Source organism: Priestia sp. YIM B13490, assembly GCF_042787735.1.
In the GTDB taxonomy this organism is placed as follows: domain Bacteria; phylum Bacillota; class Bacilli; order Bacillales; family Bacillaceae_H; genus Priestia; species Priestia megaterium.
In genome coordinates this window covers 56,426-113,808 of record NZ_JBHZOT010000008.1, presented here as the reverse complement: position 1 = coordinate 113,808, position 57,383 = coordinate 56,426, and the positions used below count along the sequence as shown (strand labels likewise).

63 protein-coding genes (2 of these 63 running past the window's edge) are annotated in these 57,383 nt (G+C 37.6%); 48 read left to right on the top strand and 15 right to left on the bottom strand.

Features of this window, described 5'->3' with window-relative positions; genetic code table 11:
• Together ACFX4R_RS21860 and ACFX4R_RS21855 are read left to right on the top strand one after the other, a co-directional pair.
• Positions 1–606: the 3' portion of a M15 family metallopeptidase gene (locus ACFX4R_RS21860; protein WP_377570364.1), read on the top strand. 156 nt of this gene lie to the left of the window's left edge; only the last 606 of its 762 coding nucleotides appear in the window; the start codon falls outside the window, past its left edge; it ends in the stop codon at positions 604–606.
• 115 nt (positions 607–721) lie between these two features.
• Positions 722–1,393, top strand: coding sequence for a DUF421 domain-containing protein (locus tag ACFX4R_RS21855; protein WP_013057585.1), 672 nt, complete (start codon positions 722–724; stop codon positions 1,391–1,393).
• Positions 1,394–1,421: 28 nt separating this feature from the next.
• On the opposite strand, the gene ACFX4R_RS21850 is transcribed toward ACFX4R_RS21855, so the two are convergent.
• Both ACFX4R_RS21850 and ACFX4R_RS21845 read right to left on the bottom strand, forming a co-directional pair.
• Positions 1,422–2,156, bottom strand: coding sequence for a polysaccharide deacetylase family protein (locus ACFX4R_RS21850; protein ID WP_377570362.1), 735 nt, complete (start codon positions 2,154–2,156; stop codon positions 1,422–1,424).
• 84 nt (positions 2,157–2,240) lie between these two features.
• On the bottom strand, positions 2,241–3,518 hold the full coding sequence (locus tag ACFX4R_RS21845) for a polyamine aminopropyltransferase (protein ID WP_121945406.1): 1,278 nt from the start codon (positions 3,516–3,518) through the stop codon (positions 2,241–2,243).
• Between the two features lie 147 nt (positions 3,519–3,665).
• Between ACFX4R_RS21845 and ACFX4R_RS21840 the strand changes: the two genes are divergently transcribed.
• Positions 3,666–3,875, top strand: a complete 210-nt coding sequence (locus ACFX4R_RS21840) for a hypothetical protein (protein WP_116513970.1) — start codon at positions 3,666–3,668, stop codon at positions 3,873–3,875.
• Positions 3,876–3,943: 68 nt separating this feature from the next.
• On the opposite strand, the gene corA is transcribed toward ACFX4R_RS21840, so the two are convergent.
• Positions 3,944–4,906: a magnesium/cobalt transporter CorA gene (gene corA / locus ACFX4R_RS21835; protein ID WP_377570359.1), complete on the bottom strand. Its 963-nt coding sequence runs from the start codon at positions 4,904–4,906 to the stop codon at positions 3,944–3,946.
• Positions 4,907–5,054: 148 nt separating this feature from the next.
• Between corA and ACFX4R_RS21830 the strand changes: the two genes are divergently transcribed.
• From ACFX4R_RS21830 to ACFX4R_RS21765, 14 genes are all read left to right on the top strand, one after another.
• A complete protein-coding gene (locus tag ACFX4R_RS21830) occupies positions 5,055–5,912 on the top strand; it encodes an STAS domain-containing protein (RefSeq protein ID WP_377570356.1) in 858 nt (285 codons plus the stop codon).
• 220 nt (positions 5,913–6,132) lie between these two features.
• Positions 6,133–7,203, top strand: coding sequence for an FMNH2-dependent alkanesulfonate monooxygenase (ssuD, locus tag ACFX4R_RS21825; protein ID WP_377570354.1), 1,071 nt, complete (start codon positions 6,133–6,135; stop codon positions 7,201–7,203).
• A gap of 121 nt (positions 7,204–7,324) precedes the next feature.
• On the top strand, positions 7,325–8,098 hold the full coding sequence (locus ACFX4R_RS21820) for an alpha/beta hydrolase (RefSeq protein WP_377570351.1): 774 nt from the start codon (positions 7,325–7,327) through the stop codon (positions 8,096–8,098).
• 79 nt (positions 8,099–8,177) lie between these two features.
• Positions 8,178–8,378, top strand: coding sequence for a DUF6501 family protein (locus tag ACFX4R_RS21815; RefSeq protein WP_013057578.1), 201 nt, complete (start codon positions 8,178–8,180; stop codon positions 8,376–8,378).
• 278 nt (positions 8,379–8,656) lie between these two features.
• The gene (locus ACFX4R_RS21810; RefSeq protein WP_377570348.1) at positions 8,657–8,896 is read left to right on the top strand and encodes a YiaA/YiaB family inner membrane protein; all 240 of its coding nucleotides are present in this window, start codon (positions 8,657–8,659) and stop codon (positions 8,894–8,896) included.
• A 126-nt stretch (positions 8,897–9,022) separates the two neighbouring features.
• On the top strand, positions 9,023–9,544 hold the full coding sequence (locus ACFX4R_RS21805) for a hypothetical protein (protein WP_043981569.1): 522 nt from the start codon (positions 9,023–9,025) through the stop codon (positions 9,542–9,544).
• 109 nt (positions 9,545–9,653) lie between these two features.
• Entirely contained in the window at positions 9,654–9,872 is a 219-nt protein-coding gene (locus ACFX4R_RS21800) for a spore germination protein (protein ID WP_013083687.1), read from the top strand.
• A 402-nt stretch (positions 9,873–10,274) separates the two neighbouring features.
• Positions 10,275–10,616 (top strand): DUF1033 family protein, encoded by a 342-nt coding sequence (locus ACFX4R_RS21795; RefSeq protein WP_013083686.1) that lies wholly within the window; start codon positions 10,275–10,277, stop codon positions 10,614–10,616.
• 97 nt (positions 10,617–10,713) lie between these two features.
• Complete coding sequence (gene sigY / locus ACFX4R_RS21790) at positions 10,714–11,244, top strand: RNA polymerase sigma factor SigY (RefSeq protein ID WP_043981570.1); 531 nt, start codon at positions 10,714–10,716, stop codon at positions 11,242–11,244.
• Positions 11,241–11,561: a YxlC family protein gene (locus ACFX4R_RS21785; RefSeq protein ID WP_016764613.1), complete on the top strand. Its 321-nt coding sequence runs from the start codon at positions 11,241–11,243 to the stop codon at positions 11,559–11,561. Before sigY ends, ACFX4R_RS21785 begins: the two co-directional genes overlap by 4 nt.
• On the top strand, positions 11,561–11,761 hold the full coding sequence (locus ACFX4R_RS21780; protein ID WP_013057570.1) for a hypothetical protein: 201 nt from the start codon (positions 11,561–11,563) through the stop codon (positions 11,759–11,761). Before ACFX4R_RS21785 ends, ACFX4R_RS21780 begins: the two co-directional genes overlap by 1 nt.
• A complete protein-coding gene (locus tag ACFX4R_RS21775; protein ID WP_013057569.1) occupies positions 11,762–11,953 on the top strand; it encodes a PLD nuclease N-terminal domain-containing protein in 192 nt (63 codons plus the stop codon).
• 12 nt (positions 11,954–11,965) lie between these two features.
• Complete coding sequence (locus ACFX4R_RS21770; RefSeq protein WP_377570344.1) at positions 11,966–12,856, top strand: ABC transporter ATP-binding protein; 891 nt, start codon at positions 11,966–11,968, stop codon at positions 12,854–12,856.
• Positions 12,853–13,629 carry an ABC transporter permease gene (locus ACFX4R_RS21765; RefSeq protein WP_016764610.1) on the top strand — a complete coding sequence of 259 codons (777 nt, stop codon included), beginning with the start codon at positions 12,853–12,855 and terminating at the stop codon, positions 13,627–13,629. Before ACFX4R_RS21770 ends, ACFX4R_RS21765 begins: the two co-directional genes overlap by 4 nt.
• Positions 13,630–13,656: 27 nt before the next feature.
• Here the strand turns inward: ACFX4R_RS21765 and ACFX4R_RS21760 are convergent, their stop codons facing one another.
• Together ACFX4R_RS21760 and ACFX4R_RS21755 are read right to left on the bottom strand one after the other, a co-directional pair.
• Positions 13,657–14,460, bottom strand: a complete 804-nt coding sequence (locus ACFX4R_RS21760; RefSeq protein WP_052500339.1) for a lipid II flippase Amj family protein — start codon at positions 14,458–14,460, stop codon at positions 13,657–13,659.
• A gap of 108 nt (positions 14,461–14,568) precedes the next feature.
• Positions 14,569–14,715: a YuzK family famiily protein gene (locus ACFX4R_RS21755; RefSeq protein ID WP_014459567.1), complete on the bottom strand. Its 147-nt coding sequence runs from the start codon at positions 14,713–14,715 to the stop codon at positions 14,569–14,571.
• Between the two features lie 252 nt (positions 14,716–14,967).
• Here ACFX4R_RS21755 and ACFX4R_RS21750 point away from each other — a divergent pair, with 252 nt between their 5' ends.
• From ACFX4R_RS21750 to ACFX4R_RS21725, 6 genes are all read left to right on the top strand, one after another.
• A complete protein-coding gene (locus tag ACFX4R_RS21750; protein ID WP_043981572.1) occupies positions 14,968–15,615 on the top strand; it encodes a VC0807 family protein in 648 nt (215 codons plus the stop codon).
• A 161-nt stretch (positions 15,616–15,776) separates the two neighbouring features.
• Positions 15,777–16,451, top strand: coding sequence for a GntR family transcriptional regulator (locus ACFX4R_RS21745; RefSeq protein WP_230183519.1), 675 nt, complete (start codon positions 15,777–15,779; stop codon positions 16,449–16,451).
• Positions 16,448–17,140 carry a DUF2848 family protein gene (locus ACFX4R_RS21740; protein WP_377570341.1) on the top strand — a complete coding sequence of 231 codons (693 nt, stop codon included), beginning with the start codon at positions 16,448–16,450 and terminating at the stop codon, positions 17,138–17,140. Before ACFX4R_RS21745 ends, ACFX4R_RS21740 begins: the two co-directional genes overlap by 4 nt.
• On the top strand, positions 17,137–17,919 hold the full coding sequence (locus ACFX4R_RS21735) for a carbon-nitrogen family hydrolase (RefSeq protein WP_165574990.1): 783 nt from the start codon (positions 17,137–17,139) through the stop codon (positions 17,917–17,919). The genes ACFX4R_RS21740 and ACFX4R_RS21735 overlap by 4 nt, the downstream gene beginning before the upstream one ends.
• 39 nt (positions 17,920–17,958) lie before the next feature.
• Positions 17,959–19,254 (top strand): MFS transporter, encoded by a 1,296-nt coding sequence (locus ACFX4R_RS21730; protein ID WP_034268940.1) that lies wholly within the window; start codon positions 17,959–17,961, stop codon positions 19,252–19,254.
• Positions 19,255–19,445: 191 nt separating this feature from the next.
• Positions 19,446–19,718, top strand: a complete 273-nt coding sequence (locus ACFX4R_RS21725; protein ID WP_237074457.1) for a hypothetical protein — start codon at positions 19,446–19,448, stop codon at positions 19,716–19,718.
• Positions 19,719–19,777: 59 nt separating this feature from the next.
• Here the strand turns inward: ACFX4R_RS21725 and ACFX4R_RS21720 are convergent, their stop codons facing one another.
• On the bottom strand, positions 19,778–21,478 hold the full coding sequence (locus tag ACFX4R_RS21720; protein ID WP_377570339.1) for an L-lactate permease: 1,701 nt from the start codon (positions 21,476–21,478) through the stop codon (positions 19,778–19,780).
• Positions 21,479–21,860: 382 nt separating this feature from the next.
• Here ACFX4R_RS21720 and ACFX4R_RS21715 point away from each other — a divergent pair, with 382 nt between their 5' ends.
• From ACFX4R_RS21715 to ACFX4R_RS21685, 7 genes are all read left to right on the top strand, one after another.
• A complete protein-coding gene (locus ACFX4R_RS21715) occupies positions 21,861–23,186 on the top strand; it encodes an FAD-binding oxidoreductase (protein WP_377570337.1) in 1,326 nt (441 codons plus the stop codon).
• A complete protein-coding gene (locus ACFX4R_RS21710; protein ID WP_377570335.1) occupies positions 23,187–24,548 on the top strand; it encodes a (Fe-S)-binding protein in 1,362 nt (453 codons plus the stop codon). It begins immediately after the preceding gene.
• Positions 24,532–25,983 carry an FAD-linked oxidase C-terminal domain-containing protein gene (locus ACFX4R_RS21705; protein WP_377570333.1) on the top strand — a complete coding sequence of 484 codons (1,452 nt, stop codon included), beginning with the start codon at positions 24,532–24,534 and terminating at the stop codon, positions 25,981–25,983. Before ACFX4R_RS21710 ends, ACFX4R_RS21705 begins: the two co-directional genes overlap by 17 nt.
• 171 nt (positions 25,984–26,154) lie before the next feature.
• The gene (locus ACFX4R_RS21700) at positions 26,155–28,332 is read left to right on the top strand and encodes a malate synthase G (RefSeq protein WP_377570331.1); all 2,178 of its coding nucleotides are present in this window, start codon (positions 26,155–26,157) and stop codon (positions 28,330–28,332) included.
• 107 nt (positions 28,333–28,439) lie between these two features.
• Entirely contained in the window at positions 28,440–29,216 is a 777-nt protein-coding gene (locus tag ACFX4R_RS21695) for a fumarylacetoacetate hydrolase family protein (RefSeq protein WP_043981577.1), read from the top strand.
• A 51-nt stretch (positions 29,217–29,267) separates the two neighbouring features.
• Positions 29,268–30,062, top strand: coding sequence for an IclR family transcriptional regulator (locus ACFX4R_RS21690; protein ID WP_377570329.1), 795 nt, complete (start codon positions 29,268–29,270; stop codon positions 30,060–30,062).
• A 143-nt stretch (positions 30,063–30,205) separates the two neighbouring features.
• Complete coding sequence (locus ACFX4R_RS21685; protein WP_025751295.1) at positions 30,206–31,438, top strand: aminopeptidase; 1,233 nt, start codon at positions 30,206–30,208, stop codon at positions 31,436–31,438.
• A 140-nt stretch (positions 31,439–31,578) separates the two neighbouring features.
• On the opposite strand, the gene ACFX4R_RS21680 is transcribed toward ACFX4R_RS21685, so the two are convergent.
• Positions 31,579–31,959 (bottom strand): DUF4183 domain-containing protein, encoded by a 381-nt coding sequence (locus tag ACFX4R_RS21680; protein ID WP_162215268.1) that lies wholly within the window; start codon positions 31,957–31,959, stop codon positions 31,579–31,581.
• Between the two features lie 134 nt (positions 31,960–32,093).
• Here ACFX4R_RS21680 and ACFX4R_RS21675 point away from each other — a divergent pair, with 134 nt between their 5' ends.
• Positions 32,094–32,456: a DUF4183 domain-containing protein gene (locus ACFX4R_RS21675; RefSeq protein WP_377570327.1), complete on the top strand. Its 363-nt coding sequence runs from the start codon at positions 32,094–32,096 to the stop codon at positions 32,454–32,456.
• A 57-nt stretch (positions 32,457–32,513) separates the two neighbouring features.
• Here the strand turns inward: ACFX4R_RS21675 and ACFX4R_RS21670 are convergent, their stop codons facing one another.
• A complete protein-coding gene (locus ACFX4R_RS21670; protein ID WP_013083673.1) occupies positions 32,514–32,648 on the bottom strand; it encodes a hypothetical protein in 135 nt (44 codons plus the stop codon).
• An 80-nt stretch (positions 32,649–32,728) separates the two neighbouring features.
• Positions 32,729–33,220 (bottom strand): hypothetical protein, encoded by a 492-nt coding sequence (locus tag ACFX4R_RS21665; protein ID WP_377570324.1) that lies wholly within the window; start codon positions 33,218–33,220, stop codon positions 32,729–32,731.
• A gap of 407 nt (positions 33,221–33,627) precedes the next feature.
• On the opposite strand from ACFX4R_RS21665, the gene ACFX4R_RS21660 reads away from it, so the two are divergent.
• From ACFX4R_RS21660 to ACFX4R_RS21650, 3 genes are all read left to right on the top strand, one after another.
• Positions 33,628–34,047 (top strand): hypothetical protein, encoded by a 420-nt coding sequence (locus ACFX4R_RS21660; protein WP_013057548.1) that lies wholly within the window; start codon positions 33,628–33,630, stop codon positions 34,045–34,047.
• Between the two features lie 72 nt (positions 34,048–34,119).
• On the top strand, positions 34,120–35,136 hold the full coding sequence (locus ACFX4R_RS21655) for a glycine-rich domain-containing protein (protein WP_377570322.1): 1,017 nt from the start codon (positions 34,120–34,122) through the stop codon (positions 35,134–35,136).
• A gap of 129 nt (positions 35,137–35,265) precedes the next feature.
• Positions 35,266–35,844, top strand: coding sequence for an HAD-IA family hydrolase (locus ACFX4R_RS21650; protein ID WP_028409020.1), 579 nt, complete (start codon positions 35,266–35,268; stop codon positions 35,842–35,844).
• 2 nt (positions 35,845–35,846) lie between these two features.
• Here ACFX4R_RS21650 and ACFX4R_RS21645 read toward each other — a convergent pair whose 3' ends face one another.
• The 3 genes from ACFX4R_RS21645 to ACFX4R_RS21635 all read right to left on the bottom strand — a co-directional run bounded on the left by ACFX4R_RS21645 (position 35,847) and on the right by ACFX4R_RS21635 (position 40,742).
• Positions 35,847–36,443 (bottom strand): mechanosensitive ion channel family protein, encoded by a 597-nt coding sequence (locus ACFX4R_RS21645; protein ID WP_025751311.1) that lies wholly within the window; start codon positions 36,441–36,443, stop codon positions 35,847–35,849.
• Positions 36,444–37,286: 843 nt separating this feature from the next.
• Positions 37,287–38,309, bottom strand: coding sequence for a hypothetical protein (locus ACFX4R_RS21640; RefSeq protein WP_043981581.1), 1,023 nt, complete (start codon positions 38,307–38,309; stop codon positions 37,287–37,289).
• Positions 38,310–39,278: 969 nt separating this feature from the next.
• The gene (locus tag ACFX4R_RS21635; RefSeq protein WP_013083667.1) at positions 39,279–40,742 is read right to left on the bottom strand and encodes a hypothetical protein; all 1,464 of its coding nucleotides are present in this window, start codon (positions 40,740–40,742) and stop codon (positions 39,279–39,281) included.
• A 311-nt stretch (positions 40,743–41,053) separates the two neighbouring features.
• Between ACFX4R_RS21635 and ACFX4R_RS21630 the strand changes: the two genes are divergently transcribed.
• The 5 genes from ACFX4R_RS21630 (at position 41,054) to ACFX4R_RS21610 (ending at position 47,111) form a co-directional block, all read left to right on the top strand.
• Complete coding sequence (locus tag ACFX4R_RS21630) at positions 41,054–41,935, top strand: HAD family hydrolase (RefSeq protein WP_237074464.1); 882 nt, start codon at positions 41,054–41,056, stop codon at positions 41,933–41,935.
• A 577-nt stretch (positions 41,936–42,512) separates the two neighbouring features.
• Positions 42,513–43,337 (top strand): pyruvate, water dikinase regulatory protein, encoded by an 825-nt coding sequence (locus ACFX4R_RS21625; protein ID WP_162214470.1) that lies wholly within the window; start codon positions 42,513–42,515, stop codon positions 43,335–43,337.
• A gap of 120 nt (positions 43,338–43,457) precedes the next feature.
• Complete coding sequence (locus ACFX4R_RS21620) at positions 43,458–44,960, top strand: malate:quinone oxidoreductase (protein ID WP_162214469.1); 1,503 nt, start codon at positions 43,458–43,460, stop codon at positions 44,958–44,960.
• Between the two features lie 246 nt (positions 44,961–45,206).
• Positions 45,207–45,866, top strand: a complete 660-nt coding sequence (locus ACFX4R_RS21615; protein WP_013057538.1) for a 2OG-Fe(II) oxygenase — start codon at positions 45,207–45,209, stop codon at positions 45,864–45,866.
• 420 nt (positions 45,867–46,286) lie between these two features.
• A complete protein-coding gene (locus ACFX4R_RS21610) occupies positions 46,287–47,111 on the top strand; it encodes a thermonuclease family protein (RefSeq protein ID WP_377570318.1) in 825 nt (274 codons plus the stop codon).
• Between the two features lie 66 nt (positions 47,112–47,177).
• Here ACFX4R_RS21610 and ACFX4R_RS21605 read toward each other — a convergent pair whose 3' ends face one another.
• Positions 47,178–47,321 carry a hypothetical protein gene (locus ACFX4R_RS21605; protein WP_153254062.1) on the bottom strand — a complete coding sequence of 48 codons (144 nt, stop codon included), beginning with the start codon at positions 47,319–47,321 and terminating at the stop codon, positions 47,178–47,180.
• Between the two features lie 159 nt (positions 47,322–47,480).
• Here ACFX4R_RS21605 and ACFX4R_RS21600 point away from each other — a divergent pair, with 159 nt between their 5' ends.
• From ACFX4R_RS21600 to ACFX4R_RS21560, 9 genes are all read left to right on the top strand, one after another.
• The gene (locus ACFX4R_RS21600) at positions 47,481–48,035 is read left to right on the top strand and encodes a GNAT family N-acetyltransferase (RefSeq protein WP_043981586.1); all 555 of its coding nucleotides are present in this window, start codon (positions 47,481–47,483) and stop codon (positions 48,033–48,035) included.
• Between the two features lie 197 nt (positions 48,036–48,232).
• A complete protein-coding gene (locus ACFX4R_RS21595; protein ID WP_025751320.1) occupies positions 48,233–48,793 on the top strand; it encodes a hypothetical protein in 561 nt (186 codons plus the stop codon).
• A 199-nt stretch (positions 48,794–48,992) separates the two neighbouring features.
• Positions 48,993–49,823, top strand: coding sequence for a YitT family protein (locus ACFX4R_RS21590; protein ID WP_043981587.1), 831 nt, complete (start codon positions 48,993–48,995; stop codon positions 49,821–49,823).
• A gap of 312 nt (positions 49,824–50,135) precedes the next feature.
• Positions 50,136–50,549: a DUF4395 domain-containing protein gene (locus ACFX4R_RS21585; RefSeq protein WP_043981588.1), complete on the top strand. Its 414-nt coding sequence runs from the start codon at positions 50,136–50,138 to the stop codon at positions 50,547–50,549.
• A 244-nt stretch (positions 50,550–50,793) separates the two neighbouring features.
• Complete coding sequence (gene nikA, locus ACFX4R_RS21580; RefSeq protein ID WP_377570315.1) at positions 50,794–52,317, top strand: nickel ABC transporter substrate-binding protein; 1,524 nt, start codon at positions 50,794–50,796, stop codon at positions 52,315–52,317.
• A gap of 2 nt (positions 52,318–52,319) precedes the next feature.
• The gene (nikB, locus tag ACFX4R_RS21575; protein ID WP_340447868.1) at positions 52,320–53,261 is read left to right on the top strand and encodes a nickel ABC transporter permease; all 942 of its coding nucleotides are present in this window, start codon (positions 52,320–52,322) and stop codon (positions 53,259–53,261) included.
• Entirely contained in the window at positions 53,258–54,064 is an 807-nt protein-coding gene (gene nikC / locus ACFX4R_RS21570) for a nickel transporter permease (protein ID WP_034651053.1), read from the top strand. The genes nikB and nikC overlap by 4 nt, the downstream gene beginning before the upstream one ends.
• Positions 54,065–54,069: 5 nt before the next feature.
• Positions 54,070–54,867, top strand: coding sequence for an ABC transporter ATP-binding protein (locus ACFX4R_RS21565; protein ID WP_043981591.1), 798 nt, complete (start codon positions 54,070–54,072; stop codon positions 54,865–54,867).
• A 9-nt stretch (positions 54,868–54,876) separates the two neighbouring features.
• Entirely contained in the window at positions 54,877–55,647 is a 771-nt protein-coding gene (locus tag ACFX4R_RS21560; RefSeq protein WP_323618303.1) for an ABC transporter ATP-binding protein, read from the top strand.
• A 65-nt stretch (positions 55,648–55,712) separates the two neighbouring features.
• Here the strand turns inward: ACFX4R_RS21560 and ACFX4R_RS21555 are convergent, their stop codons facing one another.
• Positions 55,713–56,009: a hypothetical protein gene (locus ACFX4R_RS21555; protein ID WP_165574998.1), complete on the bottom strand. Its 297-nt coding sequence runs from the start codon at positions 56,007–56,009 to the stop codon at positions 55,713–55,715.
• A gap of 571 nt (positions 56,010–56,580) precedes the next feature.
• On the bottom strand, positions 56,581–57,383 hold the 3' portion of the coding sequence (locus tag ACFX4R_RS21550) for a DUF2254 domain-containing protein (protein ID WP_377570311.1). It continues 586 nt past the right edge of the window; the window shows 803 of its 1,389 coding nt (coding positions 587–1,389); the start codon falls outside the window, past its right edge; it ends in the stop codon at positions 56,581–56,583.

The window sequence follows — 57,383 nt, the reverse complement described above, 5'->3', positions numbered from 1 at the left end:
CCTAATGTAGAAGAAACAGTGGTCATAGCCAATCCAGAATCGGTTACGGCTTTAGTTAATAAAAAGCATCAGCTTCCTGAATCCTATCAGCCTTCCGATTTAGTCTATGCCGACGTTCCGTTTATCTTCAACGAAAAGATAGAAAAACGAATGCTTAGAAAGCCTGCGGCACAAGCACTTGAAGAACTTTTCCGAGATGCTGAAAAAGAGGGAATCAGCTTACTTGGTGTATCTGGTTATCGATCTCACGAGCGTCAAAAAGAGCTTTTTGCATTTTATGCAAAGCGAGACGGTGAAGAACAAGCACGCACATATAGCGCCTACCCTGGAACAAGTGAACACGAAACGGGACTAGCAATCGATGTCACGGGAGGAAGTGGAATGTGTGCTGCCGCAGACTGCTTCGCTGCTACATCAGAGGCTCATTGGCTTTCAAAAAATGCGTATCAATACGGATTCATTATTCGATACCCTGAAGGTGAAGAACAGGTTACCGGCTATAAATACGAACCATGGCACCTTAGGTATGTAGGGAAAAAAGCAGCCGCATCCATTTTTAATCAATATGCAACGTTAGAAACCTATGCAAGTAAGAAAAAAGCTTAAGAAAAAGTTCTATAACTGGAGAATGAAGGAAAGAAAAATGAAAAGTCAGGTTTATCACTCTCACATATGATACAAACTGATACTATAACATGCTTGTTATAGAGGAAGTGTATCAATGTATAAAGATATTGCAATTGAACTGATATGTGGATTTTTAGCGCTATTTATTATGCTGAAGCTTTTAGGTAAGACGCAGTTTGCTCAAATCACTCCGTTTGACTTTATTACAACGCTTGTCCTGGGAAATATTGTGGGGGATGCAGCTCTTGAAAAAGGAGTAGAGTTAACTGAAATTCTTTATAGCGTTTTGATTTGGGGGCTTCTGATCTACGCAGTGACAAAGCTATCTCAAACCTTTACAGGGTTTAGAGGAATTCTTGAAGGAAAGCCTTCAATGATTATTTATAAAGGGAAAATCCTTTATAAAGAGCTTAAGAAAAACAACTTGGACTTGAATCAGCTTCAGCATCTAATGAGACAGCAAGGGTATTTTTCACTGTATGAAGCAGAATACGTCATTTTAGAAACAAATGGAGAGGTGAGCGTCGCTCCTAAACACGAATTCGGCCCTCCGACGAAAAATGATTTAAACATCCCTTATTCTCAAACCAATTTACCTATTGCTTTAATCATGGATGGAAAAGTAGTGCCTGGTAATTTGAAAGAAGCAAACGTAGATGAAAAATGGTTAAAAAAACAGCTTGCAATCAAGAAAATTAAAAAATACAGCGAAGTTTTTTATGCTGAATGGCAGCAAGAGCGGGGACTAGAAATAACAAAATTCTAAAAACCCTTTCCTTAAAAGGAAAGGGTTTTTAGCTTTCTTTTAATAGCTTAGCAAAATCTTCAATCGTTGTAGAATACGTAACGTACAGACGCGGAATAAGATAGTTTTTATTCTTTTGTCCGCTTTCAGTAAAAAATGCTGGAATCGTTGAAAGACCAAATGTATAATTCTTTTTTGTTTCTTCCACTACGCGGCTATTGAACTTTCCATAAGGGTAAGCAAGAGCAATAACGGGCTGGCTCGTGATGGCTTCAATTTTTCGTTTTGAATCAGCTAGCTCATAGGATAAATTTTTCGTCTTAGTTAAATCCGGATGAGTAGCAGTATGAGACTGAATAGAAAAAAATCCTGAATCAACAAATTTTTTCAAATCCGCTGGCGACAAACGGTTGGGACGGCCGATAAAATCTGAAATCACAAAAATTGTAGCCGCTGGATGAAATTGAGGGCTGGCTGCTCTTTGAAAAATAGGCAAGATAGTAAGATTATTTTTATATCCATCGTCAAATGTAATAAATATAGGTTTTTTTACACGCTTTAGTTCCTCCCATTTTTCAAATGTTAGCGGCGTATATCCTTGCTTTTGAAGATAAAGAAGTTGTTTCTCGAAATTTTCAGGCGTCACATACAGTTCTTTTTCCCCGTGGCCTGTGTAGGTATCAATAGAATGGTAAATCAAGACAGGAACTTTCACTTGGCTAAAAACGGTGGAAGGGAAAATAACAGTTAGCACTAAGATAACAAAAACCGAAATTTTTCTCATAACAATCCTTTCTGTTGCACAGTGGTGACGAGACTGTTTTAGTATGTCAAAAGAAAAGGAATGTATAAGCCAAGCTTTCTTTTTTTACAAATATAAGCCTTCTTTTTTAAATATTTTATGCAGAACCAAGTGCTCAGCAGAGTTCACAACTGCAAACTGTTTCTTAGAAAGAGAATGGGGAGAAAAACGCATTAGCTTAGTAAAGTCTGACGGCAGCGTAGTAGATGAAAAATCAGTAGAGAGTATAGGGGCAGACAAAGGTGTTTTCGAGCCGATGTGAAACCCCCAATCTCCAAAAGAAGGAATAATGGTGTGGTAGCTCAACGTATAAAACTGAGAAGCTTTCATCGTCTTATTAATGCTCCAAAAAACGATAGGTGTGTCTCTAGGAGAATTTGACTGACATACGACCAAGCCGCTGCGCGATAGTGAACGGTGGAGAAGTGCGTAAAATTCTTTTGTATAAAGAGCACTTATTTTTTTGTTAGTGGGATCAGGAAAGTCAATAATGATGATGTCATAACACGCTGAATTCAAAGAGAGGTAGTCAACAGCATCTTGAATATGAACGGTGACACGAAAATCTTCAAATGAGCGTTGATTTAACTTCTTTAATTCTTCTACATTCATCGCAGCATTTACAACGTCAGCATCTATTTCCACAAGGTCTATTTCTTTAACTTCTTTATATTTAAGGACTTCTCGTAAAGCTAAACCATCTCCACCGCCTAGAATAAGAATGCGGTGAGGACTTACGGAAGCTGCAAAGATAGGGTGTACAAGAGCTTCATGGTACGCATGTTCATCCAATGAACTAAATTGCAGCTGTTCATCCAAATACATTCGAATATCAGATGCTTTAATCAGCTGAATATCTTGAATACGGTTTTTTTGATGAAACAAAATGTCGTGCTGGCCTGATAAGAGTTGCTTTAAGCTAACGTGATCTGAGTCATCTCCACGATTGGGAAGACGAGTGCTTTCAGCATGCTGACGGTTTTTTGTTGGAGTTTCGGCGTGTTGAATTCCGCGAGAAATCGAATACACAACAGCTTTTTTCGAAGCTAATTGCTTCAGCAACGCATAACCAATTTCAATTATTTCTTTGTCTCCGCACGTATAAAAATCTAATGAAGCGTAGTTTTCCTCCGGCCACGTATGAATAGACAAGTGAGAGGTAGCTAATACGAGAATGCCTGTAATGCCTTGGGGCGTAAACTGGTGAAAATAACAGTGCAAAACTTCCATCTCTGCATCTAGTGCAGCTTCAACAAGAATTCTCCTTAAAAGTGAGGGGTCGTTTAATATCACTTCATCGCATTCGAACGCATCCATTAGCAAGTGTTTGCCTTTAATATCCACTACTTCAGCCTCCTTTTTGAGCATTATTTTCACTATCTTATGAAACTTTTTCAAAAAAGGAAACGTAAGCACGTTATTTTATAGATATTTTCGGGAAATAACTAGTTATCTTCCCAGAGAAAAGAAGCTGGGGAAAACGTATTTTCGTTGAAGGAAGATCCGAACAATCAATCGAAATTCTTAACGGAGAATTCAACTCGTTCGGATTTTTTCATTGTGATGGTGAACGTAGATTTACCGTATGTAATAGCTGTTAATTGGAGGGCAAGAGCGGAACAGGTGAGACCCCGCAGGAGCGTAAGCGACGAGGAGTCTCATCGACCGCCCGCGGAAAGCGAAGTCTTGCGCGGAAATTGACAGCACTAGCTCACTTATCCAATTTGTTCGTCTTTACATTTGATTGATTTCGTTATGTTTCAATCTTTCTACTCTTTATCAGTATTAAACCAGCCTTTTCGCTTGAACCATAGAATTAACCCCAGCGTTATCAGTCCCATGAAGCCAAGCACAAAGAAATAGCCATAGTGCCACTTTAGCTCAGGCATATTTTCAAAATTCATTCCGTATACGCCAACGATAAAGGTAAGGGGAATAAAGATAGATGAAATAACAGTCAGTGTCATCATGATTGAATTCATCCGGTTTGAATTAAGAGAAAGATAATTATCGCGCATATCAGACGTCATTTCCCGATTTGATTCAATCATATCGGCTAATTTTAATAAGTGGTCATAGACATCTTTAAAATACCTTTTTTGTTCAGGATGAACATCTAGGCGTTCAGAATTTATAACACGGTACAATAAATCGCGCATAGGCAAAATGGTTCTTCTGATTTTTAGCAAATCACTTCGAAGTTTGAATACATCTTCCATTAAAACAGAGATGGATTTTTTTGCATCTATGTTTTCTATATCATTCAGCTCATCTTCAATCTGATATACAGTGGGGAAATATTCATCTACCACTTTATCCATCACAGAATACGAAAAATAGCTTATCCCTTTTTCTTGAATGGAAGGTGTATGAAGCAGCTTTTCCCATACTTTATCAATTGCAGCTGACGGGTGAAAATGAAAAGTAACCATATAATTTTCGCCGATAAAAAGGTCAACTTCTTCAGCTTCTAACGTTTGACGATTTAACGAATGAAGGACAAAAAAACTGTATCCTTCATAATAATCGAGTTTTGGGCGCTGCAGAAAATGAAAGCAATCTTCAATCGCTAACGGATGAAAGTGAAAGGATGATTGAAGCAGCAGCGCTTCTTCTTCAGAAGGGCAGTTAAAGTCAATCCAATAGTACTGAATAGAGGGATCGTGAATCTGATCTAATTGTATATGCTTCACAAGTTTGTCATCGTTCGTAAGAGCTAACGTTCGTATCATTTGAAAACTCCTTTGTGTTTTTATAGCTATTTTCAATGTAGCATAAAATCATAAACTACACGTATTTAAAAGAAAAATTTTCTTTCTTCTCTTTTTATAAAACTAGTAAGGGTGAAAAAGTTGAATTATAATAATAGTAGTAGCTGGTATGGAAAGGGGAATCGTTTTGAATAAAAATGAAGCACTTCGAATGTTTTTTTTAAAACATGCAGATCAACTGACGGAAGAATGGTATGAAAGCATTGAAGACAATGACCCAGAATCGGTTTATGCATCTACTCATCCGGAAGTCATTTCAGTACTAAAAGATCAAAATAATGAATTTCATTTATACATAGCCGATGTATTTATAAAAAGTGAAAAAGAATTTTTTGATTCATTTGAAACGTGGATTTTAAAGATTGCGGAAGACGGAGAGCATGTAAGAACGCCTATTCATTATATTATTCGCGAATTTTTCCGAGTTAGAAAACAGTATTTAACGTATTTAAATCAATTTGTAGAAGAGTACGAGCAAGATATTACGCAAGAAAAACTAGACGAATGGAACGAATTAATTGTACGCGTGTTTGATATCACCGTTTATAAATTTGTAGAAGAGCACCATCAGCATTCAAAGCGGTTGCTTGAAGCACACAAAGAGCTGATCAATGAGCTGAGCTCGCCAGTTATTCCATTAAGCGATCATATTGCGATTCTTCCGCTTGTTGGGGATATCGACACAGCAAGAGCGCGCCGAATTTTAGAAAATACGTTAACTCGCTGCGCTGAACAGCAAGTGAATCACCTTTATATTGATATTTCAGGAGTAGTTATTGTTGATACGATGGTTGCTCATCAGATTTTCCAGCTGATTGATGCATTAAAATTAATAGGGGTAGAATCAACCATCTCTGGGGTACGCCCTGAAATCGCGATTACCGCTTCTCATTTAGGTTTATCGTTTGAAAATATATCAACAAAATCAACCCTTGCTAACGCGATGGCTTCACGTATGAGGAAATAAAGCAAACAAGAATTACTTTTAATTCTTGTTTTTTTTATTTCAATTCATACTTGACATATAGGTTAAAGAGGTATTATGATTTTACTAATTTAATAAATAAAAAGAGTCGTATTACATACGCTAATATAAAAATGCATCTCTGTAATTAGCGGACAAGAATTGAACAAACAATATGAAAACGCTTTATATAGAATACGAGGATATTTAGGAGGAAATAGAAATGAACATCTTATGGTTTTTCCCTACAGCAGGCGACGGACATTATCTAGGCACAACCGAAGGAAGCAGAACAAGCGACATTCACTACTTAAAGCAAATCGCACATGGACTGGATTATCTAGGATATGACGGTGCTTTGTTGCCTACTGGTTCAAATTGTGAAGATTCATGGGTGATTGCATCGGCACTTGCTTCCGTTACGAATCGACTGAAGTTTTTAATTGCACTTCGCCCAGGTGTAATGTCTCCAACAATTTCAGCACGGATGGCTTCGACATTCGATCAAATGTCAAACGGCCGACTTATGTTAAATATTGTGACGGGAGGAGATCCCGTGGAGCAAGCGACGTACGGTAACTATTTAAGCCACGATAAACGCTATGAGTTAACAGATGAATTTTTAACGATTTGGCGAGATGTAATGGAAGGAAAAAAAGTCGACTATAAAGGAGAACATGTTGATGTAACAGGCGCGTACATTCCATCGCCTCCTGTCCAAAAACCGTATCCTCCGCTGTACTTTGGTGGATCTTCTCCAGCAGGAAAAGAAGTAGGAGCAAAGCATGCAGATGTATATTTGTTATGGGGAGAGCCGCCTGCGGTGATTAAAACAAAAATTGATGAGATGAAAGAAAAAGCTGCAAACGAAGGCAGGGATATTCGCTTTGGTATTCGCCTGCACGTTATTGTAAGAGAATCGGAAGGCGAAGCGTGGGAATCTGCAGATAAATTAATTAAACATGTTAATGATGATACGATCAAAGCGTTTCAAGATAAGTTTGCGTCATTTGACTCTACTGCCCAAAAAACACAGTCAAGTTTGCACAGCGGCACAAAAGATCGAGGGGCACTGGAGATTGCTCCGAATCTATGGGCGGGAATTGGCTTAGCACGAGAAGGAGCTGGAACTGCTCTTGTTGGAAGTCCTGAAATTGTAGCGGATCGGTTAAAAGAGTACAAAGAGCTAGGAATTGATACGTTTATTTTATCAGGCTACCCGCATCTAGAAGAAGCATATACGTTTGCTGAGCTAGTATTTCCACATATTCAAAAAGAACGAAGCAAGAGATAATTCTTGCTTCGTTCTTTTTGAATCGTAAAAAAATAAATAACCCAGTTGACTTATAGGAATTATAGGTGTATTATAAAGATAGTTCATTTAGTCAGAAAATTTGTGGTAAAGGGTGAAGAAAATGGAACGTTATGACGTAATTCAAGGCGCAGAATCTTTTTATTATAAAGGCAACGACATTGGTATACTTGTTTCTCATGGATTTATGGGGACTCCTCAAAGTATGGAATATATCGGAAAAGAATTAGCTGAAAAAGGTTTTACTGTGTACGGTTTGCGACTAACGGGACATGGTACTCACTACTATGATATTGAACAAACAACGTATGAGGAATGGAAGCAGGACTTTTTAACTGGGTATCAGCGTTTGAAGCAAGAATGCCGTCATGTATTTATCTTGGGTCAGTCCATGGGAGGCACTCTTACCTTTCATACAGCAAGCCAAGGATTAGACCTTGACGGAGTTATTGCAATCAATCCGGCTATGACGTCAATTCCTTCAATGGAGCCTTATCGCTCTCGTCATACGCCTCGTTATTTAAAAGAGGAGCATCCTGATATTAAAGATCCAAACGTACATGAAATTACGTACGATAAAGTACCCGTGCGCTCTATGCGTGAGCTGCTTTCTTTAATGGACGAAACAAAAGAACGCTTATCTTATGTAACGTGCCCGGCTTTAGTCCTAACATCAACAGTTGATAACGTAGTACCGCCTGAGAATTCAGCTTATATCTTAAACCATATTCAATCAGCAGAAAAAAGACAGCACATGCTTCGAAACTCTTACCATGTTGCGTCGATGGATTTTGATAAAGACACAATTGTTGCACAAACGGCACAGTTTGTACAAGCAACAGTTGCCAAAAAAAAAGTGCATGAGCGAATTTTTTAATTTTTAAATTCGCTCCGTTTCTTTTTTACTTCAAGTAAGATAAAATGAATCTTGAATGAAAACAAAGGAGTGTACATACATGATTCATTTAGAATGGAACGATCGTCCAACCATTAAACAAGTAAAATGCATACATACAGATGCAAAAAAATTCGTGGTTGAAAATGTCTTAACAGCAGGAAAAACATATGATGTGAAAAATGAAACAGAAGAGTTTTATTTTGTTGTTGATAACACTGGCCAAGTCGGCGGCTTTTATAAAGAATACTTTGAAGGCTAAACAAAAAATCATCGTCTCGGCGATGATTTTTTTATTGCAATAATTACTTGGGGCTTTTCTTAATGAAAACGAATGAACATACTTTTAAAGAGAAATTCCATATATCTAATCATTTCGAAAAAAAGCTTTATGATAAAAATAGGATGTAAGACCTAAAATCTTCCGTTTCTTGTTCTGATTAAAAGGGTAACTGACTATAAATACCCATGACAACAATTATTTTACAATGTAAAATGAAAGCGACGCTTAGCAGAAAAAGGAAAAGAGGAGGTCATACGATGAAAAAGCGTAATACAGCAGCTTTTACATTTTTAGCATGGACAGCTTTTATTACAGCACTATTAGCTATGGTTATAGGAATTTATACCTTAGATGCATCATTACCGGTAAAAGGTTATTATGCCGTTGGAACTTTATACTTAACAATGTCTGCTTTTGTGCTCCAAAAAACCATTCGTGATAACGAAGAAGATACGGCACACGAACGCAAATATGACAAAGCAGAAGAAGAATTGTAGAGCTAAAAAAAGAGCATTTTTCTAGCTCCTTGAAAAACATCCCCATTTTTAGGAGATGTTTTTTTATATAAAAAAACAGGGAACTTGTCACTCCGTGTCGTATTAATAAAGAAGGAGGCGATTGAATTGACACAACTAATGATTAATAACGTAAATTTTCACGTTGATATGTTTGAAGAAAAAATGATTACTGATGCGAATACAGGTGAAGAGTTGAAAAGGCTAAACTTTTCTTTTTCGGTTGTAGGCAAAGCAGCTTATGATAAATATGATGCATTTTTTGAGGATCCGTATTTTGAAGTAACAAATATGGAGACAAAAGAAACGCTAACACTAAAAAACATTTCGCATAGCACATTTTATCAGTCACCTGAAATTACAGATCATACGAATATTGTTTTCAGGGTGAAGCTGCAGCAAGAACCTGTTAAAGCAAAAGAACAAGTAAAAAATGAACAGCCAACAGAGAGCACGGTAAACGAAATGCTTTTATCTAGAATAAAGTTTAAGGCTCTTGTCGAAATACTTGAAGAAAAAGGACTTCTAACGGAGAATGAATTGTATACTAAAATTGAAGAAGTAGCAGAACGAGATTTTGATATTCTGCGAGATGAATTAAGTCATTCTAAAAAAGAGGTAAAAGCGTAAAAATACCCCACTCTGCAGGGGGATTTTTTATTTATATCCATTAATGTATAACCCTTTTGATAAATCGTTCATATATTACATCACGATGAAAATAAAAAGGGTGAGGATAATGCCGATTGTTATTAATCATGTAGTGATTCCAAACGTTACAGGAGGAGTCGTTACGTTTGGCGATACGTACTATGTTTCTCCAAAAAGTAACAGTAAAACTGCACAAGGTTCAGGGTCTTCAAATACAGGAATTTGTGTAAATACAAATTCAGGACTTTCTAATACAAATACGCTCGATCCCGATGGTTCTGATCAAAACGGCTTCGGAAACGGATAAGGAAAGAGATGTTTTACTCTTCTTTCTATACGCCTTTTCAGTATTCGTTCTATCCGTATTTTATGCCTTCGTTTGCACGTCCAATTGGATTTGTCGTTTCACCTGACCTGATGGAGCGATGGACAACTGGTGAGGCAAAAAAACATCTTGGTGGGGGGGAATCACGCCTTCAGCAGGCGTTTTTCCTCCCATTACCCAGTATTATACGGGCAGTTTAGTTCCTTATAGTTTAAGGAGCTATTATTAATATAAAAAAGAAGTTCAGATTAAGCCACATTGTTAGCGTCTATTTCCTGAAAATAGGCGTTTTTTTCCGTTTTACTTGATTCAAAGTTATTTTTGCTGAATAATAAGGAAAAGAGAAATTTTAGAAGTAAGCTGTAAGTAAGGAGATGTTCTATCATGACAGATAAATGGAGAGTTCATAAAATAAAAAGTGATTGTGAACCTTGGCTATTTTTAGAAGGCTGGGAAAAGGATATTATTGAAACTATTGAATTTGAAAAAAAAGAAGAAGCGCTTCGCTACTATGCGATGATGATTTATGAATTTCATCAAAAATATGCAAGCGTGCGTAGCGATGAACTAGCGCTTTTTAGCTTTTGGAACGAAGGTGAAAAGGAATTTTGTGAAGCCTGTGATGATGACCTTCAAATCTTCCACGGTGTTTTATTCGCTAAAAACGACGAAGTCTATCCCTTAGAAGAAGATGAAGAAGGATTAAAAATACTTCGTACTAAATAAAAACGTCCTGCGGGGCGTTTTTTTTATATAAAAAATGAACGATTTCAATCGCTAAAGCGTCATATAGGTGATGAAACAAAAAGGAGGGGTGACCGCTTTGGAACAAGATGATTTCATCCTTGTCCAAAAAGCATTACAAGGTGATGATGATGCCTTTTCATTATTATTTCAGCGCTATCATTCATTTTTATATAAATACCTTTTAAAGCTGACATTAGATGAGGACTTATGCAGTGAATTGTGTCAGGAAGCAATGATGAAGTGTTACATGAATCTTTCTTCATACAAAAATGAAGCAAAGTTTTCGACTTGGATGATATCCATTGCTTCAAGACTGTACATGGATTATTTGCGTAAGCAAAAACGGGAAAAAAGCAGTCTCCAGCGAATAAAGCAGTCTTTATCGCACCAGCTTCAGTGGAAAGCTAAATACAAAGGAGTGGAATGGAGTGAGATGTTTTCCGATTTTAATGAACTCGATTCGCGCTTTCGAATTCCTGTCTTGCTTCGACATTATTACGGATATACATACGATGAGATTGCCCATATGCTGAATATGCGAGCAGGAACGGTCAAATCAAGAGTAAATAAAGGAGTAAACATACTGAGAAAGGAGTGGAAAGAATGAGAGAAGAAAATAACAATCAGTCCTTACATTCTTTAAAAAAAGATTGGGAGCAGCTAGAGAGTTTAGCAAGTCATGAACGTATTTCTCTTCATGCAATTCAAGAACAGCTTCTCATTCAAAAACAAAAGCAGAAAAAAGCTTTCCGGAAAGAGTTATGTTTATTTACATTAACAGCACTTGTTATTTTAACGGTAATGGCAACTGCTATTTTACAAATACCCGCCTTATTTATCGCTATTGAAGTAATTGGGATCATTGTTGCTCCTATTTCTTTTATCGTTTTTCACTATAAACGAAAAAAGGAGATGTTTTTATAATGAATGAAAAATGGATTCTTGTGCTGTTTATTTCACCATTTCTCCTTCTTCAAAGCTTTCTACTTTTTATCAATGCAAAAAAACGCGGCGCTCATCCATGGTTTTGGGGAATATGGGGACTGATTCAAATTCCAATGCCAACGCTGTTTTATTGGTTTTTTATTATTTGGCTTCCAGCACGAAGAAAAAGGGGGATGTAAATGAAGGACATTAACTGGTTGTTAATTGCTCCAATTCTATTCTTACAATTGCTTTTAATGATTCCAGCGTTAATAAGCTGCATAAAGCAAGAAGAGACAAACGGACCAAAATGGCTATGGGGACTCATTATTTTATGTGTAAGTACAGTTGGCCCCGTTTTATATTTTGTTTTAGGACGTAAAAAACAGTGAGGTGGAGCGAAGATGTTTATGCAAGTAGAAAGACTGACAAAAGCGTATCGTAATATAACCGTTGTGAATAACCTTACATTTAATCTCGACAAAGGAAAATGTGCAGCGTTGTTAGGCCCTAACGGTGCAGGTAAAACGACTACCTTGCATATGATTGCAGGTCTTACTGCACCTAATAAAGGGAAAATTTCTTTTGAAGATAAACAACACCAAGACGTACGATCATTTATTGGCTTTCTGCCACAGCATCCTACGTTTTTTAATTGGATGACACCTCAGCAGTATTTAACTTTTTTAGGTCTTTTATCTAACATTTCAAAAAATGTGCTTTCCCACCGAATAGATGAAGTACTTGAAACTGTAGGTTTAAAAGGAAAGGAAAAGCAGAAAATTGCTGGCTTTTCTGGAGGAATGAAACAACGTTTGGGCTTGGCGCAAGCCTTGTTACATAAACCTGAACTGCTAATTCTAGATGAACCGGTTTCGGCTTTGGATCCTGAAGGCAGAAAAGATGTCCTACTGATTATCGAAACATTAAAAAAAGATACGACCATCCTTTTTTCAACTCACATTTTGCATGATGCAGAACAAATATGCGATAACATTATTATGATTAAAAACGGACGTATGAAATGGAATGGAACAAAGAGTTCGCTGCGCCAAGAGTTTACGGCTCCTGCTTTTACGATTGAAACAGAAGAAAGGCTCCCTGGATCACTTAGCAGTCTGCCAAGTGAACAGGTGCTGTTTCATTCTCCTTATAAAGCCACTGTAAGTGTAAAAGATACATCTCAGCAGCAGCAACTGCTTCAACTGCTTGTTGATCAACAAGCAAACCTTGTTTTATTTGAACGAAAACAGCATTCTCTCGAAGATGTGTATCTAGAGGTGATGAACAAATGAACACATTTGGAGTCTTATTTAAAAAGGAACTGCATGAATTATTTGCGAACGGCAAAGGAATTTGGCTGCCAATCTCTCTAATTTTACTAGGCATCACACAGCCTTTAACGAATTATTATATGCCACAAATCATTAACATGGCAGGGAATTTACCAAAAGGAGCAATTATTCAACTTCCTACGCCCACCGGTCAAGAAGTAATGCAAGGTGTCCTTTCGCAATATAGCACAATAGGAACTTTACTGATTGTACTAGCAAGCATGAATATAATTTCAAATGAACGACAAAATCATGCTGCTGTACTTGTTATGATGAGACCGGTGAGCGTCATTCAATACATTATGAGTAAATGGGCTGCACAAATCGTACTGGTCATTGGCTCAACGTTTATAAGCTATATAGCAGCATGGTATTATACAAATCTTTTATTTTCATATGTGGATTGGACTCATATGCTAGTTAGCTTTCTTTTATACAGCCTGTGGCTAATTTTTATCTTGTCCGTTTTAGTGGCAGCTGGAACATTCCTTTTACAAAGCGGAGGAATTGCTGGAGTAAGCATTTTGATCATTGCGTTACTTTCATTTTTGAGTACTTTGTTTACGAATCAATTAAAGTGGAGTCCTGCAGCGCTGTCACAATACGCCGCTCGCCTGCTTGAACAATTGCACTGGTCACAAAGTGTCACCTATACCGTAGTTGTTACGTTAATGAGCAGTTTTTTTCTTTTAATCGCTGCTGTTCATAGATACAAAAAAGTGGAATACGTATAAAAAGACTTCTTTAACGAAGTCTTTTTTCTAAGGGATTAATTTGCAAATCCATGCAATATAAAGAGCAGCAGGTACTAAGAGAATTTGGGCACATACTGTCCCGCACAAACGAGAGATGACGAGTGTACCAACCATTTTATTCATAGATTGCTTAGTGGATTCACCTTTCATTACCTTTTCAGTTAAAATGGCTACTTGCGGATCTACAAATACAGCAAGGGTAATCATCGCTAGTCCGTTAATAAGACCAGAAGACATCAGAATTGATTTAGAAAGAGTAGGCTCCAGCGTAGAAGCATAAAGAGTGGAAAGAACACCTACTGTATAAATGGTCGTGGCCATTAAATTCAAAAGAAGCAATCGCTTGGGCACTCCGCCTATTCGCAGCTGAGACAGCATAATCCACCTAGGACGCTTCACGTGTTTTTTTGCTTTTTCCAGCGTATGTATGGAAGTAATGTTTTTCATCATTTTGGGTACAGAACCCGCTACTTCTAAATGTAAAATCATTCGGGAGAAAATTGATACAAAGCTAGGAATTAAAAGAGCACCTACGATTGTACCAATAGAAGCGGCGAGCAAGATAGTTTGAAGCTGATGAAGCAGAACGGGCAAATCTTCTTTAGACTGGACCGCATCTCCTAATTTGCCGGTCAGCGGAGCTTGCACCATATTAGCTGTTCTTGACACAATGACAATAATATTAAAAAGAGATAAAGCCACGACTAGTTTTCCAGTTTTTAAGCCCGCAAGTCTCACAGAGTAGGCTAGTGTTTCAATCATATGGATAATGCCTACAAACACACAAATAATCAGTAATTTTTCCATCATAATAAGCAAGTTCCTTTCTTTGGCACACGCACTTCCTTATTATGTATAATTTTGGTTCATTTGTAAATAAAAAGCCGCTTGCTACCAAAAGTAGCGAGCGGCTTTTTATTATCGATGCTGGTTAATATCACGCAGTATATCTTTGCTAGCCTGATAATCTTTTTCTCGTTCTTTTTCCACCTGTAGACGTTTGTCTAGTTTACGGCTATATTCAGCATACCCCACGCCGTGAGAAAGCTGCATGGCCTTTTCCATTTCTGACGTGTACGTTAGGTGAAGTGCGATAATGAATCAATCCTTTCAGCATTTTTCACTTGTGGCACATGTATTGCTGCTCAAGTGTTTGGATGTTTATGATTCTTGAAGTCTTTCTAGAAATCGTTTTCCCTGTCGCTCTGGATCTAAACATCAAATAATTAAAATTTCATAACATTCCAGGTAAAAGCCTTTTTTTCTTGCGTAGTATCCCATATAATAGCAGGAACAACGTTTTTAAAGGAGTTATATATGAACAATACAAAACGAGTATGGTTTGATTTACTTTTTTATATCGCTATTCCTTACCTAATATGGAACCAAGGAAAAGACATTATTGGTGATTACTATGCCATTTTGCTTTCAACAGCACCAGCGTTTGTGTATACCATTTATACATTTATTAAAGATCGCCAGTTTAACGTAACAGGATTGTTTATTGTCATTACGCTGCTGGCACGTACCATTATTGATTTAATTTCAGGGAACGCAGCAACGATGTTAAACAATCAAGTATACTTTATGATTGGACTGGCTGTAGTTGTCCTTTTTACCATTGTGATAAAAAAGCCAATTGGTTTGTACTTTTTCGTAGATACGGCTTACTTAATGGGCTATAAGCGAGAAGACTCTCTAAAACTCTTCCACCAGCCTGATTTATTCAAAATGATGAACTGGCTTACAGTACTATTCGCAGGTCGCTATGTATTTTTAGCAATTGTAAAATACGTATTGATTCAAAAGTACGGAGTAGAAGGGTACGGGAACATGATTGTATTCCGTCAGGCCGTTACGTGGGCATTCTCCATTTTAATTGCTATCTACACATATTTTATCTATAAAAAAATTCAAGATAAAACAGGGATGGATAATCCAATGAATCCAAATGTAAATGAATAAAAAAGAAGCGTGCGTTTAACTAACGTACGCTTCTTTTGTGGCAGGAATAAGTTTGTTAAATTTTCTGACAAAAATGTTGTAAAGAGATTCTCTCATGTATATACTAGAAATAAGAAGTAACTGGCATGCCACATGCCAAAAGAATCAAAGGAGATAAAATTATGAGTTTATCAAAATTAACACAGCCGTTATCACTAAAGCAGCAAGCGTATGAAGGAATTAAAAACGCTATTATCGATCATACCATTTCTCCTGGAGAAGTCTTGTATGAAAGAAAATTAAGTGAAGAATTAGGAATCAGCCGCACACCGATTCGTGAAGCTATTCCACTTTTAGAATTAGAAGGGTGGGTTACATCAATTCCGAGAAAAGGAACGTTAGTGAGCAGTATTACCGTAAAAGATGTAGAAGAAGTCATTCAAATTAGACGCGGTTTAGAGGTGTTGGTAGTAGAGCTACTTATTCCGATAATCTCAGAGGAACAAATTTCAATGATTGAACAGCTTTATCAGCAGCAGGTAAAACTGCAAAAAGAAAATAAACTATTTATTTCTACAGATAAAGACTTTCATATCTTTTTAGCAGAATTAAGTGGAAATAGAAGATTAGTTAATCTAGTGCAAACTGTCAGTGATCAAATGCGATGGTTTGGAATTAGCGCTTCTTACTTACCTAATCGAATAGAAGAGACGTTAAAAGAACATTCAGCTATTATTGATTGTTTAAAAGAAAAAGACGTCGACAAAGCAAAGAAAGCTGTACTTAATCATATTGATCTTACTCGAGAAGCTGTACTCGCCAGCCTGAAAAATAAAGAAGGAGATGTCAGTAAATGAAAAAAGTAGCCATTTATGTGGAAAGTGTAGAAAAGGGAATAAAAGAGGAAGACATTCATATAAAAGATGTTCTTGTTGTTGGCTATGGTGGTAGAGATCTAAAAAAAGTCCAGGAGCACATTGACGAGTTGGCGGAAATTGGTGTCGCGCCGCCGTCAACTATACCAGCTGTTTATCCAATGCAAGTATCTAATCTGTCTTTTGAACAAGCAATTAACGTTGCAAGAAAAGAAACGTCGGGGGAAGCAGAATATGTTTTATTTCATACCGGAACAGAATGGCTAATTACCCTTGGAAGTGACCATACGGACCGTTTTCTCGAAATTGAAGATATTCAACTTTCAAAAGAAGCTTGTCCTAAGCCTCTTGCGACTAAGTTTTGGCGTTTAGAAGACGTTCAAAATCATTGGGATCAGCTATATTTACGCTCTTGGATTACAGATGAACAGGGGCGACGAAAATATCAAGACCATGACTTGACTTCTCTGCTAAGCGTTAATGATCTTCTCAATAAATTAGAGGAATTTGGTTATAAAGATATTGCAAATACAGTCATTTTTTCAGGAACAGTTCCAACGTTAGAAGGATTTATATATGGTAGTAAATTTGAATATGAACTTGGTGATCCGGTATTAAACCGAAAGATTGAGAGTTGTTATTCGATTGTTATACAAGAGGTGAGAGTATGAAGCTTGCGCTGATTCAATTAGATGTTAAAATTGGTGAACCAGATTGGAACTATCAGCATGCTAAAACGCTTATGTCCAAGGCAATGAAAGAAAAGCCAGATATAATTGTGCTGCCTGAAATGTGGAATACAGGCTATGCTTTAGAACGTGCACAGGAGTTAGGAGATAGAAACGGTGTACTCACAAAAGAACTGTTATCCTCATTTGCTAAAGAGCATAATGTAACGGTTGTTGGTGGAAGCATTTTAAATTGTCGATCCCACAGACAGGAAGTAACCAATACTATGCTAGTTTACAATGGACAAGGAGAACAAGTATTGGAGTACGATAAAATTCACTTATTTCGTTTGATGGATGAAGAAAAATTTTTAAAAGCAGGAAATCAGTTTGGGTTGTTTTCTTATCAAGATATAAAAATAGGCACTATGATATGTTACGACTTGCGCTTTCCGCAGCTATCTCGAAAGTTAGTAAATAATGGCGCCCAAATGTTAATTAATGTTGCACAATGGCCAACAGCACGAGTAGATCATTGGAGAAGCTTATTAATTGCAAGAGCAATTGAAAATCAATGTTTTGTTATAGCTGTGAATCGCTGCGGGGAAAGTGAAGGAACTCATTTTCCAGGAAATTCAATGGTGATAGATCCATTAGGTGAAATTCTGTTGGAGGGGTCTCAAGAAGAAGATATATATATTATTGAAGTTGACTTAGAGAAGGTGAAAAATGTTCGAGAGCATATTCCAGTTATCACTGATCAACGGTTAGATCTGTATTGAAAATACGGAATTTTTAAAAAATATCGAGGAGGAAAGTAAATGGGGCAACCAGTTTATGAAGCAAAGTCATCTGACAAAACGCAGTCAAGAAAGGTCGTAGGGCTACGTTGGTGGTTAGCGCTTTTATTCTTTTTAATTGGTTTAATTGCTTACATGGATCGCTCTAACATCGCTATTATTGCTAAGCCAATGATGGAAGATTTAAATATGAATAAAGTTCAATTTGGCATGCTAGCCTCTTTGTTTTCACTAGGGTACGCTTTGTCTCAAATACCAGCAGGTTTGCTGGCCGAGAAGTTCGGGGCTCGTAAAATAGTTTTCTATGCTTTAGTTTGGTGGTCTATATTCACAGGATTAACAGCTTTAGTAAAGTCACACGGCTTAATCGGACTTGTTCGGTTTTTGTTTGGAGTTGGAGAAGGTCCCATGTATCCAGGAAACGCAGTATTTAATACGTACTGGTTTCCAAAGCAAGAAAAAGGAAGAGCTGCAAGTGCACTGCTTGCTGGTTCTTATTTCGGACCCGTTATCGCTCCCATTGTAACCGTTGCAATTTATCAGTCTCTCGGCTGGAAAGCTGTGTTTTATATTTTTGCTTTAATAGGGTTACTTGTTGCATTCGTTTGGTATGCAATAGGCAGAAATCGCCCAGAAGAACATTCGTGGATTAGCAAAGAAGAGCTTTCATATATTATAGAGAATCGAACTGTTCAAAAAAAATCTAAGCAAACGGCCCCATGGGGAAAGTTTTTAAAAAATGGACGCTTCTGGGCTTTAGGGCTACAGTACTTCGTTGTATTATATATTGTAACTTTTTTCCTTGTATGGCTTCCCACTTATTTACTAGAAGCGCGTCAATTTTCTCTCAGCAGCATGGGATTCGCCGCAAGTTTACCGTGGCTATGCATTTTTATTACAGTTATGACTGGGGGGGCACTTTCGGATTCATTGCTAAAGAAAGGGAAATCTAAAATGTTTGCACGCGGTGCTTTAGCTATTGGTGGATTGGTTGTTTTTTCTATCTCCATGTATCTAGCAGCCTATGCAACTACACCTTGGATGAATGTGTTATGGCTAACCCTTGCTTTGGGTTCGCTCGGATTTCCTGTTGTGACATCATGGGCAGCAGCGGTTGATTTAGGAAATGAGTATTCAGGATCTGTTTCGGGATGGATGAACTTATGGGGAAATATTGGAGCGTTTTTATCACCTATTCTTTGCGGATGGCTTGCCGAAACTATTGGATGGGAAGGAGCTTTACTTGTTAGTATTCTCCCAATTATTGTAGCTATTATACTTTGGTTTGGAGTACGCCCAGATCGTTCGTTAACATAAGTTTTTTCATATTATCTGGCATACCACATGCCAATACAAGGTAAGATAGTCATAGAACATTCCTATGGCTATCTTTTTTTACATAGAAGCCTTTGTTACAAAACAGTGAACAATGCACAAAGCACTAACATCTCATTTAAAATTAATAGTAAAATAACGCTATTAAAAACGGGATGAAAGTAGGTCAAGAAATGAAACTATTATTAGCATGTCAAAAGCAGCCTTATCGGATTTTAGAAATGATTATGGTGTTTTTCACTTTAATTTTTGTTGTACTGTCGTTCTTCGATTACCGTCAGCTGTTTTTTCTTGTGTTTACCCTTGGAATTGTATTTGCTATTCGAGCGTTTGAAATGCAAGAAGGTGAGAAAAAGACTCAAGGAAACATCTGGCTGCTTGTCGGTGTTGTAATGATCTTGCTAGATATAGTTTTATTTGTTGTATATGCTATTAATCAATCTTAACTAAAAGAAAAAAAGCTTCCGTTCAGAGGGGTACCTCTACATACGGAAGCTTTTTTTGATTAAGGAATCATCCACGATAATACATTAGATTGTAAAAATGTTAATACGCAGACAATCAGCAGTAAAAATAAGCTGTGCTTCACCGTGAAACGAAGCAAATCGGACTCTTTTCCAGCCAACCCGACCGCAGCACAGGCAACGGCGATGGACTGCGGTGAAATCATTTTACCGGTTACTCCACCAGAAGAGTTTGCTGCAAGCGCAAGAAGCGGATCCATTCCAATAGATGTAGCCGTGATTTTTTGCAAGTTGCCAAACAATAAGTTGGCTGAAGTATCTGATCCTGTAATAAAAACACCGAGCCAGCCGAGTACAGGAGAGAAAAAGGGAAATAACGCGCCTGTTTTAGCTAACAGCAGTCCTAAGGTTGTACTCATTCCAGACGCATTTGTCACGTAAGCAAATGCCACAACGGACATAATGGTAAGCAGCGGCAACGCTAATTCTTTGCACGTCTCGTTAAACGTAATGAACCAGTCTTTCCAAGAGATGTTGACGATAAATTTTGTGACAACAGCAGACAACAGGATAGCTGTGCCGGCAGCGCCTAGTAATTCTAACTTATAAACTGCCGCAATCGGTTCTCCATTTCCATTTAAAATTAAATTATTTAACCAAGGTACTTCTGGCATAAACGTTAAATAATGTCCGATGGAATTGATAGCGCTTAAAAAAGCGTTAGCTCCTTCATAATGTCCTGTCAAAGCGGTTTTAATTTGAGGAATTCCCCATATAGAAATAAAGATCGTTAAAATTAAAAAAGGTGACCACGCCTTTGCAATTTGAGCCCCCGTGAATGCGGGTTGATCTTGAGTTTCTCTTGGCTCAGCCGAAGCGGAAGCTACTTCATGTGCTGCTTTTTCAGATTGAAAGCGAAACGTTGTTTTCGGTTTCCAGAATTTTAAGAAAATAGCGAGCGCAAAAAGTGAAACGAGTGCCGATAAAATATCGGGAAGTTCCGGTCCTAAAAAGTTAGAGCTGACAAACTGGGTAAGTGCAAAAGAGATGCCGGATACTAAAATAGCAGGGAGTACTTCTACTGTTTTCTTAAATCCTGCCATTACAAAAACCAAATACAGGGGAATAAATACAGAAATAAAAGGAAGCTGGCGGCCTACCATTTTAGAGATTTCCATTGCCGCTACTCCAGTAGGACCTTCCATAGCCGTGATAGGAATACCGATTGCACCAAAAGCAACGGGTGCTGTGTTTGCTAATAAACATAAGCCAGCGGCATACAGCGGATTAAATCCTAAACCTACCAGCAGAGCTGCTGAAATAGCAACAGGTGCTCCGAAACCAGCGGCCCCTTCAAGAAAAGCCCCAAACGAAAAAGCAACCAACAAAGCTTGAAGTCTGCGATCTTCTGTAATAGATACGACAGAGGTACGAATAATATCAAACTGACCGGTTTTTACGGTTAGTTTGTAAAGAAAAACGGACGTAATGATAATCCATCCAATCGGCAGTATACCGTATACGGCTCCTTGACTGGCTGACATAAAAGCCATGCTAGCCGGCATTTTATAAGCAAATATTGCAACGGCAAGTGCGACCAGTAAAGTTGTAACTCCAGCCATATAACCTTTCATTCGTTTAATAGCCAGAGCCCAAAAGAAGTAAAGAATAGGAATCAAAGCGATTAATGAAGACCAAATGACGCTGTTTCCTACAGGAGTGAACTGCTGTGTCCATGTCATAACTAACACCTCATTTTCAAATTAGTAAACTATAAATTTAGTAAAACGAAACCATTAAAACTACGATGATAAGGTCATCTGATGACTTATGCAAAAATGAATTCGCTTACATTATATTCTAATCCTTTTAGGATAGGCAAGTACTAAAAGAAACTTTTTTTCAAAAGAATGGACATTTTTTTGGTGATAAGAAGAAAATACTGGTTGAAAATCCCAAGAATAGGTGATTTAATGATTGTAAGCGCTTAAAATATATCTTTTCATCTATTCTACTAATTATCCTTCTTATTAATCTACTACTTTTAGTCGTATTATATATGGCACTTCTTTATGTTATTAGTGAAACGTTGTTTGCTATTACAAAACGAGAGGAGTCAATTTATTGAGTACGTTGAAGCTTCCAGGTCATTTAAAATCTATTTTATCTCACCCTTCCACACTTGAAGAACAGCATATGAATCACTTCCTTGGAAATAACGGGTCCCTGCATATTAAGCCAACTTCAGAACAAGAAATAGCGGCCGTTTTAAAGTATGCGACGGAACACGGAAAAAAAGTCGTCATTGAAGGGAACGGTACAAAAAAAGGGTTTGGGGGACTTATAGATACAGCAGACCTTTTGCTTTCGCTGACTGAATACAGCGGAATTGTTGAACATACAGTAGGTGATATGACGGTTACTGTAAAAGCTGGTACGCCGTTTGGAGAGCTGCAAACGTATTTAAAAACGCACAATCAGCAAGTTTCACTTGATCCAGCTCTAGGAGACTACGCTACAATCGGCGGAGTTATTGCAGCGAATGAAAGTGGTCCAAAGCGCTTATCTTATGGATCGGCTCGAGATGCAGTAATCGGTATGAGAGTCGTATATTCAGATGGAACCATTGTTCGTTCAGGGGGAAAAGTCGTCAAGAACGTGGCTGGCTATGATATGAATAAGCTGTTTATTGGTTCAATGGGAACGCTCGGCGTTATATCCGAAATAACGTTAAAGCTGCGTCCGCTGCCCAAGTATCAAAGCATTGTCTTTATTTCTTTTTCAACAGGCAATATCGAAGAAATTCATGCGTTTGTTAGCAAAGTCTTAGATTCCATGATAGAGCCTGTTGCTTTGGAGTTATTAAATCCTTCTCTAGCTGAAGATGTAATAGGGCAGCATCTGTTTACGCTTGTAATCAGCTTTGAAGATGTGGAAAGTTCCGTTCATTATCAAGAGAATTACATCAAAAGTATTCAGCCGTCTGATACGATTTTAAAAGTGCTGCATGAAAAAGAAGCCGAAGTATTTTGGGGATTTTTTAGTAACATTAGTCCAAATGGTGCATGCTGTTCTTCCGAAGAGGAAACGGAAGCCGCGCTAAAAATTGGCGTACCAAATCTGAATGTACTCGATGTAATAAACAAAAGTACTGCATTAAAAACGTCCCGTCCAATACTGATAAAAGCACATGGAGGAGTTGGACATGGTCTTTGTTCGATCTACATAAAAGGCTCAGAAGATGCCATTCTTTCCGTTATTACTTCATTTACTGAAACTGCCAAAACGTACGGAGGATATGTGGTCGTTAACCATTTGCCTTTTATACTGCGCCAAAAAGTAAATGTATGGGGAGAAGAACCTTCTCATTTTCCGTTACTAGCAGGAATTAAAGCAAAGATGGACGCTAAAAATGTGCTTAACTATAAACGATTTATAGGAGGAATCTAAGTGAATTCAGCGAAAGCCGATATCAAAGATGCTCCATGTCAAAGCGTTAGCAATTATTTGTGGAAAGACGCGCCAGACGAAAAAAAATGGGCGGATTGTGTACACTGCGGAATGTGCTTGGAGTCTTGTCCTACTTATGAAATAACGGGGCAAGAACAGCATTCACCAAGAGGACGCGTGCACCTTATCAAATCGGTAGCAGAAGGAAAAATAAGCGTGAATGAGCAGTTTACAGACCCTGTGTTTGCCTGTTTGGATTGCCGGGCCTGTACAACTGCTTGCCCTGCAAATGTAGATGTTGGCGGACTCATTGAAGAAGCTCGCGGCCAAATTCGCCAGGCAATGCCTTTGACGGGATGGAAAGGCATGATCAGCAAGTTTTTTCTAAAAGAACTTTTTCCTCACTCTCATCGCTTAGAAGCTGCAGGAAGCTTATTGAAGCTGTATCAAAAAAGCGGAATGCAAAAAATGATGCGCACAACAGGCTTGTTAAATATGATGCCGACACATCTAGCGGACATGGAACATGTAATGCCTAAAATTACCCGTTCTGTTCGAAAAAAATATAAAAAGAAACGGGTTCTAAAAGCAAAAGCCGAAAGAAAAGCAGAAGTTGCTTTTTTAACCGGCTGCATCATGGACGTCATGTTCAGTGATATTAATGAAGCAACTCTTAATGTATTACGAAGAAATGGAAACGACGTCGTTATTCCTCCCTCTCAAACGTGCTGTGGTGCTTTGCACGTTCATGCAGGAGACCGAGACATGGGAAGACAGCTTGCAAAAAAAAATATAGAGGCGTTTCAGCATGCCGATACCATTATTGTAAACGCTGCGGGATGCGGCTGCATGTTAAAAGAGTATCCTGAACTATTTAGAGAAGAAGAGCAAGAGTGGCTTGAAAAAGCTGAAGTCTTTGCTGAAAAAGTCCAGGATATTTCAAAATACCTTCACGATACGGGATATCGCCCCCCGCAGACAAAGCTGCATAAGCGTATTACGTATCACGACGCTTGCCATTTAGCTCATGGTCAAGGAGTGAGAGAAGAACCAAGAGATATTTTACTTTCTATTCCGGGAGTGGAAATCGTTCATATGGCTAATGCGGACCGATGCTGTGGAAGTGCAGGAATTTATAATTTAACAAATCCTGATATGGCGGGAGCTGTGCTTCAAAGTAAAATGGAACATGTACCTCATGACGTAGAAATGATTTCAATGGGAAACCCGGGATGCATGCTGCAGATGGCAGTAGGAGTGAAAAAATATGGACGAAGTCAGCAGATTGTTCACACGGTACAGCTTTTGGAGTGGGCCTATCAAAAAGAAGAGGAGGAAGCACATCGTGTTGAAGAAAAATAGAATAAAAGATCTTCACGTAAAAAATCTTTCTCAACTAGTAGATGCTCATTCTATTTTGCATCATAAAGAAGATTTGCTTGCGTACGACTGCGATGGGTTTACCATTCATAGACATTTGCCTAAAGCGGTGTTATTTCCTCAAAATACGAAAGAAGTTTCTAGCATTGTTAAATACTGCAATGAACATGATTTGCCTTTTCTTGCAAGAGGAGCAGGCACAGGACTGAGCGGGGGAGCAATTCCTCTTAATAACGAAGTGATTATTAGTTTAGTGAAAATGAAGCGCCTTCTTAGCGTCGACTATGAAAACAGGCGTGCCGTTGTAGAGCCGGGATTTATTAATCTTAAATTAACCAATTCAATCTCTGAAAAAGGATATTATTATGCACCGGATCCTTCGAGTCAATATTGCTGCACCATTGGTGGAAATGTAGCGGAAAACGCAGGAGGGGCACACTGTCTTAAATATGGAGTAACCACCAACCATATTTTAGGACTAGAGGTGGTGCTTCCAAATGGAGATGTGATTGAGCTTGGCAAGCAAGGTATTCCAGATGAACCGGGATATGATTTATTAGGGCTTTTAACAGGATCAGAAGGGACGTTAGGAATCGTTACAAAAATTACGGTACGCATTTTGAAAAACCCTGAAGCAAAACAAACGGTTCTTGCTTATTTCGACCGCGTAGAAGACGGCAGCCAAGCGGTATCAGACATTATATCAGCCGGCATTGTGCCTGCCGCGCTTGAAATGATGGATAAAACCGCCATTGAAGGAGTGGAAGCTGCTGCGTTTCCAGTCGGACACCCTAGAGATATTGAAGCTCTTTTATTAATTGAAGTAGATGGCATTTCAGCCAGTATCGAAGAGCAAATCCTTCGTATTTTAGACGTATGTAAAAAACAAAAAGTACGGGAAGTGAAAGTAGCTGAAAGTGAAGAAGAACGCGCGAGGTGGTGGGCAAATCGTAAAACAGGATTTGGAGCGATGGGAGCTATATCCCCTGACTATCTCGTACAAGACGGCGTTATTCCAAGAAGTAAACTGCCTCAAGTGCTGAAGCGAATTAACAAAATTAGCGAAGAATCTGGCCTTCGCATTGCCAATATTTTTCACGCCGGAGACGGAAACTTGCATCCGCTTGTATTATTTGATGCTAGAAAGCCGGGGGAAACTGAAAAAGCACTCGACGCCGGAAGCGCATGTTTACAAGTATGTGCAGAAGCAGGAGGAACGATTACCGGCGAACATGGCGTGGGCATTGAAAAAAAAGAAGAAATGCGATTTGTTTTCAATGAAGATGAAATTCAAGCACAAACGAATATACGAGAAGTATTTAATCCTAAAAATCTATTAAATGCAGGAAAGCTGTTTCCAAGGCCGAGCCGCTGCGCTGAAGTCAAAAAAGAAATGAAAAAAGTAGAATATTTTTAGAAAATTCTTGAAAATATATTCGCTCGATGATATGATTTTTTTAACAAAAACAAAACACTGTTTCGTAATAAGAAACAGTACCGCATATGTTCGTCTTAACCATTTTGGCAAAAATAAATGAAAGCGTGTCCAAATTTAAAAATGTAAAAGAGTAAGAGGAGGAAACAGACGGTGACAAACTACAAACAAGTTGGAAATCTGAAAGTAGCTCCAGTTCTCTATCAATTTATCAATGAGGAAGCTCTTCCGGGCAGCGGCCTAAGTACAGAAAATTTTTGGTCTGATTTTGAAGCGTTAGTAACCGAGTTAACACCCGTAAATAAACGTTTGTTAGAAAAGCGTGATCAGCTGCAAGCTCGAATTAATGCGTGGCATCAAGAAAACCCTGACCGTGACTTTAGCGAATACAAATCGTTTTTAACGAGAATTGGCTATTTAGAAGACAAGACAGCAGATTTTCTTATTGGTACAGAAGGAGTAGACAGCGAAATTGCCTATCAGGCAGGACCGCAGCTTGTTGTACCAGTAAATAACGCCCGGTACGCTATTAACGCTGCTAATGCACGTTGGGGAAGTCTCTATGATGCTCTTTACGGCACTGATGCAATCAGTGAAGAAAATGGAGCTTCGCGCACGAGTTCTTATAATCCAATTCGAGGAGAAAAAGTTATTGCGTTTGCGAAGAATTTTCTTGATGCAGTTGTTCCGCTCGTTCAGTCTTCTCATGCGGAAGTGGTTCAGTACAGCCTTGAAAATGGAAAGCTTGTCGCTCAATTAAACGATGGCAGTTTAACCGAATTACAGGAAGAAGAGAAATTTGTAGGGTATCAAGGAGAAGAAGAAAGCCCTGATGCTCTTTTATTCAAAAACAACGGCCTGCATTTTGAAGTTCAAATTGATCGTACGGATTCGATTGGTAAAACAGACGATGCGGGTGTAAAAGATATTTTAATGGAAGCAGCTCTTACGACGATTATGGACTGTGAAGATTCAGTAGCGGCAGTAGACGCAGAGGATAAAGTAGATGTTTACCGCAACTGGCTGGGATTAATGAAAGGTGATTTGACGTCTACTTTTAAAAAAGGAAGTCAAAACATGACAAGGCGTTTAAATCCAGACCGTACCTATATTTCTCCGGACAAGAAAAAGATTTCACTGTCTGGCCGTTCGCTTATGTTTATTCGAAACGTTGGGCATTTAATGACAAACAGCGCTGTTTTAGATCGAAATGGCAACGAAATCTATGAAGGTATTTTAGACAGCGTGATTACTAGTTTAATTGCCAAACACACCTTACTTAAAAACGGCACGTATCAAAATTCTAAAAAGAGCTCTATCTATATCGTTAAACCGAAAATGCACGGCTCCGAAGAAGTCGCTTTTGCCAATACGTTATTTAATTCAATTGAAGATATGCTAGGGCTTGAGCGTCATACAATTAAAATTGGCGTAATGGACGAAGAGCGCCGCACGACGCTTAATTTAAAAGCGTGTATCAAAGAAGTAAAAGACCGAGTGGCTTTTATTAATACTGGATTCTTGGATCGAACAGGTGACGAAATTCATACCTCAATGGAAGCAGGCGCTGTTATTCGTAAAAATGATATGAAAACGTCTAAATGGCTTCAAGGCTACGAGCAGTCTAATGTAAATGTAGGCTTAGCAAGCGGATTCCAAGGCCGCGCTCAAATCGGAAAAGGAATGTGGGCAATGCCGGATATGATGGCGGAAATGCTTAAACAAAAAGTGGGGCATTTAAAAGCAGGAGCGAATACGGCATGGGTGCCTTCACCAACCGCAGCAACGCTTCATGCTCTTCACTACCATCAAATTGAGGTAAGAGATGTTCAAAACGAATTGCTTACTCAGTCTACTGATTTACAAGATGACATTTTGCAAATTCCTGTGGCAGAAAAACCAAATTGGAGCAAAGATGAAATTCAGCAGGAGCTCGACAACAACGCTCAAGGAATACTTGGGTATGTAGTGAGATGGGTCGACCAAGGAGTAGGGTGCTCAAAAGTACCTGATATTAATAATGTAGGGCTAATGGAAGACCGGGCAACGCTTCGTATTTCCAGCCAGCACGTGGCTAACTGGCTTCATCATGGAATTTGTACAAAAGAACAAGTAACGGAGACGCTCAAGCGAATGGCAAAAGTAGTGGATCAACAAAATGAAAATGATCCTCTGTATCAGCCAATGGCATCGAACTACAGCACATCCATTGCTTTTCAGGCAGCCTGCGATTTAGTATTTCAAGGCTATGATCAGCCAAACGGCTATACGGAGCCCATTTTACACCGCCGCCGTATCGAAGCAAAGGCAAAAGCAGCTATAAAACAGTAAAACAAACGGCCTGTCAGCATAGGGATGGCAGGCTGTACTTACACCTTCAGAATCTGACTATCTACTATTCTTATTAAAATTAAGCAAATGGGAAAAGGAGCTACGTTATGAAATTTGTAAGGTTCGCTGTACAAGATAGCCGTCATACAGGTGTACTAAAAGAGGATACGATCAGCGTCATTAAAGGAAATATATTTGAGAAATGGGACTATACAGGGCAGACTTTTTCACCGAGCGAAGTAAGGCTTTTGGCTCCTTTAGAGCCGAATCAAATTATTGGAATAGGCGCAAATTATGCAGCTGCAAAGTCGGAGCTGCCAAGAGAAATGCCTTCTATTCCTGTCTTCTTTTTTAAGCCCACATCCTCTGTGATCGGTCCAAACGAGGCCATTGTCATTCCAACCGCGATTAAGCACGTCAAGTTTGAATCCGAGCTTGCGGTTGTTATTGGAAAAGAAGCGAAGAACATCGCAAAAGAAGACGTGCTGGACTATATATTTGGGTATACACTTGGAAACGATGTAACGGCTCCGGATTATTTTCATGAAGACGGGCACTGGACCATTGGAAAATCCTTTGATTCATTTACGCCTCTTGGCCCCGTAATCGAAACGGAGCTTGATTTTAAATCCATTCATGTAAAAGCGTTTTTAAATGGCGTTGAAAAACAAAATAGCTCGACAGATTTAATGATTATTTCCGTTGAGCAAATGATCGCTTACCTTTCTACTGTTATGACCCTTAAGCCGGGAGATGTGGTTTTAACAGGAAGTCCGGTCGGCGCGGAGCTGGTAAGCGCAAACGATGTCATTGAATGCACCATCCGAGAAATTGGAACCCTCCAAAATCCGTTTGCTGCAGAGAAAGAACGTGTAAACGTATAAGAGTGATAAAAAATGCCCGGCAGTAACACGACACATAAAGGAGAGAAAAAAATGGAGAGAGAAAATATGGTGAAGTCTGTAAGCCGGGCGTTGGATATCGTCACAATTGTCAGCATAGAAAGAGAAGGGGTAGGCGTCACAGAAATTGCAAGGCAAATGGACATCAACAAAAGCTCCGTATACCGTATTCTAACTACTCTTGCTCAGTACGGCTATATTGAACAAGATCAAGAAACCGGGCGGTACAAGCTTGGGTATAAGTTTTTAGAAGTAAGTTCAAAGCTTTTAGATTCTATTGATTTACGAACGGAAGCAAAGCCGTTTTTGCAAGAACTTGAAAGTGAAACAAATGAAGTTATTCATCTTGTTGTCTATGATCAAGGTGAAGTAGTGTATATTGAAAAATTAGAAGGCAATCAGACGCTGCGCATGCATTCAAAAGTCGGGAAAAGAGCCCCTATGCACTGCACGTCTGTCGGTAAAGCTATCCTAGCTTTTTTACCGCTTAACACGGTAACAAGCATTCTTGAAAGAAAAGGCTTACCAGCTCATACCGATCACACCATTACAGATGAAGAAAGCTTTCTTCGAGAACTTTCAGAAGTAAAACAAAAAGGATATGCGCTGGATTTAGAAGAAAATGAATATGGAATTACCTGCATCGCAGCGCCTATTTTTGACCACCTTGGTCAAGTCGTTGCTGCAGTCAGCATTTCCGGTGCTACGATGCGTATGACAAATGAGCGATTAACGTATCTTCAAGAACGTATGGTTGATATAGGCAAGAACATTTCAGAGCGGCTCGGCTACAAAACTGAATCTGTGAAAGACAAAAGTTTGTTCTGATTCTTCGAGAACAAACTTTTGCTATATAATAATCTGTAAAATAACGTAATTATATTATGTAAACTACAGGCTAGGATTTTTAATTGATGTTTTATTCATGATACAATAAAGTCGTTAGAATATATACGTAAAGGAGATAAATTATGGAACAATTTGAGCGCAATATTGAAAAGTACGCCGAGCTGGCTGTAAAAGTCGGTGTAAACATTCAAAAAGGGCAAGTATTAAACATTAATGCCGATATTTCTTCCGCTGATTTTGTTCGTGAAATTGCGAAAAAAGCGTACGAAGCCGGAGCAAAGTCTGTGGATGTAGACTGGCATGACGATCATTTAGTTCGTTTGAAATATGAAAAAGCAGATGAATCTGTATTTAATGAATTTCCTGCTTGGAAAGCTCAAGCAAGAGAAGAGCTTGTGAAAAACGGAGGCGCTGTTTTATCTGTAATTTCAAGCGGTCCTGACTTACTAAAAGGAGTAGACGGCAAACGTATTGCTGCGTTCCAAAAAGTAAGCGGAAAAGCCATGAAAAAATTCCGTGAAGCGATCCAATCCGATAAAATCAGCTGGTCCATTGTAGCTGTTCCTTCAAAAGACTGGGCAGCAAAAGTATTTCCTGACGTTCCAGAAGAACAGCAGCAAGAAAAACTGTGGGAAGCTATTTTTAAATCCGTGCGCGTAGACCAAGAAGATCCAGTGGCGGCATGGGAAGAGCATAATGCTTCATTACATACAAAAGTAGACATTTTAAATGAAAAGAGATTTGCTAAGCTTCACTATAAAGCGCCAGGAACAGATTTAACAATTGAGCTTCCTGACAAACATATTTGGGTTGGCGCAGGCAGTGTTAATGAAGACGGCAACTCGTTTATGGCCAATATGCCAACAGAAGAAGTATTCACACTTCCAAAAAAAGACGGCGTAAACGGACAAGTAACAAGCACAAAACCGCTTAGCTACGCAGGAAACTTAATTGAAAACTTCACGCTAACATTTGAAAATGGAAAAATTGTTGATGTAAAAGCAGAAGAAGGCGAAGAAACGTTAAAGCACCTAATTGAAACAGATGAAGGTGCCAAATACTTAGGAGAAGTAGCCTTAGTACCGCATCAATCGCCAATTTCTCAGTCAAACATTATCTTCTACAACACACTGTTTGACGAAAATGCATCCAACCACTTAGCGATCGGAAGCTCGTATTCCTTCTGTTTAGAAGGCGGAAAAACGATGTCTAAAGAAGAGCTATCACAAAACGGAGCAAACGACAGCATCACCCACGTTGACTTCATGATTGGCTCAGCTGAAATGGACATCGACGGCATCAAAGCTGACGGTACAAGCGAGCCTGTGTTTAGAAAAGGGAACTGGGCGTTTTGAATTAAATAAATAACAATAATAAAAGCTTCTGCGCTACATCCGCAGAAGCTTTTATTATGATCACTAAATTTCTGTAAAACTGAAACTTCATATATCTTACACGCGATTACGTTTTAAAATAAAACGATAGCAAGTTATTTTTAAGTTTGTACATCAGTTGTAGAATCAGGAGTAAAGTTAACAACTTCTAAAACTATAGGAGAACCTGTTAAAACGCTAGATCCTGCAGGAACAGTAATAGCTAAAGAACCGACACCTGTAGCTCCTGGCGTATATGTGGAAAGGCCAGCCATTTGTAAAACGCCGTTGATATATACATTGTAATAGCTGTTATCCGTAGCTAAAGCTGGAAGTGCAGTAGCCGCGCCACCTGTATCACCAAAAAAGTCAGCGGCATCTATTGTTAAAGTGGCTGCACCTGTAGTTGTAGCAGTTGCTGTATAAAAGAAACGTGAGACGGTCGGACTGGCGGTTACAGTGGTAGTAGCGGCTATAGCGAGTTTCATAATTTGAAGAGGCATAAACGTGTTACCTCCTTTCATGTTCTATCCTTCAATATATGCATTTGTTCCTTCTAAGGAATAGGTTTAATGGCATAAATTTAATTCTGAAAGACTATAACTAAACTAAGTACATCTGTGAAGGAGAGTTTTTCTTGAAGAAAAACTCTTACGGCTGCAATCACTATACAACCTCTTGTTCAACACCTTTTATTAAGCTTCCCGTGTTGCCTCAGCAGGAATTTAGGTATATATTTCCGAAAAAAGTTCGCATCTTTGAATACTATACGGTAGCCGGAGGCAGCAAGCGCATTTTTACAGATCAAGATGCGTTAAAAGAATACGGCACTCAGCATATATTGGATCCTGAGAGCTACTCATACAGTAATCTATTCATAAACGGTGTGTTACAGCCTTCCTCCAATTACAGCGTCCAAAAAGGACTTCTTATCATTAACACAGAGGATATTCCTTTAGAAAAGTCACCCGTCATTTTACAAATGATTAAAGTCATTTAGCTTTCAGCCTTCAAATGCCATGAGCACATGTCCACACATAAAAAAACAAGGTGAACATTAGTCAGTTCCACCTTGCTGTGATTCTTCTTTTTTAACCGGAGCGTCACGCTTGAACATGTGATAGTAGGTAAACCCCAAGCATAGAGCGCCGGCGATTGAACAAAAATATTGCAAAAAACGGACGAAATCCATTGGAATGACCTCCCATTTTCAGTTTCGCTTCTAGTATGTACAGGGAAGTGAAATAATATGTGAAAAAGGGAGGTTTTCTCTTATAGTTCGTATGGTTCTTGAAGAGTAAGGTAAGGCTGCAGATCTTCAAGACCCAGACGCTTATTTAATTGTCTTTTCATTAAATCGTACTGGTAGATGAGGTGAAATTGATTTTTTTTCGGTGTTTCACAGCGAATGTATGTTTCTTGCCCGTTCTTGTCTGTGAAATGAATGGTTAATTCACCGAAATAGCGTTGAACAGGAGCTCCGTGAAGGCCTTTTTCATTTTTGACAACCTTTGAAAATTCTGCTCGTTGAATACGGTTAAATGGAATAATAGCTACTTGATTGATAACAAGACGCTGATCGTACATGTCAATTTTAGATATGGAAATTTGATTAATTCCTTCTGCAAATTTAACATGCCCGTTTACAGAAACAAGCGGTTTGCGATCCTCAGGATCAACAGCGCCTTGAGGCCGCTTAATGACGTAGAAGCTAGATACGCCAAGTGCTACGATACCAACCACAACAATAAGTGCAAACATCATTTTGCATTCCACCTCCTGAGTATAGATGTGTAATCTGAATTTAACAGCAAGCTGTTTCAGTTGCCATATTGCCTCAACAATGAGGGTAGAGAAAAGCAGTTCGGCAGTTCATTATAAGTATATACATACGTTCGACAATATGGTGTGATATTCCTTCTTATTATGACTTTTTTACGACAAAATGGACAAAACTCTTTTCGAAAATGAAGTGAATCAGTTACAATTTAAGGATAAGGTACCAAATTTCTTTTTTATCTCAAAAAAGTGCAGAAAAGCGTAAAAAATTCTAGGTACTTTCTCATATTTTTACTATTTTTATAGAATTTATTCCAATTTCTAATCCTTTATCGTGTATAATCTCTTGTGTGCAGCATGATATACATAAAGGTGTAAGGAGGCACAGTTCATTGTCTTTATCAGCAAAAAAGATATTATTATTAGTTTTAGTAGTTATATGTTTAGTGTTAGTTGTGATGCAATTCATAAATCGATCAGCAGAGCCGACTTCCGAACAGGCCCAAGAAACACTGAGTAAGCTCCCTGAACAAGAAACCGTTAAAGAAAAAGCAAAGGGCGACGAGGAAGCGCACAAATATCGAGTGTATTATATTACTATTGAAAAAATCGAAAATGGTACATACAGCGGAACAACAAAAGAAGGAACGGGCATTAAATTTTCCGATAAAAATTTAAATGAACCGATTCCAAGCAATTTGAAAAAAGGGGATATTGTTAAAGCATACTTTGATCTTGAATATAGCACCAAAGGTCTAGTCAAAGTAGAAAAGGTAGACGAGATGCCTGATGATGACGAGAGCTCAAGTTAATTGAGCTCTTTTTTTGTATTTTACGAATGTGGTAAAATATTGAATATATAGACGCGGTATAGGGGGAAGAAGATGATAGCAGCAATTATAGTAGGAGCGGTAATTCTTTTAGCTTTGATTATTAAAGGGATTGGAAAGCCAAGGGGATTTCGCTTGTATAAAGAGGAGCTTCCAGATGAGCTCGGAATACATGAAGGTAATGGTTTTGAAGATATTGTACATTCACTAGAAGATTCTTTACCGAAAGCCTATGTTCAACAGGTAAAACAGCGTATACAAAGGGGAAATACAAAAGACGATGAAGTAGAATGGACGTTTTTTGAGATGAAGCGCTACTTTTTATTAAATGCAGTCATCAAAGACGTACCGATGTTTAGTGCAAAAGTAGATGAAGTGTGGCACGAAATGATTATGTTTACAGTGGATTATAAGCGTTTTACAGAACACTTTTTCAGCCGTTTTTTGCATCACCAGCCAAATGTAGATACAACTCCATCCCCACAGCCGGATAAGCGAGCATTCTTCGATTGGATGTATGCTCATTTGTTTGACATAACGGGCAACAGCCGACTGCTTTGGGGAAAATTTTTTCAGCATCCGCTTGGTAAAAGTACGCTTCAAGATTTTCAAAGATTATCAGAAGATGAATTGCTAGATCGCTATTTTTTGAGAAACGGCAAATGGGAAGAACAGCAGAGAGCCCTGATTCAAACGTTAAAAGAAGAAATCGATGCTGCTCGAAAGAGAAAAAAAGCAGGCGGATCAACTTATTTTAAAAAAACGGCTAAAAAAGGAAATGTATCAAACGAACTTCTTCTTCAAGGCTTTGTTTTTTATTCTCTCTACAAAGCCACCAACTTTTCAAGCCATATGAATGAGCTGCTGCTATATAAAAAAACGATATATGCGGGAGATACAGCCTCTTACAGCGGCTATAGCTGTTCAAGTCCAGGGGAAGACAATCGCCACCATCACCAACACGATGGAGGGCATCACCATCATGACAGCGGCAGCAGCTGTTCGAGTTCAAACTGCAGCAGCTCTAGCTGTTCAAGCTCCAGCTGCGGGAGTGGGTGCAGCAGCAGCTGATAAAGTAAAAAAACTCGTATAAAACGAGTTTTTTTTACTTTAAATGCAACGACGACAAAATGGTTCACTGACAAGCAATGAAAAATTTGGTATAATCGTTACGTTTTTAAAAAAGGAGAGACAGTGAAAATGAATATTTTATGGGACTTTGATGGAACCATCTTTGATACCTATCCAACGATTGTAAAAGCATTCAAAGAATTACTAACAGATCAAACGATTTCAGAAGACGATATTTTAAAACAAATGAAGATATCTTCTGACGTAGCAATTAAGCACTTCGATATTGAAAAGTCTTTGTTTGATAAACACTTCCATGTGCTTGAACAGAAAATCAATCCTAAAGATAAGCCTGCTTTTCCTCACGTAGAAGACGTACTGAGCTTTGCGGATACAAATGTAATTGTTACGCATAAATCTAGACAGTCTACTCTTGATATTCTGGCATTTTTTAATATGGAGCACTATTTTACGGAGATTATTACAAAAGATGATGGCTACAAACGAAAGCCTGATAGCGGCGCTTATGCCTATCTTCACGATAAGTATCAGCTCGATTTAGTGATTGGAGACCGCGAGCTTGATTTAAAACCTGCCCGTGAACTGGGAATCAAAACATGTGCATTTCAAAATGACGACATTGAAGCAGATTATCACCTTACATCATACGATCAATTCTTTACAACAGTAGTAAATAAAAACTCGTGAAGCTATTCTTCACGAGTTTTTATTTGTTCAGGCTTATGTACTTCGGGAATTTCACCGAGCGTATAGTTCGCTACTTTTGTAATGTTACTATTAGCAAAAAAGTAAAACTCTCCGTCAACTCCGCGAATTTTTGTCGTGCGCAATCCAATTTCTTCAACAGTTCCTTTCGTATCATTTATGGATACGTGATCTCCTACTGAGAATTGATCTTCAAATAGAATAAAAAAACCGTTTAAAATATCTTTAATCAAATTTTGTGCACCTAAGCCTGTAATAAATCCTGCTACACTAATACCAGCTAAGAGTGCTTTCATATTAATTCCGATTGCTTCTAAAGATGTGATAAGTACAATAAAATACACGACGTACATGACAATACTCAGACAAAGCTTTTTCAGCGTTATTTCTTTACGTTCGTTGTACCTCAGCAGTTTAGTTTTAAATCTGAAATCAAAGATTTTATTAATTACACTGCGAGCAAACCTGATAACGATTTGAGCAATAATGAAAATCAAGATAATCTTTATAATTACTTCACTAATGTCAATCCACTTACCGGTATTAAATAAAGTTTGCTGTACCCACTGTATGTCTTTCATGACTAAGTCCCTTTCTTGCTTTATAAAATTTTCTCTACTGAATAGTATAATTTATTTTTAAAAATATACTACTAGAATTTATGAAGAGGCGTTTAAACTATTATTTTATTTTAATTTATTTGTAGTTGGTATATGAAATGAAAACTCCTTAATTTAGAAAAAGAAAAAATCCTCAAGTATAGATATCTTTAAAACATTTCTTTATACAAATATTAAATAAAACCTTATAGCAGAGATTAAGATAGATCTTATTAACAAACATTATATACAGATATTAAAGAAAGAAAAATCCTTTAAAAACCCAATGATATCAAGGGGTAGCGAGGAGAATGCTTTTCAATAAATAACTGTGTGGAAAAGAGCCCTTTTTTGTGAACAGCATCCTTTAGCTAAAGGATGTTTTTTATAACAACAGATATAGAAACTATTTTATTCACTATGTTTTTTCTTCTGCAATAGACGAATTTTAAAACTCATAGTATGAAGATTTCTGTTAAAAGTATGAATTATTTCCACTGTGGATAAAAATAGTCGTGTTAAAGAGTAAATAACCTGGAAATTATCGTTAATAAAAAAATAAAAGGGATGTTTTTATTAACAAAAAGGATGATATAACATTAATTGAATATGTTTTCTTTCTTTTGTGGATAAGTATGAAGGTGTTTTTTTAGCAATATTCCGTAGTTATACACAAGAAATATCATTTATTTGAACTCATTACGTTTATATAGATAGGATAATGGGATTGGATAGCTGCAAAAAGGGGTGTTTGTTTGCATTATTTGTATCAAAAAGAGAAGAGAAAGGAGAGAAAATGAAAAAAAGGCATGCCAAAGAAGCCCCTTATGAAGCTGTAAGTTCGGCAGGGACTTGATCTTGAAGATTTTTTGAAAGCTCTTTTCGAATGAGCGTACGGATTTTTCCACCGTAATTTTCAACGACTTGAGCATCATGGCTGAAGAAGGCCTGTTCAATCAGCGAATAAAGGGCAGACTTCACTCGTTCAATACCATATTCAAAAGAAAGCTGAACCAAATCAGCGATGTCTTCGTTTTGGAATGAAGACATAACAATTCCGGTAGAATCTGTGCTGTGTCCAGATAATTTTACAAAAGTCTCTTCAATAGTACGTCGAATCGCCGCATCGTATTGATCTTTCTTTTCTTGTTTTGACATCTTGCCATTTTTAGCTCCGTCTTTTAAAACAAAGAAAATAGTAGATCCTTGGACAACGGTTTTAAATGCGCTCGTCTGTGTTTCAGCTATTTTTTGCATCATACCTTTGTAGTGAGTATATTTCGGCGTGAAAATTTTATAATCATTAAAGCTAATTTTTGAAGTGTTTTCTCCAGGATTAAACTGACGCTTAATCGTATCGTTGTCATAAACCAATTCTTTGCGCAGCTCTAAGCGAAGGGCATTTACGTTTTCAATTAGAATAAGTTCTTCAAAGCGAGTATATTCTAATTCCATAAACCCAAAGCCGTGTTCTTCAAAATATTGAGGATAGGGAACAATACAAATATTGATTCCTTTGCCGCTGCGAGAATAGGAAATTAATTCTGTTTCTGCTAATACTATATTGTTGTTGCGAACTGTTCGAACGGTACAGTTCAAAGCGGCTGCAATCTCTTTTTCAGAAACATCACAAATAATACCTCTTTCATCAACGTGAAGGAAGTGATAAAAAATTAATTGTGAAATTTGAGATTTAGATAAACGGTGATGCTCTGCCACTGTTTTGATTGTGGGGTTCCCATGAGCGTCTAGGTCCATGTGATCTTCAATATCTTTATATTTTTCTACGGTGCTAGACAATTGGCGAATAATTTGTTTTCCAATTTTCGCAAATTCTTTTTTTATCATGAGAATCCCTCCAATCTATTTCATATCAACAATAATTTATTAGGGTAAAATAACAAAGAATACCTTGTGAAAATTATATCAATAAGAAACAGAATCGCAAACGAACGAGTAGTACGCTAAAAACGGCAAAAGGTTCAAAGAATGCTGTCATATCAAGGGGTGCAGCGTATAGGTTTTTTAGTACGACAAAAACGGCAAAAGCAAGCAAGCGCCGGCAGAACAGTGTTTGTTACGATCAGTAAAAATCAAAAAAAACTTTATGCGTTTTAGTACGTAAAAAACGGCAAAAGGCTCAGTATAGTACGCCAAAAATAGCAAAAGTGAAGAATAGTACGCTAAAAACAGCAAAAGTGATCTCGGTTCACCTAAAAAAAGGTAAAAAAATCACTTCTCTGATCGTTGTAAATAGCACAATGAATTTTGTTAGTACGTCAAAAATGGCAAAAGCTATTTTTAGTACGTGAAAAACGTCAAAAACGACGTAGTAGTACGACAAAAACAGCAAAAGTTTTCGTTTGGTACGTCAAAAATGGCAAAAGCTTTATAGGTGCTGCGAAAAAAATAAAAAATGGGGTTTGAAAAGGCAATAACAAAGGGAAAAGCAACGTTTAGTACGCAGAAAACGGCAAAAGTAGTGAAGGAGTACGTAAAAAACGGCAAAAGGTAGGATTGTTTTACGGGAAAAAGAGAATAATTAACAATTAATAAGTGATTATGAGTAAATAAAATGAATGTAGTACGTCAAAAATGGCAAAAGAATCAGAGTGGTACGTCAAAAACAGCAAAAGGTAGTAATTAGTACGCTAAAAACGGCAAAAGAAGCGAACAGGTACGTCAAAAACGGCAAAAGCTTCTGGTTAGTACGTTAAAAATGACAAAACTTCCAAACTATGAAATAAAAGTAGAGGGATATTTTGTATTTATAAGCTGAAAGTGGCAAAATATCAAATAAAAAAGGAAGGGAACAATTTACCCTTCCAATGTTTCTCTATGTTCTCCTCCAAAATAGTCTTGAATTTCATAATTTTGAAGAGGAATAAAAGAGATTTCAAATCCTTGAAGTTTTTGCTGATAACTTTGGATAAGTACTTGATTGCTAACAAACTCTGCTAGAGATTCATTAATTAATTTTAGATTGACATCAATTTTCTTTGAACGAAAACGAACTTTTGAAGCAAAATATTGATACGGGTAAAAATGGGTGTAAGACTTCTCTTGTAAATAACAATCTAATCGCTCTTTTTGAAATGCATACAGCAGCAAAGAAGACAGCGAGTTATCTTTAAACTTTTTAATAACGTCACTGTAAATTTGTACAAACTGCTGATTTAAAAAGCCTTGATGCGTATCGTCGCTAAATACGATGGTTGCATATCGTCTGCCCGTTACTTCATCGGTTTCAATAACAGCTTTTTGGAAGAAGTTTATCGCAAATTTTGTATCTCTGGAATTTTTCTTCTTCGCTACACCTTCTACGTGGTACCTGGCAATTTTCATAATGCGGGCTTCAACTGCTTCATAGTTTTTTACACCTTTTGAATTATAAATTTCTTTCACGATATCCGCTAAATCAAGAGTCACCGTTTTTTCTTTATAAAACATCTCGTCGCGCTGTGAAAGAGCAAACTGGATAATTTGGGAATCTTTTGGGTCTAAAACCATATTTCGTTTGGAAAGAACCGTTTGATTATCATTCACAGGGATAATGGTGCGAATGAAATATTCTTCATCAACTTTATAGTCATTATATAAAACGACTTCTTGGGAGTTTGTTTTAACTTCCATATTGGTTTTAAGAGAATGACTTTCGTTTGAGAAGATAGGGGCCTCTACCCACGAATTTAATCGTTTATCAATCCAGTTACTCAAATTTCCATTGTATTTTTCTAATATGATTTCAGCAATTAAAAAAGTAAAGTCCGTGTGAAATGCTTTCTCTATTTGATAATTCATTTTTGAATCTAAATAAGGAAAATCGGTAATGTTTGTTTTTTTACTTTTAGCCCATGCCTCTACTTCTTTTAACTTTATCTTTAAAATATCTTCAGGTTTTTCCACGCCAAACAGTTTTTTTAAGTGTTCGGTATCCACTTTTTTATCCATCACTTTTTTGGCCAATTCAATGTCTTCAAAAATAGGATTAGGCTTTTCTGCTTTAATATCTTTTTTTAAGGTTTGCAGCCAGTTTTTCTTATTCGATTGTCTTCTTTTGTAGGCCGGGTTTCGTATTTCCTTAGGATTTATTAATTTATTCTCTAAAACAAACGTATCTTGCAATATATTTAAAATGTAGTCTTCTATAAAATCTTTTTCATTCGAAAAAAACGAATGAGAATCATATAAAAAGTCTATGCACTTTGCTTTGATATTGTCATCGATCGCATCGCTGATTTGTTTAATAAGGTAAGGAGAAAAATTGGATGGTTCGTTCATGTTGACCTCCTCTGTATGTATTTAATCTGTAACAGTCTTATTATATCTTTTTTGAACGATACTCTAAAGGCTAAAAGGAAAATTCGTTTTTGTGAATGCTGTTTTATATCGAATTAGCCTAGCCGGCTATTAGTATAAAATATAAAATTCTTTCTTTATAGAGCTTGTACAATATCAGTATATACTTTAAATGTAAGGAGAGTATTATAGTAGTTTTATAAAAGAAAAAAGCAAAGTACATTCATTGAGTTTAAAAATGGAAAAGTTTATACTTGCCAAGTACACTCTTTTTACAAATAGGGGGAATAAATATGTTGTTAAAACCTAAAGCAATTTTTTTAGATATGGACGGTACGATATTAAATCGCTCTAACAAAGTAAGTATTCAAACAAAAGAAATCATTGACGAATTACGAAAACAGGGAATTTTTGTTTTTATTGCTACGGGAAGAGCATTTGATGAAATAGAAGAGTTAGTTCCTGAAGGCTTTCAAGTAGATGGATTTATCACATCAAATGGTATGGCGGGCTATGTAGGAAAAGAATCAGTCTTTCAGCACTCGCTTTCGCTTCAATTGGTGGAAACTATTATTGAAAAAGCAAGAGCGAATAAGGTGTACTACGAGCTTTTCCCGTACGGCACACCTCGCGTGACGTTAAAACAAGATCAATCCTATGTAGAAAATGAAATTAGAGATCCAAAGCCAGACAGTGTGGAAATTAACGAGTGGCTTTCTCGTAAACAAGCGATTAAAGAAGAAATTGACTGGAAAGATTCTGTAGAGGGAAGTGAATTTTCAAAGTTCTATTTCTTTGCAAGAACGCACGAGCATATCGATAAATGGAAAGAGGAACTTGAAGAACTTAAAAAAGAAATCGACTTTACAACTTCTACTTCATCTAAACACAATGTTGAAGTGATGGTGGCAAACGTAAATAAAGCAACGGGAATTCAGCAAATGCTAAAACATTTTAATTTGCCCGAGCAAGACATTCTAGCAATTGGCGACAGCAACAATGATTTACCAATGTTTCAGTTTGCCAGCTATGCCGTAGCGATGAAAAATGCGCCGGATCATATTAAAGAAATTGTCGATGACGTAACGGAATTTAACTGTGACGAAAACGGCGTATCTCATTATCTTTCTAAATTTTTATTACAAAAATCTACTAGAAGTAATCCCGTTTTATAAAAATTAATCTATTTCATGACAATGCATTATAACCAACTATTCAAAACATCGTCTTTTAGGCGGTGTTTTTAGTATACATAAGGTGGAAAGTAAACCGTTCATTATTTTTAGTTATAGCACTCTTAGCTAAAAAGAATAGATAAGAATAAATCTTCTATAATTTAAAAATCATGCTATAAACAACATAACTATATAACTATCCTCGTACCTATCGCTGCAAAACGCCTCTCAGCCCTGATGAGTGCCACCATGCCAAAGCAAAAAATATTTTAACATCTAAACTTTTTCTTTCTTCAAACTTTTTATAAAATGCGGAGAAAAGGGATTGTATCTCCGTATATTTAATGCTAATATAACATTTAATGAAAATAGTATAACATATTTAGTTTTATTTTATAATTAGTATGACATAAATCCTGGATTCGCTCGTTTTTTTAAGTGTTTATAATCACAGTATCCAGGATATTAGCCCATTCATTACCCATAAAATATGTATCTTGCAAGCTGCTAAATGATAGTTGAACAAAAAATACTAGCGTTATTAAACTATTAAAATCAAAGAATAGGAAGATTTAATGTGAATAAAAGAAAAATTGTCTATATAGTTTCCGACTCAGTAGGTGAAACGGCTGAGCTGATGGTAAAAGCAGTTTTAACTCAATTTAGTGAAGAAGATATTGAAATTCAAAATACTTCTTACGTAGAAGATGAGGGAAATATTGATAATATCATTGCTGAAGCAAGGTGTAATAAGGCCATCATTGCGTATACTATCGTCATCCCACCTTTAAAACAGTATCTTGACCAAAAGGCACATGAAGAAGGAATTGTAGCCATTGATTTAATGACCCCTCTTATGAGTGCCTTTAGCCAAACCTTTAATAAGGAACCTAATCTTCAACCGAGATTAACGAGAAAATTAGACGATAACTATTTTCGAAGAGTAGAAGCAGTTGAATTCGCTGTTAAATATGATGATGGACAAGACTTCAGAGGTATCAAGCGAGCTGATCTAGTGTTGATTGGTGTTTCGAGAACATCTAAGACGCCACTTTCTATGTATTTAGCTCATAAAAGTCTTAAAGTAGCGAATATACCTTTAGTTCCAGAAGTGACGCCTCCTGATGAACTTTTTACTATTCCGAAAAATAAATGTATTGGTTTAGTTATTACACCGGATAAGCTCAATGAAATCCGAAAAGAACGATTAAAAAATTTAGGTTTAGCGTCTCAAGCCAATTATGCCAATGTAGATCGAATCCTTGAAGAGCTGGACTATGCTGAGAAAATTATGAAGCGCATTGGCTGTCCTATTGTTAATGTCTCAGGTAAAGCAGTTGAAGAAACCGCTGAAGTGATATTGAGCATGTTAAAAAAGGACAAGACGAAAGGGTATGTATAAAAACACCCATTATGTAAGACAGATAACTTGTCAGACATACTTAATCTGTAGAGAGTCAGGTAGAACAGGCGTGTTGCTAAAAGGTGCTTTTTTAAAATATAAAAGATAAGGAAGATTGTGATGAGCAATGTATATAAAAAAACAGACGTTATCTTAATTGGGGCCGGAGTGATGAGCGCAACGTTGGGATCTTTACTAAAAGAGTTAGCGCCGGAATGGGAAATCAAAGTATTTGAGAAACTCGCAGATGCAGGAGAAGAAAGCTCGAATGAATGGAATAACGCAGGGACTGGCCATGCTGCACTGTGCGAGTTGAACTATACATCTGAACAAGCTGACGGATCTATAGATATTACGAAAGCAGTGCAGATTAATGAACAGTTTCAGCTTTCAAGACAGTTTTGGTCGTATCTTGTAAGCAGTAATTTAATTCATCATCCGCAAGAGTTTATTATGCCAATCCCTCATATGAGTTTCGTACAAGGAGAAAAGAACGTATCCTTTTTGAAAAAACGTTTTGAAGCGCTATCAAATAATCCATTGTTTCAAGGGATGGAATATTCAGATCGTCCTGAAAAGCTAAAAGAATGGATGCCGCTTGTTATGAAAGGCCGTACATCGACTGAAGCAATTGCGGCAACCAAAATCGACTCAGGGACGGACGTGAACTTTGGAGCTTTAACTCGTATGTTGTTCACACATTTAAAAAGTAAAAGGGTAGAAATAAACTATAACCACAGCGTTGAAAATCTGACACGTACCGCAGACGGCTCGTGGAAAGTAAAAGTACATGATATTCATACCGGCAAACAGGAATATCACACGGCGAACTTTGTTTTTATCGGAGGAGGAGGCGGAAGTCTGTCTTTACTCCAAAAAACGGGTATTCCTGAGTCCAAACATATTGGAGGGTTCCCGGTAAGCGGATTATTTATGGTATGCAATAACCCCGAAGTTGTAGCGCAGCATCACGGGAAAGTGTACGGAAAAGCAAAGGTTGGTGCTCCGCCGATGTCGGTTCCGCACCTTGATACACGCTATATCGACCGCAAAAAAACACTGCTGTTTGGACCTTTTGCCGGATTTTCACCAAAGTTCTTAAAAACGGGTTCAAATTTGGATTTAATCAATTCTGTAAAACCGAATAATATCTTAACGATGTTAGCAGCAGGCGTCAAAGAGATGGGCTTAACGAAATACTTGATTCAGCAGGTGCTGTTGTCCAATGAAAAGCGTATGGAAGAACTTCGTGAGTTTATTCCAAACGCAAAAAGCGAAGACTGGGATATCGTCGTAGCGGGTCAGCGTGTACAAGTAATCAAAGATACGGAAGCCGGAGGTAAAGGAACTCTTCAATTCGGTACCGAAGTTGTGAGTTCAGCTGATGGTTCCGTTGCTGCATTGCTCGGGGCTTCGCCAGGTGCTTCGACTGCCGTTCATGTCATGCTTGAAGTGCTGGAAAAGTGTTTCCCGCAGCATATGAAGAAGTGGGAATCAAAAATAAAAGAAATGATTCCTTCTTACGGCTTGTCACTGGTAGAAAATCCAGCGCTTTTTAACGAAATTCATGCTTCTACAGCACAAACGCTTGATTTAAGTAAAAAAGAACTTGTGTACCGATGATTTTAGGCAGCCTTTGATACGTATACTCTATATTAAAAGAGTTTTTTAGATAGTTAAAGCATTTAAACGACATGTGAAATCTATAAGAAAAAATGAGGGAAGTTCGTTATATAACGGGCTTCTTTTTATTTATTTCCTTTACTAGCAGAATTTACTTCGTATTCATGATATAATTCTTATTAGTAAGCGTTTACATATAATGGAGTGGAAAATTGGAAAATAGCTATTTCGAGGAGCCGATAAAAGATGATTCTAACTAATACATCTTTACTAACGAAAGAACAAACGATTTTTAACCATACAGGGAATAAAATTAAATTAGAAGACAGAGAGATTGATATTGTTGCTCGATTTGAAGAGCCCCTTGTTCTAGTTTTAGGAAATGTCCTAAGTAACGAAGAATGTGACGAACTTATACAGCTATCCAAAGATAAAATGCAGCGATCAAAAATTGGTGCTGCACGTGAAGTAAACAGTATTCGAACGAGCAGCGGCATGTTTTTTGAAGAAAGCGAAAACGAGCTTGTACATCAAATCGAAAGACGACTTTCTAAAATCATGGGACCATCTATTGAATATGCTGAAGGTCTTCAAGTTTTAAAATACTTGCCTGACCAAGAATACAAAGCACATCACGATTATTTCACTTCTGCAAGTAAAGCATCTAAAAACAACCGTATTAGTACATTGGTTATGTACTTAAACGATGTCGAAGAAGGAGGAGAAACTTATTTTCCTAAGCTGGGTCTTTCCGTATCTCCGACAAAAGGAATGGCCGTGTACTTTGAATATTTTTATAGTGACGCTGAACTTAATGACCGTACTCTCCACGGGGGAGCTCCTGTTATAAAAGGAGAAAAGTGGGTCGCTACCCAGTGGATGCGCAAACAAAAAATTCGATCGTAAAAACAAAGGTTTGAAGAGCCCTATTAGCTATTGTTAATGAGGGCTCTTATTTATGTTACAAAAAAATAGTAATCATGTTAGCCAGTTATTATATTGAAATATTCACACTTATTCTATTTGTGCGGCTATTCCTTATTCTTATAAGGTGGTAGACGATAAATGTATTTGTAGTGTAAAATATCCTCATGATTAAAAATCTGGATACACTAAAACGAAAAATGTGTTCATGAGATAAAAATAAAATAGATGCTATTTAAAAGAATAACTTTAAAACAGGTAACCAATTTTTATAACAGTTGCACGAAAAAACTCGTGAAAGGTATTTTCACGAGTTTTTGTTTTTAGGTGATTTACACTATTTATAAAATCATTTTACTTTTATATAGTAGATAGGGAACGTGTTAAAGGAGGGCCCGGGTTTTGAAAGAAATAAAAGCAATTATTTGCACGATGCTTGCGATGTTTATGCTGCTTCTTACTGGATGCAGCGATGAGCAGGCAAGTCATTCAAGCACATCTTCTGCCGATACAAAACAAGCAGTTCAAGTAGAAGATTCATCAGATCAAGAAGAAGATCATAGTCCTTCTAAAGCAAATCGTGAAGATGTAGTAGGTGAGGCGGCTACGGTAGAAAGAGTAGTGGACGGTGATACGCTTAAAGTGAAAATGCTGAACGGAAAGAGAGATCGCGTGCGATTACTTCTTGTTGATACCCCCGAAACAAAGCATCCCAAACTAGGCGTACAGCCCTTTGGTCCAGAAGCATCTGCTTACACAAAAAAAAGGCTAGAAGGACAGGAAATCACCCTTGAATTTGATGTGCAAGAGCGTGATCAATATGGCCGGTTACTTGCGTATGTATGGATAGACAATGAGCTGTATAATGAAGAGCTGCTAGCAAAAGGGCTAGCCCGCGTAGCAGTATTTCCTCCTAACACAAAGTACGTAGATGAATTTAAGAAAATCCAGGAGCAGGCTCGAAAAAGCGAAAAAGGAATCTGGAGCATTGAAAACTATGCTCAGGAAAAAGGGTATAATACGGATGCTGTAAAAAATCAGTCCTCTTCTAATCAAAAAGATACTCAAACTGCCGAAAGCTGCGAAGGTAAAATAAAAGGAAATCAAAACTCTAAAATTTATCACGTGCCAACTGGGGCGCACTACAATCAAACCATGAACAACGTCATTTGGTTTTGTACCGAAAAAGATGCGCAAGAAGCAGGATACACAAAAGCAAAAAACTAATAAAGGAATTCAGTAACTGCTGAATTTCTTTTTTTTTGAGTTAAGTAAGTATTTGTATAGGAGTGGCTAAATACCATCCAACAAAGAGCGACCAATCCGTATAAGAAGACGCAGTGGCCATATGAGCAGCTGAGGCACTTGTAAAAGAATTTCTGCTAAAACTTCCCATCCACTTACCGTAGTATCTTTCTGCTGACGGCGTTTTTTCATAGTCATCATCCACTCATTTGAAAATATACATTAATTATACAATGAAAGGAAGATTAGGAGTTGATTTTTTCTTTCTTTTCTTTTTCGTGTTAAAGTAGATAGGTAAGAAGGTTTGCTACAAATAACGCAAGCGAAGAGAATAAAGGGAGTTTGAAAATCGTGAAAATAAGGAAAGCAAGAAAAGAAGATGCTTCTGCTGTAACGGAATTACTTTATGACATGCTTGGCAGTATTGCGCGCTCTCACACAGCGGCTACAACGAACGAAGAAGCGCTTTTAAGACTTAAAGCGTTTATTCTGTCTGAGAAGAATCGCTATAGCTATCATCATATTACAGTCGCAGAAGTCGAGGAGAAGGTAGTTGGACTTATGCTTTGCTACGAAGGAAGTATGTTACAAACGCTTTATGAACCAGTTAAGCGTTTTGTACGTGCTAAACTTAATAATCCAGCGTGGGAAATTGATATAGAAACTGAACATGGAGATTATTATATTGACTCTCTATGTGTAGATGAAGCTTATCGTGGAAAAGGGATAGGAACGGCTCTTTTAAATGTAGCCAAGCAAGAAGCCAAAAAGCGTAAGATGTTTTTATCGTTAAACGTTGAATATAATAACGTAGAAGCCAAAAAATTGTATCAGCGTATAGGCTTTCAAGAGCATAAAACCATTTTTATTGATAAAAAACCATTTTTTTATATGAAGACTGCCTGAGCATCTTTACGGTAGTATTTTTTGTGATAAAATGGATATATAAGTAAAATAATAAGAACCAACAGCTCAGCACTTTTGCTGAGCTTTCCTGTAAATCGCGTAAACGTATCAAAATGGAAAGAATCCTACATCCAATGGACCAAAAGCAAGCGGTCATGAAAGTATGTTTGCTGATGTGCCACATGAAAGGAGCGTGCATGAACATCAGAGATCTTCCGTTTAATATGAGTTATCGATTTAATGAACAGCTTCGAGAAGTTCCGGTTAACCCACACCAAATGAAGCAGGGAATTATCTATTTAAAGAAACGAGCTCTTGAAGAAGAGGATGAGTGTGCCGCTGCTAAAACATATGGACATATTGGTGTATATGAGCGCATACTTGGAGAATTAACGAGCAGTGAAAGACATCTGCTGCTGGCCATTTATCTATATGACCGGCATGCTGATACAATAGGTGAATTTTTGAATACGATCCGGCTTGGACATACATATCACTGGCAAGAACAGTGGGATAAAGCGAATGAAACGTTTCAGCTACTCATTGAACAATTAAAAGCAGATGAAGACCTTCACATATATGAAGACTTTGTCTATCAGCATTATGGAAAATGTTTACTTGATCAGCGGATTGTTTCCAGAGCACATCATTATTTTCAACGTGCGTTAGAAATTCGATTGAAAAAAGGCGATAAAGAATTAATTGAGTCAACTAATTCCTGCATTCGTCTTTGTTTAAATAAATTAAAACATTCCTAGTATACATAAAAGATAAATGATTCATCGCCTTGGTTACACATAATGCATAAACTTTCCGTTTGACAAACGTATGTGAACATATTATAGTCATACATGGCAATTTAAGAATACGTAATATAAAAACTAAACATAAGCGTCTCTTCTCTTTTGGAGAAGGGGCTTTTTTATGTGAATTTTTATGTCGAGGAGGGTTTAATCGATGAGTAAAACAATAAAAGATGTCATCTTTTTATTAATAGGTTCGTTTGTATTTTCACTTGCAGTTAACATGTTTGTCATTCCAATAGGATTAGGTGAAGGTGGCGTTACGGGTATATCAATTATTTTATATTATACAACGCATCTTTCAACGGGCATCACTAACTTTATTTTAAACGGTATCTTGCTTATCGTAGGGTATAAATTTTTAGAGAAAAAAACCATCGTCTATACGATGATTACGATTATCGCTACATCTATTTTTCTTCACGTAACTGAAGGCTGGGGTCTTCATCTTCATGAAGAACTCATTGGCATGGTTTTTGCCGGTGTACTGCTAGGCGTTGGAATTGGGATGATTTTACGAGTTGGTGGAACAACAGCAGGTTCAGCCATTATTGCTCGAATTCTAAATAAGTTTTTAAACTGGAAAGTCAGTCATGCACTTTTAATAGTTGATTTACTAGTGGTATTGGCTTCTTATTTTATTATTGGAATCGAAAAGCTACTATTTACGATCGTCATGCTTTATATTACAACAAAAGTAATTGACTTCGTTATTGAAGGATTTGATGCCAAAAAGGCCGTTACCGTTATTTCAAGCAACAAAAATGAAGTAGCGGATCAAATCAATGAACAGCTTGATCGCGGAGTAACGATTCTAAACGGTCGAGGGAACTATACAAAAGAATCAAAAGAAATCTTGTATGTGGTCATTAATAAACAAGAGCTTATTAAACTTAAAAAGCTGATTAAAAAAATTGATGATGAAGCATTTGTGATTGTGCACGATGTACGAGATGTAATTGGAAAAGGCTTTTTAAGCGCATAAAGCTGTGGTTCTTGGCAATTTTTTCTGACGTTGGTACTTTCCAAAAAAGTATGATATAAGTGTGTCTAGAGACAATTCAATATACGAAAGGAAGAACCCATATGCGTAATAAAAGGCATGTAAAACGTCTTCTTCAACGTCGAATTCGTTCTTTACGATACGTTGTCTTGATTTTATTTACGATACTGATCTTAAAGTACGTTAGTGAAATTATGTAACTTTTTTGTATGAGTCTTATCGCTCATTTGGAGTGCTTTTTCTTTTAAATTAGTAAACCAATTTGTATAATAGGTTTTGAGAAGGAGGAGTTCCATGAGCATTCCCAAACCATTAGTTCAGCTTAATCAATTCTTTATCGTTATAACGGTTTTGATCGCTTTACTTGCGGCAAAGTGGCTTTTACTTTTGCCTTTTCTCATTGGAGTAGTCACACTTGCAACAAAGCGTAATCCCGTAATTATAGCAGGGAAAACGCTTCTCAAAAAGCCTGCTTCTTCTTATCAAATGGAAGACCGGGATCAGCAGCTTTTTAACCAATGGATTGCAACTGTATGTATCGGAATTGCTTTCATATCCTTTTTACTTGGTTATACGCTTGTCGGCTATGTATTTAGTGCAATGGTGATTCTTGCTGCTGGTGTAGCGCTGATGGGATATTGTATAGGCTGCACGATTCGTTATCGATATATGATGTGGAAATATAAAAGAAAAAAACACGCTGCATAAACAAAGCCTCGAGAAGGCTTTGTTTTTTTATGCTCATTTGTATGCGTTATCAATAAATTTAATCATCATAACGGGTGAAAACAAGTGTTAGAGCACCCATATCCTTTAAAAACCTTTGTTGACAAAGTAAGGTAAACAAATTAAACTTTTTATGATAATAATAATCGTTACGATTTAAAGGAGGAAGTTATAGTTAGAGACGGTACATAAAAGAAAGATAGTTTTGAATAAAGGAGGGGTTTATATGAGAAAAAGGATAAGTTTGCTATGCTTAACGCTTGCTGCGATAGGTCTGCTAGCGGCATGTTCGAGTAACTCTGGGAGTACCGAAGAAAAGTGTAAAAAGAAATCACTTACTTTTGTATCGAATTTTCCAAGTGACACGCTCGATCCACAGTTAAATTATACAACTGTACGAGCCGGTATTGCCGAAACGTTAGTAAAAGTTAATGAGCAATTACAGATTGAACCGTGGCTTTCAAAAAAGTGGAAAACAGAAGATGATGGGATGACCTGGGTATTTGAGATTAGAGACGGGATTACGTTTCAAAATGGCAAGGATCTAAATGCTGAAGCCGTGAAACATTCGTTAGAAAGAACGATAAAAGAAAGCGAAGCAATGAAAAGTGCACTTAAAATTAAAGAAATGAAAGCCAGTGGCCAAATCTTAACCATTACAACAACAGAGCCGCTTGCCACGCTGCCTTCTGAACTTGTTCATCCAAACACGGCAATTATTGATATAGATGCTCCAGATACAAAAAGTAAACCCGTGGGAACAGGGCCATTTAAAGTAGCTTCGTTTAAACCGGATAATGAAATGAAAGTAAAAAAATATAAAGAATACTGGGGCGGGGAACCAAAATTGGATGAAGTTGTGTTAACATTTAATGATGATGAAAATGCACGAACGTCCGCTGTGCAATCAGGTGAAGCTGATATTGTGTACCGGCCGGCTATTGAAAGCTTAAACACGTTAAAAAAAGATTCTTCTATTGTAGTAGATGTACAGCCGAGCCTGAGAAATCAAATGCTTTTCTATAATTCAAGGCAAGAAGCGTTTAAAGATAAAAATGTGAGAAAAGCGTTTGATGTATTATTAAACCCAAAAGATGTTGTCGATACAGCGCTTGCAGGTCAAGGATCCCCGGCAAATGGTCCATTTTTAAAGAGTTTAGATTTTTCGAACGATCAAAAAACGAAAACCTATGGACCAAGTGAAGCTCAAACATATTTAGAAAAAGCCGGTTATATACTCAAGGATGGAAAAGCAATAAAAAATGGAAAACAGCTTTCCTTTAAGCTTGTTACATACCCTTATCGTCCAGAATTGCCTTTAATGTCACAAATGCTTCAGTCAGAAGCAAAAAAGATTGGTGTAAAAATAGACATTCAACAAGTGGAAAATATGGACGAGTATATGACAACAAAAAATGATTGGGGAATCGTTACATATAGTCTAGTAACCGCGCCGCGAGGAGATGCAGGATATTTCTTTAATGCTCTTTACATGGAGGGAGGAGCATTTAATGTAGGTCATTTTCATGAACCAGCATTAACTTCCGTTATTAATAAACTCAATCAAACCGTTGATCAAAAACAGCGCAATGAGTTAGCAAGACAAGCCGGAGAAATAGCAGAAAAAGAAACGCTCCACTCTTCGATTGTTCATCCGAATAATTTTGTGGCCTATAGAGACAATGTGAAAAATTGGGTCACAACTAAAAGTGAATACTATGTGATAACAAAGGATTTAGATGTGAAATAGATATGAAATTAATTGGTAAAAGAATAATAGAATTACTCATTTTTTTAGTTATCCTATCGTTTCTCAGCTTTGTTTTGATGAAGCTGGCTCCAGGAGACCCAGTTAAGCAAATGCTCCGCGCAGATGACGTGGCAGTTTCTGAGGAACAAATAAATAGTTTGCGAACAGAGCTAGGGTTTAATGAACCTGTATATATTCAATATGTAAAGTGGCTGAAGCGCTTTTTTCAGTTTGATTTAGGGTCTTCGTATATGACAAAAGAGCCTGTGGTCGATGAATTAGCCGCAAAGTTTCCGGCTACGCTGCGCTTGACGGCTGCATCTTTGGTTGTGATGCTGTCAATAGCTGTGCCACTCGGCACGCTGTCAGCACTGTATCCGAACAAGTGGATTGATTATCTCAGCAGAGGTATTTCCTTAATTGGAGCGTCTATTCCAAGTTTTTGGCTCGGCCTTTTGTTTATACAGCTGTTCTCTGTACGTCTTCAATGGCTTCCTTCGATGGGGACAGGCACAGCAGCTCATCTTGTGCTGCCTTCTTTAACGCTGGGTTTTGCCATGTCCGCTGTGTATATGCGAATGATTAGAGCTAGTCTGCTAGAAGGACTGAAACAAGATTTTATACGATCCGCTCGAGCAAGAGGAATCAGTGAAAGCCGCATTTTTATTTTCCACGCGTTCCGGTATAGCTTAACGCCGCTTCTTACCATTTTAGGGACGAGCTTAGGCAGTTTGCTTGGAGGAACGGTCATCATTGAAGTCCTATTTGCTTATCCTGGCATTGGAAAATTAGTCATTGATGCGATTATGAATCGTGATTATCCTGTGATTCAAGGGTATATTTTGTGGATGGGCCTGTTTGTTGTTTTAATTAATTCATTTGTGGATTTGAGCTACAAATATGTAAATCCCCAGCTCTACGTAAAGGGAGGGGATAAAACGTGAAAAAGCCGCAGCTTCCTTTTGTAGTGATAAGCGTGTGTGGTATTGCGCTTATTTTATTTTGTCTGTTTGGAAGTCAGCTAACACCGATGGATCCCACACAAGTTAATATGCAAGACCGGCTTCAAAAATCCACCGGTGATCACTGGTTAGGAACTGATCACTTAGGCAGAGATCTCTTTTCACGAATCGTAGCTGGAGCTCAGACCACAATTGGAACTAGCTTTCTTGTCTTAGCTCTTTCTCTTTTGATTGGAGTACCTGTTGGCTTAGTTTCAGCGTATATTGGAGGGAAAATAGACCGCTTTTTAATGAGAATTGTAGACGCTTTTTTAGCTTTTCCTGACTATATTGCAGCTATCGTCTTAAGCGGACTGTTAGGGCCTGGATTATTTAACTTAATTGCTGCGATGGTTATTGTAAAGTGGGTTGGTTATGCAAGGGTAGTGCGCAGTATTGTGCTTCAAGAAAAGTCAAAAGAATATGTGCTGGTCGCTAAATTAAACGGAGTGGGAACACTACCTCTAATCCTGCGCCACTTTCTTCCTCATGTGGGAGGACATATTCTTGTTCTTGCTACGCTGGATATAGGGAAAATTATTTTAATGATGGCTTCACTATCCTATATTGGACTAGGGACTCAGCCGCCTACTCCGGAATGGGGAACGATGCTAAATGAAGGCAGAGCCTACTTTTACAATGCTCCGCAGTTAATGTTGATACCAGGCGTGGCCATTATTTTATTTGTGCTGGCGTTTACAGCTTTAGGTGAATATATTCGAGGGAAATATCAAGTTAATCAGTAAAAGAGGTGATCGTCATCGTTTTAGAAATAAAGCATCTAGCCATTCATAATAAAACAAAACAAATTGTAAAAGACGTTTCTTTTACAATCGAGCAAGGACAGTGGATGGCGCTCGTTGGAGAAAGCGGAAGCGGTAAAAGTATCACTGCTGCTTCGATAGGAGGACTGTTGCCTTCAGGTGTAACGCTTAAAGGAGGATCTATTATCTTTAAGCAGAAAGGAGAGGCGCCTATACTTGGAAAAGATATTTCGTATATCTTTCAAGATTATCGAAGCGCTTTTACGCCTTTTTTAACAATCGGAAAGCAGTTTGATGAAACGATTCGTACACATAGTAAGCTTGCTAAAAAAGACAGGACTGCTGCTATTTTTCAGGCTCTAAAAGCTGTGAATTTACCTAATGAACGCGTGTATAAAAGCTATGCTTCTCAGCTGAGCGGTGGACAGCTTCAGCGAGCAGCGATTGCTTTAGCACTGGTGATGAAGCCTGCCTTGATTATTGCAGATGAACCAACCACGGCTTTAGATAGCTTGTCAGCAGCTGAAGTTCTTCAGCTGCTGCATAAGCTGAAAGAAGAAGCAGGCTGTGCCATTTTGTTTATTACCCATGATTTGCGTCATGTGCGGAAATATGCAGACCGAGCAGCCATTATGTTAGCGGGAGAGATCGTGGAAGAAAACAGTATCGAATCTCTGTTTCACGCTCCGGATCACTTTTATACAAAAAAACTGTTTAACGCCATTCCTTCTTTACAGAAAACGCCTGATCGATTGTTAGATACGCAGAAAAAAGTGTTGATATAGGAGTGAGATATGAAAGAAAAAAGTATATTACGCGTCACGCAGCTGGTGAAACAGTATAAAGACGTTAAAGCGCTAAATAATGTTTCCCTGCATATCGATAAAGGGGAATGCGTAGGGATTGTCGGAGAAAGTGGAAGTGGAAAAAGTACGCTTGTAAAAAGTGTGCTAAGGTTAACAGAAATTCAGCAGGGAGAAGTATGGTTTGCAGAGAAACCTCTTCACCGGTTAAAAGGAAAAAAACTGCAGCAAGCTCGTCTAGGCATGCAAGTTGTATTTCAAAACCCCGCGGCTTCTTTTAATCCAAAAGTAAAAATCATCGATTCTTTGCTCGAGCCTTTGCGGCAGCAGCGAACCGTTCCTTCATTTTTATCTCATGTGAGCAGAAACGAAAAAGAACTCGCTTTTTATTTGTTAGAAACAGTCGGGATTAGCGCAGAATATGCGTTGAATTATCCTCATGAACTCAGCGGTGGACAGCTTCAGCGTGTAGCGATTGCGCGTGCCATTAGCGTAGGTCCGTCTCTCGTGCTATTAGACGAACCAACAGCGAGTCTTGATGTTACGGTACAGGCAAAAATTTTAAATTTATTAAAAGATTTGCAGGAGACGTTTCAGCTATCTTATTTGTTTATTTCGCATGATTTAGCAGCGGTAAATTTTATGAGTACCCGCATGATAGTTATGCAGCAAGGTGAGGTTATTGATCAGTTTGAACGTGCAAAGCTATTTGATAAAAACAGGCATCCCTATACAAAAAAGCTTGTGCGTTTATTTGAATAGAGAGTAAAGCTCTTCGTTTAATATACTAAACGAAGAGCTTTTTTATAAATGAGAATGAGACAAAGTCAGGGACGCGGCGGGGGGGTATGCATATGTATAAAATGATAGCCTGCTTGGCAAAGCATGACAAAACTAATGCCGAGTACAAGGAGAGGAATTAGCTTGTTTTTTCCTCGTTCTTCATATAGTCCGGCTGCGCTTAAAAGGAAGCCAATAGCAGCTAAAGGAGGAGAGACGCGAAAGAATAAATCTGCAGCGGTAAACGCTTGGTTTGTATATTTATAATAAAAAAATAGACCTGTAATCAATAAAAATAGTCCAATCCAAAACAGCGTAAGTTTTCCAAAAAAGGTTTTAGGCACTGCGATTTCACTCCTTTTGTCAGTCAAGTACCATAAAATACTAGCATAAAACGTTCTCGTTTGCATTAGAGAAAAAGAACGTGAATTATACAATATGTGTAAAAAAACAGGTTTGAAGTAGGAGGAGATGAAGTATTCAAAGCGCTTCATGTAAAAAAATACATATCGTTGGATCTGTTGGAAGTGGAAAAACAGCTCTTGCCCGTTTATTATCCCATGAATTAAAAGTTCCTCACTACGAACTTGATAATATTATGTGGGAACGAACATATGAAGGAGATAAAAGAAGAAGTGAAGCGGATAGAAAAAAGTGTTTACATCATATTGCAGCTTCAAAAGAATGGATTATAGAAGGCGTACACTATACATGGGTGAATGAAAGTTTTAATAGAGCTAACCTTATTATGTTTCAGTGGAATGCGGATTTCGAAAAGCACAGTAAACCTGAAATTTTGCATATCCTTCGTACGTCATATAACGATAAACTTATAATAGTGAAAAAGAGAGAAGAGATAGAGCACTTTATATCGTAAGAAAATGCCGCTCAGTTGATGAGCGGCGTTTTTGGCTTTTATTCTATCAACATAGAAGCGCCTTTTTTTCCACAAGCTTTTGCAAGGTTTTTGAGCAGCTGATTAAGAAACTCTTTGTCCATTTTAAGCCACTCTTCTTTTTGCAGCCCTTCTACGATATAGGAAGAGAAAACCCACACGTCGTTTTTGATGGCAGAGTGATTTGTTTCAGCGATTACGGTTAATGCCTTGATGACAGCAGACATCACGGAAACATCTTCTTTCCCATAATGACGAATTTGATAGAACGCTTTGTACAAATAATCCATAAAAGAAGGTTTTTCTAGCATGACGCGAATGCATCCTTTTTCATCGTAATAATAAGGAGAAGAAGAATAGCTTTTTCCAAGTTTGATAAACACTTGCGTGAGCTGTTCAATGCAGTTAATGGCTGTTTCAGGATCATTAATAGCGGGTGAAATAGCTCTTAATGCAATTTCACTTAGCTTTTGAATCCCTAACTTCACATCTTGAATCGACTCTTGATCATTTGTAATAAACAAACAATGAAGAAATTTTTCGTGTTCTAATGATTGATCGTGATGAATCACGCTTAACAGAGGTGTGTCTTCTTCGACATACTCACCGGGTGCTTTTTCAAGTTTCACAATAACATTATATTTAGATGCTAGTGTAGTTAAATGCTTGAGTTCAATATAGTGAATATATCCTTGTTTGTTACTTTTAATTTGCAGCGTATTTTCACTATCAAAATTAAGCTGTTCTTCATTTTTTGATTGAGGTGATTTTTGCTGTTCTAGCTGCCGTTCTTCAATGGTTAGCATTGTTTTTTTGGCAATGT

Excerpts from the sequence above, each read along its gene's own strand:
- ACFX4R_RS21855 (WP_013057585.1), top strand. The coding sequence starts at position 722 with ATGTATAAAGATATTGCAATTGAACTGATATGTGGATTTTTAGCGCTA.
- ACFX4R_RS21850 (WP_377570362.1), bottom strand. The coding sequence starts at position 2,156 with ATGAGAAAAATTTCGGTTTTTGTTATCTTAGTGCTAACTGTTATTTTC.
- corA (WP_377570359.1), bottom strand. The coding sequence starts at position 4,906 with ATGATACGAACGTTAGCTCTTACGAACGATGACAAACTTGTGAAGCAT.
- ACFX4R_RS21830 (WP_377570356.1), top strand. The coding sequence starts at position 5,055 with ATGGAAAGGGGAATCGTTTTGAATAAAAATGAAGCACTTCGAATGTTT.
- ssuD (WP_377570354.1), top strand. The coding sequence starts at position 6,133 with ATGAACATCTTATGGTTTTTCCCTACAGCAGGCGACGGACATTATCTA.
- ACFX4R_RS21820 (WP_377570351.1), top strand. The coding sequence starts at position 7,325 with ATGGAACGTTATGACGTAATTCAAGGCGCAGAATCTTTTTATTATAAA.
- ACFX4R_RS21815 (WP_013057578.1), top strand. The coding sequence starts at position 8,178 with ATGATTCATTTAGAATGGAACGATCGTCCAACCATTAAACAAGTAAAA.
- ACFX4R_RS21810 (WP_377570348.1), top strand. The coding sequence starts at position 8,657 with ATGAAAAAGCGTAATACAGCAGCTTTTACATTTTTAGCATGGACAGCT.
- ACFX4R_RS21800 (WP_013083687.1), top strand. The coding sequence starts at position 9,654 with ATGCCGATTGTTATTAATCATGTAGTGATTCCAAACGTTACAGGAGGA.
- ACFX4R_RS21795 (WP_013083686.1), top strand. The coding sequence starts at position 10,275 with ATGACAGATAAATGGAGAGTTCATAAAATAAAAAGTGATTGTGAACCT.
- ACFX4R_RS21785 (WP_016764613.1), top strand. The coding sequence starts at position 11,241 with ATGAGAGAAGAAAATAACAATCAGTCCTTACATTCTTTAAAAAAAGAT.
- ACFX4R_RS21780 (WP_013057570.1), top strand. The coding sequence starts at position 11,561 with ATGAATGAAAAATGGATTCTTGTGCTGTTTATTTCACCATTTCTCCTT.
- ACFX4R_RS21775 (WP_013057569.1), top strand. The coding sequence starts at position 11,762 with ATGAAGGACATTAACTGGTTGTTAATTGCTCCAATTCTATTCTTACAA.
- ACFX4R_RS21770 (WP_377570344.1), top strand. The coding sequence starts at position 11,966 with ATGTTTATGCAAGTAGAAAGACTGACAAAAGCGTATCGTAATATAACC.
- ACFX4R_RS21765 (WP_016764610.1), top strand. The coding sequence starts at position 12,853 with ATGAACACATTTGGAGTCTTATTTAAAAAGGAACTGCATGAATTATTT.
- ACFX4R_RS21760 (WP_052500339.1), bottom strand. The coding sequence starts at position 14,460 with ATGATGGAAAAATTACTGATTATTTGTGTGTTTGTAGGCATTATCCAT.
- ACFX4R_RS21755 (WP_014459567.1), bottom strand. The coding sequence starts at position 14,715 with ATGGAAAAGGCCATGCAGCTTTCTCACGGCGTGGGGTATGCTGAATAT.
- ACFX4R_RS21750 (WP_043981572.1), top strand. The coding sequence starts at position 14,968 with ATGAACAATACAAAACGAGTATGGTTTGATTTACTTTTTTATATCGCT.
- ACFX4R_RS21745 (WP_230183519.1), top strand. The coding sequence starts at position 15,777 with ATGAGTTTATCAAAATTAACACAGCCGTTATCACTAAAGCAGCAAGCG.
- ACFX4R_RS21740 (WP_377570341.1), top strand. The coding sequence starts at position 16,448 with ATGAAAAAAGTAGCCATTTATGTGGAAAGTGTAGAAAAGGGAATAAAA.
- ACFX4R_RS21735 (WP_165574990.1), top strand. The coding sequence starts at position 17,137 with ATGAAGCTTGCGCTGATTCAATTAGATGTTAAAATTGGTGAACCAGAT.
- ACFX4R_RS21730 (WP_034268940.1), top strand. The coding sequence starts at position 17,959 with ATGGGGCAACCAGTTTATGAAGCAAAGTCATCTGACAAAACGCAGTCA.
- ACFX4R_RS21725 (WP_237074457.1), top strand. The coding sequence starts at position 19,446 with ATGAAACTATTATTAGCATGTCAAAAGCAGCCTTATCGGATTTTAGAA.
- ACFX4R_RS21720 (WP_377570339.1), bottom strand. The coding sequence starts at position 21,478 with ATGACATGGACACAGCAGTTCACTCCTGTAGGAAACAGCGTCATTTGG.
- ACFX4R_RS21695 (WP_043981577.1), top strand. The coding sequence starts at position 28,440 with ATGAAATTTGTAAGGTTCGCTGTACAAGATAGCCGTCATACAGGTGTA.
- ACFX4R_RS21690 (WP_377570329.1), top strand. The coding sequence starts at position 29,268 with ATGGAGAGAGAAAATATGGTGAAGTCTGTAAGCCGGGCGTTGGATATC.
- ACFX4R_RS21685 (WP_025751295.1), top strand. The coding sequence starts at position 30,206 with ATGGAACAATTTGAGCGCAATATTGAAAAGTACGCCGAGCTGGCTGTA.
- ACFX4R_RS21680 (WP_162215268.1), bottom strand. The coding sequence starts at position 31,959 with ATGCCTCTTCAAATTATGAAACTCGCTATAGCCGCTACTACCACTGTA.
- ACFX4R_RS21670 (WP_013083673.1), bottom strand. The coding sequence starts at position 32,648 with ATGGATTTCGTCCGTTTTTTGCAATATTTTTGTTCAATCGCCGGCGCT.
- ACFX4R_RS21665 (WP_377570324.1), bottom strand. The coding sequence starts at position 33,220 with ATGATGTTTGCACTTATTGTTGTGGTTGGTATCGTAGCACTTGGCGTA.
- ACFX4R_RS21655 (WP_377570322.1), top strand. The coding sequence starts at position 34,120 with ATGATAGCAGCAATTATAGTAGGAGCGGTAATTCTTTTAGCTTTGATT.
- ACFX4R_RS21650 (WP_028409020.1), top strand. The coding sequence starts at position 35,266 with ATGAATATTTTATGGGACTTTGATGGAACCATCTTTGATACCTATCCA.
- ACFX4R_RS21645 (WP_025751311.1), bottom strand. The coding sequence starts at position 36,443 with ATGAAAGACATACAGTGGGTACAGCAAACTTTATTTAATACCGGTAAG.
- ACFX4R_RS21640 (WP_043981581.1), bottom strand. The coding sequence starts at position 38,309 with ATGATAAAAAAAGAATTTGCGAAAATTGGAAAACAAATTATTCGCCAA.
- ACFX4R_RS21635 (WP_013083667.1), bottom strand. The coding sequence starts at position 40,742 with ATGAACGAACCATCCAATTTTTCTCCTTACCTTATTAAACAAATCAGC.
- ACFX4R_RS21630 (WP_237074464.1), top strand. The coding sequence starts at position 41,054 with ATGTTGTTAAAACCTAAAGCAATTTTTTTAGATATGGACGGTACGATA.
- ACFX4R_RS21620 (WP_162214469.1), top strand. The coding sequence starts at position 43,458 with ATGAGCAATGTATATAAAAAAACAGACGTTATCTTAATTGGGGCCGGA.
- ACFX4R_RS21615 (WP_013057538.1), top strand. The coding sequence starts at position 45,207 with ATGATTCTAACTAATACATCTTTACTAACGAAAGAACAAACGATTTTT.
- ACFX4R_RS21605 (WP_153254062.1), bottom strand. The coding sequence starts at position 47,321 with ATGAAAAAACGCCGTCAGCAGAAAGATACTACGGTAAGTGGATGGGAA.
- ACFX4R_RS21595 (WP_025751320.1), top strand. The coding sequence starts at position 48,233 with ATGAACATCAGAGATCTTCCGTTTAATATGAGTTATCGATTTAATGAA.
- ACFX4R_RS21590 (WP_043981587.1), top strand. The coding sequence starts at position 48,993 with ATGAGTAAAACAATAAAAGATGTCATCTTTTTATTAATAGGTTCGTTT.
- ACFX4R_RS21585 (WP_043981588.1), top strand. The coding sequence starts at position 50,136 with ATGAGCATTCCCAAACCATTAGTTCAGCTTAATCAATTCTTTATCGTT.
- nikA (WP_377570315.1), top strand. The coding sequence starts at position 50,794 with ATGAGAAAAAGGATAAGTTTGCTATGCTTAACGCTTGCTGCGATAGGT.
- nikB (WP_340447868.1), top strand. The coding sequence starts at position 52,320 with ATGAAATTAATTGGTAAAAGAATAATAGAATTACTCATTTTTTTAGTT.
- ACFX4R_RS21560 (WP_323618303.1), top strand. The coding sequence starts at position 54,877 with ATGAAAGAAAAAAGTATATTACGCGTCACGCAGCTGGTGAAACAGTAT.